This window comes from Streptomyces sp. NPDC048275, assembly GCF_040652275.1.
Taxonomy (GTDB): Bacteria; Actinomycetota; Actinomycetes; order Streptomycetales; family Streptomycetaceae; genus Streptomyces.
This window is the reverse complement of the sequence record NZ_JBEZLR010000059.1, coordinates 1-57,671: the sequence shown is the minus strand read 5'-3', so window position 1 is coordinate 57,671 and position 57,671 is coordinate 1. Positions and strand designations below refer to the sequence as shown.

Below are 57,671 nucleotides of genomic sequence, written 5' to 3'. Positions count from 1 at the left end.
TCACCCCGTCACCGCACCCCGAACAAGGACAGCCATGCGTACCCTCACCCTCCGCAGCAGACTCCTCCGTGGCGTCACCGCCTCCGCCGCCGTCGTCACCCTCGCTACCGGGCTCGCCGCGTGCGGGGGCGACAGCGACGCGGCCACCAGGACGGACAGCGCCTCCGCCGGTACGGTCACCGTGGGCGCGCTGTCCAACGGCGCCGCCCAGCAGACCGACCTCAAGGTCTCCGAGGTCAAGTCCATCAGCGCCGAACTGCCCGAGTCGGTGGCCAAGAGCGGCAAGCTGGTCGTGGGCGTCGGCGCCCTGCCCGCCGGGTTCCCCCCGCTGGCGTACGTGGGTGAAGACCAGAAGACCCTCACCGGCGCCGAACCCGACCTCGGCAGACTGGTCGCCGCGGTGCTCGGGCTGCGGCCCGAGGTCAAGAACTCGACCTGGGACAACCTGTTCGTCGGCATCGACAGCGGCAAGGTCGACGTCGCCTTCTCGAATGTCACCGACACCGAGGAGCGCAAGAAGAAGTACGAGTTCGCCTCCTACCGACAGGACAACCTCGCCTTCGAGGTGCTGAAGAAGAGCAGCTGGAACTTCGACGACGACTACCAGAACCTGGCCGGCAAGACCGTCTCCGTGGGCGCCGGCACCAACCAGGAGAGGATCCTGCTGGAGTGGAAGGCGAAGCTCGCGAAGGAGGGGAAGAAGCTCACAGTCAAGTACTTCCAGGACAACAACAGCGTCTACCTGGCGCTGTCCAGCGGGAAGATCGACGCCTACTTCGGGCCCAACCCCGGCATCTCGTACCACATCACGCAGGTGGCGAAGACGCCCAACCCGACGCGTAACGCGGGCAAGTTCTCCGGTGCGGGCGCGACGCTCCAAGGGCTGATCGCGGCCACCGCGAAGAAGGACAGCGGGCTGGCCGAGCCGGTCGCCGACGCGATCAACTACCTGATCGAGAACGGTCAGTACGCCAAGTGGCTCGCGGCCTGGAACCTCTCCAACGAGGCGGTCAGCACCTCTCAGGTCAACCCGCCCGGGCTGCCGCTCGACAACTCCTGACCGGTTCCCGAAAGCCCTGAAGTCCCTCGTCCCTCCTTGGAGATACGGCACCGCCATGTCCACCTTCGCCCGGCCGACCCCACAGACCCAGGCGGCGGCGCACATCCTGGCCAACGCAGCCTGGGCCGCGCTGACCGGCCCGCACGCCTCCTTCGCCGAGCGTGTCGGACGCGCCGCCCGCTACCCTCCGGACGTCTCCCCGTTCGCCGCCCTCGCCGACCCGGCCGACCCGCGTGCCTGGGAGAACCTGGCCGCGCTGGTCGGCCCGGGGACCGTCACACCGGTGTCGGGGGCACCGACCGCTCCCGACGGCTGGGAGACGGTGCAGCACGGCCAGGGCGTGCAACTGGTCGACGCGGGGCTGCGGGCCGAGCCCGACCCCGAGGCGGTGCGGCTCGGACCCGACGACGTACCCGAGATCCTGGACCTGATCGCCCTGACCCAGCCCGGTCCCTTCCTGCCCCGTACCGTCGAACTCGGCACCTACCTGGGCATCCGGCACCGCGGCCGCCTGATCGCCATGGCGGGCGAACGTCTGCGCCCGCCCGGCTGGACGGAGATCAGCGCGGTCTGCACCGATCCTGACCACCGCGGCAGGGGCCTGGCCACCCGGCTGGTCCGCGCGATCGCGGCCGGCATCAGGGAGCGCGGAGACACGCCCTTCCTCCATGCCTCCGCGGCGAACACCGGCGCGATCCGGCTCTACGAGTCGATCGGCTTCACCCTGCGCCGCCGCACGAGCTTCCTGCTGGTGCGAACTCCGGGCGCGGAGCCGGAACAGACGGCGCGGGCGGGCCGTTGTGATGGAGAGGACACCATGATGTCGGCGCGGCCCGAGCCCGCCGGGACGGAAGGGCGGAGGTGACGGACGTGCCAGCTGTGTCCGGTCTCCGCGTCATGGTGCTCGTTCCACGCCGCCGTGTGCACCTGTACTCCCGGCCGCACATAGATCTGCAGCGTGTCGCCGGCGCGCTCTGTCGTCCCTGACCTGTCACCCCGCCGCCGCGCCCTCTGTTGCGAGGGCGGGCGCTCTCGTACGGTCGATCAGGAAGGCACCCCTTTCGTGTCCTCGTCATCATCTTCGCTGCCCTCTTCCGCGCCCACTCCCTCCCCTTCCCCCACCACCCTGCACCTCGCCGTCGCGCTCGACGGCGCGGGCTGGCACCCGGCCGCCTGGCGCGAGCCGGTGGCCCGTCCCCGGGATCTGCTCACCGCCTCGTACTGGACGGACCTGATCACGGAGGCCGAGCGCGGCCTGCTCGACTTCGTGACCATCGAGGACGCCCTCGGACTCCAGTCCTCTCACTTCACCGAACCCGACGGCCGCACCGACCAGGTACGCGGGCGTCTGGACGCCGTCCTCATCGCCGCCCGCGTCGCGCCGCTGACCAGCCACATAGGACTGGTGCCGACCGTGGTGGCCACCCACACGGAGCCGTTCCACATCTCCAAGGCGATCGCCACCCTCGACTATGTGAGCACGGGACGCGCGGGCGTACGGGTGCAGGTGTCCGCCCGCGGATACGAGGCCGCGCACTTCGGCCGCCGCACCTTTCCTCGCTTCCGCATCGAGGACCTGGACAGCCCGGCCCTGCGGGAGCTGACCGACGACCTCTTCGACGAGGCCGCCGACCATGTCGAAGCGGTGCGCCGGCTGTGGGACAGCTGGGAGGACGACGCGGAGATCCGGGACGTCGCCACCGGCCGCTTCGTCGACCGCGACAAGCTGCACTACATCGACTTCGAGGGCAAGCACTTCAGCGTCAAGGGCCCCTCGATCACGCCCCGGCCGCCGCAGGGCCAGCCGCTCGTCAGCGCGCTCGGTCACGAGACCGCGACGGGCGCGCCGTTCCGACTGCTGGGCCGCTCCACCGACATCGGTTACGTCACTCCGCACGACGTCGAGCAAGCGCGCGCCATCGTCGCCACGGTCCGCTCCGAGCACCACGCCGCGGGACGCGCCGACGAACCCCTCCACCTCTTCGGCGACCTCGTGGTGTTCCTGGACGACGACCCCGCCACCGCCGCGGCCCGCCGCGAGCGACTCGACTCCCTCGCGGGCTACCCGTACACCAGCGACGCGCGGATCTTCACCGGCACACCCGCACAACTGGCCGACCTGCTCCAGGAGTTGCAGTCGTCCGGACTGTCCGGCTTCAGGCTGCGCCCCGCCGTGGTCGGCCACGACCTGCCGGCGATCACCCAGGGCCTGGTCCCGGAGCTCCAGCGCCGCGGCGCCTTCCGGCAGTCGTACGAGGCCGACACCCTGCGCGGACTGCTCGGACTCTCCCGCCCCGCCAACCGCTACTCCCCCAGGCTCTCGGCTTCGCTCGAGCCCGGGGGGACCCCCATCGCCACCGCCTGAGCCGGAGGGACCCACTCATGAGCACGTCACAGGACAAGCCCCTCAAGCAGATCCACCTCGCGGCGCACTTCCCCGGCGTCAACAACACCACCGTATGGAGCGACCCCGAGGCCGGCAGCCACATCGAGTTCAGCTCCTTCGCGCACTTCGCGCGGACCGCCGAGCGCGCCAAGTTCGACTTCCTGTTCCTCGCCGAGGGGCTGCGTCTGCGAGAACAGGGCGGCGAGATCTACGACTTGGATGTCGTCGGACGCCCGGACACCTTCACCGTCCTCACCGCGCTCGCCGCCGTCACCGAGCACCTCGGCCTCACCGGCACCATCAACTCCACCTTCAACGAGCCCTATGAAGTGGCCCGTCAGTTCGCCAGCCTCGACCACCTCTCCGGCGGACGCGCCGCCTGGAACGTCGTCACCTCCTGGGACGCCTTCACCGGCGAGAACTTCCGCCGCGGCGGCTTCCTCCCGCAGGATCAGCGCTACTCCCGGGCCAAGGAGTTCCTGACCACGGCGAACGAACTCTTCGATTCCTGGCATGGGGACGAGATCGTCGCCGACCGGGAGACCGGCACCTTCCTGCGCGACGCCAAGGCCGGGGCCTTCGTGCACCAGGGCCAACACTTCGACATCCAGGGGCAGTTCAACGTTCCCCGCAGCCCGCAGGGCCGCCCGGTGATCTTCCAGGCGGGCGACTCCGAGGAAGGCCGCGAGTTCGCCGCCGCGGGCGCCGACGCGATCTTCAGCAGGTACGCCACCCTCAAGGAAGGCCAGGCGTTCTACACCGACGTCAAGGGCCGACTCGCCCGGTACGGCCGTGCCCGCGACCAACTGCTGATCCTGCCCGCCGCGACCTTCGTCCTCGGCGACACGGACGCCGAGGCGGAGGAACTGTCCCGCGAGGTGCGCCGCCTGCAGGTCAGTGGTGCCACCGCGATCAAGCACCTGGAGTTCGTCTGGAACCGGGACCTGTCCGCGTACGACCCGGACGGCCCGCTTCCCGACATCGATCCGGACCTCGGCGAGCACACCATCGCGCGCGGCCGCGCCCAGGTGCGGATGTACCGCGACCCGCTGGCCACTGCCCGCGAGTGGCGGGAACTCGCGGCCGCGAACAAGTGGTCCATCCGCGACCTGGTCATCGAGACCGGCAATCGCCAGTCCTTCATAGGCTCCCCGGCCACCGTCGCCGCGACCATCAACGACTTCGTGCAGGCCGACGCCTCCGACGGCTTCATCCTTGTCCCGCACATCACCCCCGGCGGGCTCGACACCTTCGCGGACACGGTGGTTCCACTGCTCCAGGAGCGCGGGGTGTTCCGTACGGAGTACGAGGGCACCACCCTGCGTGACCATCTGGGCCTCGCGCACCCCGACGCCGAGGCGCCGGCCGAGCGGGCCGCCTCGTGAAGTTCCTGGCCATCACGCTGATCGTGCATGCCCCGGATCCGGTGACCGGCGTAAAGAAGCCGACCCAAGACCGATTCCGCGAGGTGATCGACAACGCGCTGCTGGCCGAGGAACTGGGCTTCGACGGCTTCGGCGTGGGGGAGCGGCACGAGCGGCCGCTCATCTCCTCCTCGCCGCCGGTCGTCCTCAGTCACCTCGCCGCACTCACCTCCCGGATCCGGTTGTTCACCGCGGTCACCACGCTCAGCCTGCTCGATCCGGTACGCGCGTACGAGGACTACGCGACTTTGGACCATCTCTCCGGCGGGCGCCTAGAGTTGATCATCGGAAAGGGCAACGGCGCCGCGCAGCGGGACCTGTTCCATGTCACGCCCGAGGACCAGTGGGATCGCAACGCCGAGAGCTATGAGGTGTTCCGGCAGCTCTGGCGGCGGGACAGGGTGAGCGCCGCGACGCGCTTCCGTCCGGAGCTCCACGACGCGGAGGTATGGCCGAGACCCCTCCAACAGCCCATCCGGGTGTGGCACGGCAGTGCGACGAGCGAGGAATCCGTGGATCTCGCCGCCCGCTACGGCGATCCGCTCTTCTCCGCCAACGTCACCAACCCCATCGAGCCGTATGCCGAGTTGATTCGCTACTACCGCGAGCGTTGGGAGTACTACGGTCACGACCCGGCCGACATCGCGGTGGGCGCGGGGACCGCGGGCGTCTACGCGGCTCGGACCTCGCAGGAGGCGCTCGCCGCGTACCGGCCGGTGTTCGAAGGGAACGTGGCGTTCCAGAAGCGACTGGGCCTGGAGCCGGTCTTCTCGACTCTGGAGGACTTCGTCGAGCGGAGCTCGGCGCTGATCGGCAGCCCACAGCAGATCATCGACAAGGTGCACCGCTACCACGAGCGGTTCGGGCACACGGTGCTGCATCTGCACGGGGACGCGGGCGGACTGACCGACATCCAGCACCGTGACTCGCTGGAGCGCTTCCAGGCCGAGGTGGCCCCGGTACTTCGGCGGGACATCCCGGATCCGCCGTTCCCCTGGGCACCGGTGTTCACCACGTCCGAGCCGTCGCCCGAGCCGTCGCCCGAGCCGTCTTCCGAGCCGTCGCCCGGGTCGGCACCCTCGCCGGCACCCGCGCCCGTCCCCATCGACCGCTGAGGAGTCTCACCCCATGTCCGACATCCCCCTCGGCGTTCTCGACCTCGTCCCGATCTCCTCCGGTTCCACGGCGGCCGAGGCCCTGCGCAACTCCATCGACCTGGCCCGGCGGGCCGAGCGATGGGGATACGCCCGCTACTGGTTCGCCGAGCACCATCTCAACCCAGGGGTGGCCGGCACCTCACCCGCGGTGGTGCTGGCCCTGACCGCCTCCGCCACCTCCACGATCCGGCTCGGTTCCGGGGCCGTGCAGCTCGGCCACCGCACGGCGCTCTCCACGGTGGAGGAGTTCGGCCTGATCGACGCTCTGCACCCCGGCCGCCTCGACCTGGGCCTCGGCCGCTCCGGCGGACGCCCGCCGGGACAGCCCGCGGCTCCGTTGCCGACCGCGACCCCCGTGGTCGACGGCCGCGCTCCGAACGGCCTGCGCATCCCGCACCGGTTCTCCTTCGAGCACCTGCTCGGCTCTCCCCGGGTCGCCCTCCAGCGCACGCTGCTCCAGCAGCCGCAAGCCCAGTCGCAGGACTACGGCGAGCAGATCGACGACATCCTCGCGCTGCTCGCGGGGACGTACCGGTCGGCGGACGGCGTCGAGGCGCATGTCGTCCCGGGCGAGGGCGCCGACGTAGAGGTGTGGATCCTGGGCAGCAGCGGCGGGCAGAGTGCCGAAGTCGCGGGTCGAAGCGGTCTGCGGTTCGCGGCGAACTACCACGTCAGCCCGGCGACGGTGCTGGAGGCGGCGGAGGGGTACCGCGCGGCTTTCCGGCCGTCCGACGTCCTGGAGAAGCCTTATGGTCAGCGTGTCGGCCAGTGGTCGTCGCGGAGGACGACGAGACCGCCCGTGAGCTCGCCACCGGCTACGGACTGTGGGTCCGCAGCATTCGCACGGCCGAGGGCGCCATCGAGTTCCCCACTCCCGCGCAGGCCCGCGCCCATGTCTGGAGCGACGGGGACCAGGCGCTGGTCGAGGACCGCGTCCAGACCCAGTTCGTGGGCTCCCCGGGACGCGTCGCCGACCAGCTGGAGCAGCTCCGGGAAGCGACCGGCGCCGACGAGTTGCTGATCACCACCATCACGCACGCCCATGCCGACCGGGTGCGGTCGTACGAACTGCTGGCAAAGGAATGGCGACGCCGATGAGAAAGCCGAAGAGAAAGTCGATGGGAAAGTCGATGGGAAAGCCGATCAAAACGGACGGGGATCAGCTGACGTCGAGGTAGTCCCGAAGCGCCTGGGAGCGTGAGGGGTGGCGCAGCTTGGACATCGTCTTGGACTCGATCTGACGGATGCGCTCGCGGGTCACTCCGTACACCTGGCCGATCTCCTCCAGTGTCCTTGCCTGTCCGTCCACGAGGCCGTAGCGCAGGGTGATGATCCCGGCCTCGCGGGCGGTCATGTTGGCGAGGACGTCCTGGATGGCGTCCTTCAGCAGCAGGAACGTGACCATGTCCGACGGGGAGACCGTCTCGCTGTCCTCCAGCACATCGCCGAGTTCGGTGCGGCCGTCCTCGCCCAGTGGCATGTGCAGCGAGACGGGTTCCTTGGTGTATCCGTCGATCTCGGTGATTCTCTCCACGGGCAGATCCAGCTTGTCCGCCAGCTGCTCCGGCGTGGGATCGGTCCCGGTGTCCTGGATCATTTCCCGGCGGACCTTGGCCATTCTGTTGATGACCTCCACCATGTGGACGGGAATGCGGATGGTCCGGCTCTGGTCGGCCAGCGCCCGCGAAATCGCCTGTCGGATCCACCAGGTCGCATAGGTCGAGAACTTGAAACCTTTGGCGTAGTCGAATTTCTCCACCGCGCGGATCAGGCCCGTATTGCCCTCCTGGATCAGATCCAGGAACAGCATCCCGTGCCTGCTGTAGCGCTTGGCGATGGAGACGACCAGCCGCAGGTTCGCCTCGACGAGATGGGATTTCGCCAGCTGTCCGTCCGCCGCGAGGAGCTCCAACTCCCGCCGGAATTCCGGGGTCGGGCCCGGATCCTCCTCGATCTTGTGCTCGGCGAACAGGCCCGCCTCGATCCGCTTCGCCAGCTCCACCTCCTGCTCGGCACTGAGGAGGGAGACCCGGGCGATCTGCTTGAGGTAGTCCCGTACTTGATCGACCGTCGCGCCGCCCGAGGTGAGCCGAGCGCTGGGCGCGTCCTCGTCCTCCTCCGGATACGGAGCGGGTGCAGGCGGCTCTTGTTCCCAGGTTTGGGTGTCCGTCTCCATGGCACTCAACTCCTCTCCGGAAGCGTTCGAAGGAACTGCCCGGTGCGGGAGCGCGGAGGCAGCCACCTGTCCGGGGGCGCCCTCGGCGAAGAAGTCCAGGCTCTCCTCGATGGTTGTGCTCAGGACGTCGGCTATGGACTTGTCTTTGAAGTGTACTTCGAGGGTCTCGCGGTTGTACTGCTTACCCGAACCCGATTCACCGGTGAGAACGAGGAGCGCGTCCCGGGGCAACGTCACCGAGATGTCACGGAGATTGTGCCGACGGGCGCCTTTGATGACGAGACGGTCTTTCACACATCCGGACCCTGACGCGCCGTAGAGTGCGGTGCTGCCGAATCGTTATCAACTGTCTGACCGTCAGCCCGCGGCTTCCGGCCGGTCAGTGGCGGCTGCGATGCGCATCCGACCTGGAAGAGCCGCCGGCAGCTCCGCTTCACCGCGCTTCCGCTTCACCGTGCTTCGACGAGCTCGCGGGAGTCGTGGCGCTGCTCGGCGGCCTCGGCGGCCTCGTGGGCCCCACGGGCGGCACGGGTTTCGTGGGCGTGGGTGCGCCACAGCCAGGTGATGTCGCGACCGAACGACCAGACGAGCGAGGCGAGCGCCAGGAACACCGTCGCGGCGTTCGCCAGGTGCGGCAGTACCCCGGCGCCCGCGACGAGCAGCGCGACTCCCTGCACGGCTGCCACCGTCTTGCGCGCCATGCTGTGCGGCAGCGAGGCGTTCAGCCAGGGCAGGAACCGGGCCGCCACCACGAAGGCGTAGCGCATGGTGCCGATGAGCAGTACCCAGGGGCCGAGTGACATGGAGACGTACACGCTGAGCACCAGGATCAGGAACGCGTCGACCTCCATGTCGAAGCGGGCGCCCAGCGCGGTGGACGTTCCGGTGCGCCGGGCCACCTTGCCGTCGACCCCGTCCAGGATCAGGGCGACCGCCGTCAGACCGACGAGCAGGGTCACCGGGGGCGAGCTCTGGAAGGAGTCCGCGACCAGCGCGGTGACGCCGCCGACCAGGATCGCCCGGCCGAGGGTCACACGGTTGGCCGGCCCGAAGGAGCGGGGCCGCGAGCGGCGCAGGGCGCGGGTCAGTACCGCCCAGGTGGCGAGCGCGAAGGCCAGGCCGGTCAGCCAGCCCGCAGGCCCCATCCCGATCGCCGTGCCCAGCAGAGCCAGCACCAGGAGCTGAAGACCCGCTCCTACTGTGGTCTCCTGCGCCAGGAGCCTCGCGTCGTAAGTGTTGTTCAGGGCCACCGCACATCCTCCGGCCAGATGACAGAGTCGATCACCGCCGCGTACAGTGCGCGGCTTGTCACCGGTCCGTACGTGAAGATCTGCTGATTCGTTCAGGGGGACGTTCATGGAACTCTCAGCTCGCGCCTTCTGGCTCCGGTCGCCGGGGCACGGTGAGATACGCGAGATCGCGCTGCCGGCGCCCACCGAGGGGGAGGTGCTGGTGCGCGCCCTCTACTCCGGGGTGAGTCGGGGAACCGAGACCCTCGTCTTCCGAGGCGGCGTACCGGAAAGTCAGCATGCCTCGATGCGTGCACCGTTCCAGGACGGCGAATTCCCCGCACCCGTGAAGTACGGCTATCTCAGTGTCGGCCGGGTGGAGGAAGGGCCGGCGGAACTGCTCGGGCGGACCGTCTTCTGTCTCTATCCGCACCAGACGCGGTACGTCGTCCCGGTGAGCGCCGTGACCGTCGTACCGGAGTCCGTCCCCGCCGCCCGCGCCGTCCTCGCCGGGACCGTGGAGACCGCGGTGAACGCCCTGTGGGACGCCGCGCCACTGGTCGGCGACCGGATCGCCGTCGTGGGCGGCGGAATGGTCGGCTGCTCCGTGGCCGCGCTCCTCGCTCGCTTCCCCGGCGTACGGGTCCAGCTCGTCGACGCCGATCCCGCGCGCGGTGAGATCGCCCGCGCCCTCGGCGTCGACTTCGCGCTCCCTGAGGACGCCGCGGACGAATGCGACCTCGTCGTGCACGCCAGCGCCACCGAAGCGGGGCTCACGCGGTCCCTGGAACTCCTCGCCCAGGAGGGGACCGTGCTCGAACTGAGCTGGTACGGCGACCGGCGCGTCAGCCTGCCGCTGGGGGAGGCCTTCCACTCACGGCGGCTGCAGATCCGCAGCAGCCAGGTGGGTTCCGTTTCCCCGGCGCGGCGGGCGAGCCGGACGTACGCCGACCGGCTCGCGCTCGCCCTCGAACTGCTCGCCGATCCCGCCTTCGACGCGCTGGTCACCGGCGAATGCGGCTTCGAGGAGTTGCCCGACGTGATGGCGAAGCTCGCCTCCGGATCGATACCCGGGATGTGCCATCGCGTCGTCTATGACGACGTGTGAGCACGCAACAACCTGCCTGACCTCTGAAGACTCCAAAGAAAGGGGAACGGGCAGCTGAACAAGGAGAACGGGGCAGCCGTACTAGACGGCGTGGTCCCGGCAGGGGATCAGACGTGCCGCACCTGGAGGGTCGTCCGTTGTTCAGCATCACCGTCCGCGATCACCTCATGATCGCTCACAGCTTCCGTGGCGAGGTCTTCGGACCCGCGCAGCGCCTGCACGGGGCGACGTTTCTGGTGGACGCCACGTTTCGCCGCGCCGAGCTGGACGACGACAACATCGTCGTCGACATCGGACTGGCCACGCAGGAACTCGGCGCCGTCGTGAGCGCGTTGAACTACCGCAATCTCGACAACGAGCCGGACTTCAAGAACACCAACACATCGACGGAGTACCTGGCCAAGGTCATCGCCGACCGCCTGGCCGACCGCGTGCACGCCGGGGCACTGGGCGAGGGCGCGCACGGCCTCGCGGGCATCACGGTCACCCTGCACGAGTCGCACATCGCCTGGGCGAGTTACGAGCGTGCGCTGTGACCGACACGACCATCGACCAGGCGTCCCCGAGCAGCGACCGGGCTTCCCTGAACTACGTGCCCGTTCAGCATGCGGCTCTCAAGAACGCCGCGATCATCCCCATGTCCCTGCGCCTGGTGCACTTCGTCATGCCCGGCGGCGTCGACGACCCGACCGCGCCGAGCGGCGGCAACGCCTACGACCGGCGGCTCTGCCTGGACCTGCCCGGCTTCGGCTGGCAGGTCCACCGGCACACCGTCGCGGGCGACTGGCCGCGACCGGCAGCCGACGCCCGTGCGGAACTCGCCCGTACGCTCCGTGAGTTGCCCGACGACACGACCGTCCTCCTCGACGGGCTCGTCGCCTGCGGAGTCCCCGAGATCATCGTCCCCGAGGCCGAACGGCTGCGCCTGGCCGTCCTGGTACACCTGCCGCTCGGTGACGAGACGGGGCTCGCGCCCGAGACGGCCGCCGAGCTGGACGCCCGGGAACGTACGACGCTGCGGGCCGTGTCGGCCGTCGTGGCCACCAGCGACTGGGCGGTGCGGCGGCTCGTGGCCCACCACGGGCTCGCGCCCGACCAGGTCCATCTCGCCACGCCAGGCGCCGACATCGCACCGCTCGCTTCCGGCACCGACGGCGTCTCACGGCTGCTGTGCGTCGCCGCGGTCACCCCGCGCAAGGGCCAGCACCGGCTGATCGAGGCCCTCGCCACCGTCACCGATCTGCCCTGGAGCTGCGTCTGCGTCGGCGGACTCGGCCAGGATCCGGCGTACGTCGACCAACTCCGCGCACTGATCGAGAAGCACGGCCTCGGAGACCGGCTGCACCTCGCCGGACCGCAGGCGGGCGCCGAGCTCGACGCGAGCTACGCCGCGGCGGACCTCATGGTCCTCACGTCCTATGCCGAGACGTACGGCATGGCCGTCACCGAGGCGCTCGCGCGCGGTATTCCCGTGCTGGCGACGGACGTCGGCGGGCTCCCGGAAGCGGTCGGGCGGGCGCCCGACGGCGGGGTGCCCGGCATCCTCGTACCACCGGAGAATCCGGCCGCCCTCGCCGTGGAACTGCGCGGCTGGTTCGGCGAGGCCGATGTGCGCCGCCGGCTGAAGGCGGCCGCGCGTGGACGCCGCGCCGCGCTGGACGGCTGGGCGACCACCGCCCGGAGCCTTGCCGGTGTGCTGGGACGGCTTCCGCAGGAACCCCGGAGGGCGGCATGAGTATGACGGCGACTCCGTCGGGGGTTCCGGAACAGGACGCGAACGTGGTTGCGTCCGGTGTGTTGCCGGGTGCGGGTGTGGGTGCGGGTGTGACGGCCGGGGCGCCGGGGGTTCCGGGGCAACGCGCGGGCGCGCCCGACGACGACGTGCCCCGTTACGCCCCCCAGTGGCTCCAGTTGCGCGAGGGCCCGGACGCCGCGGCGCGGGCGCCCGAGCTGCTCGACCCGCTGCGCATCCGTCTGGCGAACCGGCCCGGGCGGGGCGGTGACCTGGTCATTCACGACCTCGGCTGCGGAACCGGCTCCATGGGCCGCTGGCTCGCCCCGCGTCTCGACGGCGCCCAACACTGGATCCTGCACGACCGGGACCCCTATCTGCTGCACTTCGCGACCGTGGGAGCGCCCCGCGCGGCCGCCGACGGCAGCCGGGTCGATGTCACCACACAGCGCGGTGACATCGGCCGACTGACCGCGGACGCCCTGACCGGGGCCTCGCTGGTGACGGCGTCCGCCCTGCTGGACGTCCTCACCCTCGAGGAGATCGACCGGCTCGCGGCGGCCTGCGCGGGCGCCGGAGTCCCGGCCCTGCTCACGCTCTCCGTCGTGGGACGCGTCGAGTTCGCGCCGGCCGACCCGCGGGACGCCGAGTTCGCCGAGGCGTTCAACGCGCACCAGCGGCGCGGTGAACTACTCGGCCCCGACGCCATCACCGCGGCCTGTGAGGCCTTCGACCGGCACGGCGCGACGGTACGGGTACATCCGAGCCCCTGGCGGCTCGGCCCCGACGATGCCGCGCTCACGCAGGAGTGGCTGCGCGGCTGGGTCGGCGCGGCCGTCGAGCAGCGACCCGAGCTGGCGGCGCGTGCGGAGTCGTATCTGCAGTCCCGGCTGGCGGCCTGCGCCGCGGGCGAGTTGCGGGCGGTGGTGCACCACAGCGACCTGCTGGCGCTGCCCCGGCCGACGGATGGTGCGGCGTGAGCACGGGGGTGGAGACGGCGGAGGCGACCATCGGTGCGGTCCGCACCCGCACAGACGGTACGAGCGCGGGCGCCGTCCGCACCCTCGAGCCTATGGCCGCCGTCCCGGCCCACGGTGACGCGGCCTCGCCCCGCGCCCGCGGCAAGGCCGGCGCCCTTCGTGCCCGGCTCAACTCCCGCCGTGTCCGTACCCACTTCGGCACCGCCGCGGGCGTCGCCATCATGGCCGTACTGCTCTGGCGGCTCGGTACCGGAGTCTTTCTGGACGGGCTGCGGCGGGTCGACGGCCCGACCCTGCTGGCCGGGCTGGGCCTCGGCCTGCTCACCACGGTGTTCAGCGCCTGGCGCTGGTGTCTGGTGGCCCGTGAGCTGCGGATCCGGCTGCCGCTCGCAGGGGCCGTGGCGGACTACTACCGTGCACTGTTCCTGAACGCGGCGCTGCCCGGCGGTGTCCTCGGCGATGTACACCGTGCCGTACGACACGGCCAGAGCGCCGGGGACATCGGCCGCGGCGTCCGCGCGGTGGTCCTCGAACGGACCGCGGGCCAGGCGGTGCTGGCGGCCGTCGGAGCGGTGGTCCTGCTCACCCTGCCGTCACCGGTCCTCGTGGACGCCCGCCACCTCGCCCTGATCCTGGCCGTCGTCTCGGTGTGCGCGGTGGTGACGGTGGGCGCAGTGCGCCGGGTCAGGGCGTCCGGCCCGTCCCGGCGGTACGCAGCCGTCCGCGCCGCGTTCACCGAGGCGCGCGGCGCGCTGCTCGCCCGCGGCAACTGGCCGGGTGTGCTGATCTCGTCGGTCGTGGTCCTGGCGGGACACCTCGCGATGTTCCTGCTCGCTGCCCGGGTCGCCGGATGCACCGCGTCCGTCGCCCAGTTGCTGCCCCTGGCGCTGCTGGCCCTGCTCGCCATGGGGCTGCCGCTGAACGTCGGTGGCTGGGGCCCCAGAGAAGGCGTCATGGCGTGGGCCTTCGGTGCCGCCGGGCTGGGCGCCGGCATGGGCCTGAGCGTCGCCGTGATCTATGGAGTGCTCAGCTTCGCCGCCGCCCTGCCCGGCGTCGTGGTCCTGGTCGTCCGGTGGTTCGCGGCGCTGCGGCGCCCCAGGGAGCAGAGTGCGGGAGGGCACGATCAATGCCGAGAGTCAGGGTCCACCGACGGCGGCGTCTTCGCGGTCACCAAGGAGAAGTACGCCCCGAAGGCCTCGGTCAGCCCGGCCAGGATTTCCTTCCCCTTCTCGGCGGAGGCCATCGAGGGACGGCCGATGACGCCGGACTCGGTATAGGCCGACATGCCGAGGGTGAGCAAATGGCGCCGGTCGTCCGCCAGGAAGTCGGATGTCTCGTAGCCGGGCCGGACCAATTCAGGATGAGCGTGCAACAGAATGGAGGTCTCGATTTCCCCCGCGTGCATATCACTGAGCAGCGAGGTCTGTACGCCGGCCCGGTCCCGCGCCCCGTCCCAGTCCTCCATGCCGGGGAAAAGCGCCATACGCGTGCCACTGCCGACGGATTCCTGAACCACATTGCCCAGTACGTAATTTCCGCCGTGCCCGTTGACCAGCACCAGGGTGTCGACGCCCGAGCGGCGGAGCGAGTCGGCTATGTCCCGTATCACCGCGTGGAGTGTGACGGAGGAGATGCTGACGGTCCCCGGCCACGCCGCGTGCTCGTGCGAACAGGAGATCGTCACCGGAGGAAGGAGATGCACCGGATAAGCGGCGGCGACCTCCCGCGCGATCGCGCACGCGACCAGCGTGTCCGTCGCCAACGGAAGGAACGGACCGTGCTGTTCGAAGCTGCCCACGGGAAGCACGGCGACCTCACGGGCGACACCGGACCCCCGCTCCCGCACATCCTCCGTGGTGTCCACCGGCAACAGACCGGACACCGTCGAGTGCGTTCCCGAACTACTCATGTTTCACGGCCTTTCGACTCTGCTTTCGACTCTGCTTAGGAACCAGATCATGACAGATAAATTTGAAGTACTCGCCCAGGCCGCACACCTCTCAGGTGTCGAACGGATCGTGAACGCCCCACTGCCCACCGTGTACGGCGATTTCCAGGCGGTCGGATTCCTGGACCACGATCGCGGTGAGGAACAAGTGGCCCTGGTTTACGGCGAGGTCGGAGATCTGGGCGGTGCCGGGGGCGACGCGGCGAAGGAAGGAGTACTCGCCCGGCTTCATTCCGAGTGCCTCACCGGCGACGCCTTCGGGTCCACGCACTGCGAATGCGGCGACCAGCTCGCCGCGGCGCTGCGCGCCATCGTCGCCGAGGGGCGCGGCGTCCTCGTCTACCTCCGTGGCCACGAGGGCCGCGGCATCGGCCTGCTCGCCAAGCTGCAGGCGATGAAGCTCCAGTCGGAGGGCCTCGACACCGTGGAGGCGAATCTCGCCCTCGGCCTCCCGGTGGACGCCCGTGACTACGGCGTCGCGGCGGACATCCTGCACGACCTCGGCGTACGGTCCGTCCGGCTGTTGTCGAACAACCCGCGCAAGCGGGAGGCGCTGCAACGCCACGGCATCAAGGTCGCCGAACAGGTTCCGCTGCTGATTCCGCCGTGCGCGGAGAACATCACCTATCTGCGTACCAAACGGGAACGGCTCGACCACTTCCTGCCGCACCTGGACGCCGTGGCTTCCCACCGGTCCTGAGCGGTCCGCGGCGGACGGGAGCGTCACCCGGACGCGCCGGGCCGGGTGAGAGCGGCGTGCGCGGGGGGGGAAAGGTGCGAGGAATGACCGACGACGTGCCGCGACGTGCGACGCCGCCGATCGCGTACGCCTGTGGCACCGCACCGAGGAGCGGGCGTAGCGCAGCCTGGAGGCGGTGGGGCCGGCCGGACGGGCCGAGCCCCGCGCCGCGCCGCCGAGACGGCGGCGCGGTCCGAGGAGTGGCTGGCCGAACTCGCCTTGGACGGGATGGACTTCACCTTCCGAGCCACGTGACCTGGCTCAGTCGGACACCGCCTCGTGCACGAGCCGCTTGAGCTCGGGAAAGATCGAATGGGACGACGTCGGGCGAACCTGGGTGTAGAACTGCACGGTCAGGTCCTGGCGCGGGTCGACCCAGAACGTCGTACTGGCGACCCCACTCCAGCCGAACGCGCCTTGGCTGGACGGGACTTGGGTGATCTCCGGGTCCACCACGACGGAGACACCGAGGCCGAAGCCGAGGCCCGCGTTGTGGGGTTCCTGATGCAGTGGGCTGCCGAAGGTACGGCGGTCGGCGTTGCCCGGGAGGTGGTTGGAGACCATCGAGTCCACGGTCTCGGGGCGCAGCAGCCGGACTCCGTCGAGTTCGCCGCGGCGACGGAGCATCTCCATGAAGCGGTGATAGTCGTGGGCGGTGGCCACCATGCCGCCGCTCCCGGAGACGAAGCGCGGGCGGCCGTGCAGCGGGAGTCCGGCGATCGGGGTGATCCGGCCCTCGGTGTCCTCCCCGTAGAGCTCGGCGAGCCGGTCCGCCTGGTTCTCCGTGACACAGAATCCGGCGTCCGTCATCCCCAGCGGGCCGAAGATCCGCTCGGCGAGGAACTCGTCGAGGTCACGGCCGGACACCACCTCGATCAGGCGGCCCAGCACGTTGGTGGAGACCGAGTAGTTCCACTGGGCGCCCGGTTCGAACTGCAGCGGCAGCCCGGCATACACGTCGCAGGTCCCGGCCAGGTCCGCGCCCGGCGCCACCGACGACTCCAGACCGGCGTCGCGGTAGAGCGCGTCGACGGGGTGCGAGTGGTAGAAGCCGAAGGTCAGGCCCGAGGTATGGGTCAACAGGTGCCGGATCAGAAGGGGTTGCTCGGCGGGGCGGGTCTTCGTCTCGGGGCCGGACCCGCTGACGTACACCCGTGGGTGGGTGAACGCGGGGAGGAAACGGGCGACCGGGTCGTCGAGTCGGAAGTGCCCCTCTTCCAGGAGCATCAGCGCGGCGACCGAGGTGACCGGCTTCGTCATCGAGTAGATGCGCCACAAGGTGTCGGTCTCGACGGGGAGTCGGGCCTCCCGGTCGCGCCAGCCGTACGCGGTGAGGTGCGCGACCCGGCCGTGCCGGGACAGGGCCACCAGATAACCGGGCAGTCGCTGGTCGTCGACCAGATGGGCGAAGTGCTGGTCCAGCCGGGCCAGCGCCTTCGCATCCAGGCCCGCCTCGCTCGGCTCGACCTCTTGTCGCAGGTGTCCCATGGCTCTCCTCCGGGCTGCGGCTCTTGGACTACCTCACTGTCATCGTCTCGCACGGACTTCCACCGCGTCCTGCGGGGGACGTCGGTCGGCGGTCACCGTCCCGATACGCCCGGGCAGTCGCAGCGCGAGCGGCAGCCCGGTCGCGGACACGGCCGCCAGAACCGTCAGCGGCGGCCCCGTCGCGACACCGCCCGTGAGGGCCATCACCGTGGTCGCCACGGAGATCCCCAGAGTGGGCCCGACATTCATCGCGGTCTGCTGGAGTCCGCCCGCCACCCCCGCCGAGGACGCGGAAGCGTGCCGCACGACGACCGCCGTCGCGGTGACCATCACCGTCGCGAAACCGGCGCCCAGCAGCAGAAAGCCGGTGCCGATCGCCACCGCCGTCGATTCCTCGTCGAGCCGGGACAGCAGCACGACCCCCAGGGTGAGGTTGCCCAGCCCGGCGAGGCTTGTCCGACGGGCCCCCAGCCGACGCATGAGGACGGCGGACACGGGCGCGCCCACCACCATCATGACGGCCCCCGGCAGCGCGTGCAGGCTGGTCCGCAGCGGGTCCAGACGCAAAACTTCCTGCAGGAAGTAGCTGCCGACGAACAGCGCGCCGAGCATCGCCGCCGACGCCGCCACCAGAATGCCGAGCGCCGCGCCGATCGCCGCGGAGCCAAGCACATCGGGCGGGAGCAGCGGGTTCGCGGTCCGGCGTTCATGGCGTACGAACACGGCTCCTGTGGCCGCGACCACCACCAGCTCGAGTGCTGTCGCGGTCGTCCAGCCGGTTTCCGGTATTCCGACCAGTGCCCGGACCAGACACACCAGCGCCACCGCGAGCAGGCAGGCCCCGGACAGATCGAGCCCGCCCGCCGGGACCCTGCCCCGCGCCGGGGCCCGGACGGTGAGAACCAGCGCGCCCATGACGAGTGCGGGCACGACATGGAGGAAGAAGACGGCCCGCCAGCCGAGATGGGTGACCAGCGCCCCGCCGACGACCGGGCCGGCGGCGGCCGCGAGACCGATGGCGCTGGTGCGCAACGCGATGGGCATACCGAGCCGGTCCGGCGGATACGCGGCGCGCAGCATTCCGAGCGTGGCCGGCTGGAGCAGCGCGCCGAAGATCCCCTGGGCGACCCGCAGTCCGATCACCCAGCCGATGCCGGGCGCCAGGCCGATCCCTGCCGACGTCGCGCCGAAGCCCAGGATGCCCATGGCGAAGAGCCGCTGGTGGCCGTACCGGTCTCCGAGCCGCCCCGCGAACACCAACAGGCTCGCCACCGCGATGAGATAGCCGGTGCTGGTCCACTGGACCTGTGAGAACGACGCGTTCAGCTCGCGTTGCAGTGTGGGCTGGGCGACCGTGAGCACGGTGCCGTCCAGGGCGACGATCACGGCCCCGACGACACTGCTCGTGAGCGTGAGCCGACGCCGGGCCGATGACTTCACCGCTCCTCCGGCCCGAGGTGTGCGTCCAGTGCGGCATTCAACAGGGGTACGAAGTCATCGGCGCCGGTGGTGACCTGGAGGCTGCCCCAGCCCCACAGCTGGGCGATTCCGTGCAGGTTCGCCCACAGGGCGCCCGCGACGACCGGGGCGTCGGCCTCGGGGCGCACCTGGCCGACCAGGTCCACCAGTACGCCGAACAGCGGCAGGCTCGTCTCCCGCAGACCCAACCGATTGCTCTCCAGCAGGTCATGACGGAACATCAGCTCATACATTCCGCGGTGGGCCAGCGTGAAGTCGAGGTAGACCTTCGCGAGCGTGGCGAGCTGGGCACGGGGGCCGGCCTCACTGCCGCGGCCGACCGCCTCCGTCGCCCGGGCCCCCAGGTCGGTGAAGCCCCGGCGGGCGATGGCCGACAGCAGTTCCAGGTGGGTCGGGAAGTAGCGGCGCGGCGCCCCGTGGGAGACGCCGGCGCGGCGGGCGATCTCCCGAAGGGTCAGTGCCTGTGCGCCCTCCGCGGTCACCAGATCGACCCCGACCTCGATCAGGCGGGCCTTCAAGCCTGCCTCCTGCTCGCTCATAGACACTGTCTACCAGCCGCGAGTAGACAGTGTCTACTGTGTCTGCTCGGAATGTTCGTCTCCCCCCGAGGGTTGATGAAGACATGACTCAGGACGCGACGCAGGACGCACTGCTCACGCTGCTCTCCGAGTACAAGGGCGGGGTGCTGGTCACCCTCAAGAAGGACGGACGGCCCCAGCTGTCGAACGTCAGCCACGCCTACTACCCCGACGAGCGGATCATCCGGGTCTCGCTCACCGACGACCGGGCCAAGACCCGCAATCTGCGCCGGGACCCGCGGGCCTCCTACCACGTGACCAGCGAGGACCGGTGGGCGTACACGGTCGCCGAGGGCACGGCCGACCTCACATCCGTCGCCGCGGATCCCCAGGACGAGACCGTCGAGGAGCTCATCCGCCTCTACCGGGACGTCCTGGGGGAGCATCCCGACTGGGACGACTACCGGGCGGCGATGGTCCGCGACCACCGGCTGGTGCTACGGCTTCATGTGGAGCGCGCCTACGGCATCGCGCGCGAACGCTGATCCGGCTCCGAAAGTCGAGGACGGCCCCTCACCTCGCGTTGTCGCAACTACTGTTGATCTCGGACGGTGTCACCCGGAGGCACCGCCGCGGCGTCGGAAGCGGGGAGTGCGGGGGCATGCTGGATCCCATCTCGTTGGGGGCCATCACGGCGGTACTCGGCGCCGTGGGATCGGGAATGGCCAACGAAGCGGGCAAGTGGGCCTGGGAGTCCACCGGAGGACTGGTGCGCCGGATCGCGGGGCGGGAGGTCGCCGCGCCGACGACCGCGGAGCAGACGGCTTCCGTCGCGCGGCTGGTGCACGAGCGACTGCACGACGACCCGCAACTCGCCCACACCTGGACCCTGTTCGCCCGAGGGGTGTCGCTTCCCGGAGCCGGTTCACGACCGGAGCGGCCCCGCCTTCCCGCGTCCGTACGGTTTTTCACCGACCGTCAGGACGCTTTGAAGAGCCTCGACAAGGAGGTCTCGCGGACCTTCGACGGCAGCCCTCGGGTGGCCCTCCTGCACGGGCGGGAAGGCATGGGCACCAGCACCCTGGCCGTGCACTGGGGCTGGCGCCAGGCGGACCGCTTCCCGGACGGGCAGCTCTACGCAGACCTGCGCGGCCCCGGCGCGCGTGACCCCGGAGCTGTCCTCAGCTCGCTGCTGCGCCAACTCGGCATCCCTGACGAGGAGATACCGCCCGCCACCTCGGACCGCGCCGACCGCTTCCGGCGGCACGTGGCCGACCGGCGGCTGCTGCTCGTCCTCGACCACGCCCAGTCCGCCGCGCAGATCCTGCCCCTGCTGGCCTCCGCGCCCGGGGTGTTCACGGTCGTCGTCACCCGGCGCCCGTTCACCGGCGTGGACGCCCTGCCGGTCCAGGTCGGCCCGCTGGCCAAGCGGGACGCGGTCCACCTGCTCACCCACCTCGTAGGCAAGCCCGCGATCACCGCGGCCAAGGCCGCGCTGCCCGCCGTACTGGACCGTTGCGGCGGCTCGCCGTACGCCCTGCGGGCCGCCGCGCCCCGTCTCGCCGCACCCTCCGCGGAGAGTTCGCCCGTGCCCGACAGCGACCCGGTGCGCGCGGCGGCCGAGGACTCCTACCGGCTGCTGGCCCCCGACGCGGCCCGCGTCTACCGGTTGACCGGCCTCTACGACTGGCCCGCCTTCGACGCCGCGACCGCCGCACGCGCGGCGGACATCGAGCCGGGCGAGGCGGATCGGATCCTGGAGGAGCTCGCCGACGCGCTCCTGCTGGAACGCACGGGCGCGGGGCGCTACCACTACCGGCCCGTCGTCCGCGCACACGCAGAAGCCGCCGCGGCCGCCACCGACGGCATCGCCGGCTGCTCGGCCGCGGTGTCCCGGACCGTCGAGGGCTATCTGCACCTGGCTGTCGGCGCCGCGCAGGCGGCCCTCCCGGAGAGCTGGCGCGTCCCCTCCGGCGCTACACCGGTCTCCTTCACGGACCGGGGTGAGGCGGTGTCCGCGCTCGCCACCGAAGCACGCAACCTCGTCCAGGCCGTGCACGCCGCCGAGGAGTTCGGCGACCGGGACACCGTCCTGCGGCTCTGTCAGGCGCTGTGGCCGCTCCAGCTCAAAGCGGGCCACCACGACATCCTCCTGCCCGCCCTGCGGACCGGTGCGCGCACTGCCGACGCCCACGTCCCGGGAACCCGCTCGGCCGGCGCGCTGCACGCCCAACTGACCCACACGCTCACCGAGTTGCGCCGCTGGGAGGAGGCCGAACCGGAGGCGCTCGCAGCCGCCCGGGACGAGCGTGCGGCCGGACATGTACGCGGACACGCCTCCGCCGTCGAGTTCCTCGGCCTGCTGCGCCTGAGGCAGTGGCGCTGGCAGGAGGCGTACGACTGCTTCGAGGAGGCGTCCGGCATCCTCGACGGCATCGGCCCCGACGGCGAGGGAGCCCGCGATCTGCCGCGTGCCCGCGCCCTGTTGGAGCGCCACCGCGGTCGCGCCCTGCGCAATCTCGACCGCCGGGCCGAGGCGCTGGAACGACTGGAGCGGGCGTTGAGGTTCTTCCGGGAGAGCGGGGAGGCGTACAACACGGCACGCACGCTCACCGACCTTGCCGAAACCCACCTGTCCGGCGGCGAGTTCACGACCGCGCTGTCGCTCGTCGACGAGGCGATCGCGGCCCTCGCACCGGAACAGGCCGCGTATCAGCTCGCGGCTCTGCGGACGTTGCGCGAGCGCTGCCTCAACTCCGGTGGCCCCCAGGGGTGATCAGGACGCGGTGGAGCGTCGGACCGGTGCGCATCGCCAGGCCCGGACCGACCAGCTCATCGAGCGACTTGCCCGCAGCGAGCCAGGCGTACACCGCGGAGGCGTACGCGGCTGGATCGGCGTCCGCGGTCGACTCGGCGGTGAGGTGGAAAAGGCCTTCGGCGCGGGTGCGGACGATGCAGCTGCCGGGACCGGTGACATAGGCGGCGAGCGCGCACTCCGGGAAACGGGCCAGCACCTCCGACGTCCACAGCGCCGGTGAGCCGAAGCGCGGGTCGGTGGCCTCGGCGTACCTGAACACGACGTCCGCCAGGACGAGTGGGGACGGATCGCGGGTGTCCTCGTGCACCGCCGTGTGTGCCTGGCCCGGGCCCTCCGGCTCGGGGCACGGGTCGGTGTGCCGCACCACCGAGACCTCGCCCGAGCCGAGAAGTCGCGTCAGGACACGCAACGGTGCGGTGCGGGACGGGGGTTCGTACGGCGGCAGTGGGAGCGGTTCGAGAAGTGCGGGCACATCCGGCTCGGGGATGCCGATGATGTCGTAGAAGAGACGGCGCAGCCGGGCCGCCGACTCGCCGGGCACGGAGCTGGTGAACCCGGCGGGTCCCGGCAGCGGCCGGTGGGTGGCGAGCAGTGACTCCAACTGGGGGAGCAGAGGGGCCCCGGGCGCGAGCCGTGGCGCTTCCCGCACGAAGTCGGAGACGGGTGCGGCGGGGTCGAGACCCGACAGTGGTGCCGCTCCGAGAAGTACGGGGGTGCCGAGCGCGGCGGCGTAGTAAGTGACCGAGCCGTGGTCACCGATCACCGCGTCCGCCGCGATCAGGGCCTGGCGCCAGCCCTCCAGCGGGTCGATCAGCGTCAGCCCCGCCCGGCGCGCCCGGTCCAGCCAGGCGCGGATCTGGCCCGGGCCGTGGCCGTGCCAGATGTTGGGATGCAGCACGGCCGCGAGCCGGTACTCGTCCGCCGGGAACTCCGCGGTCAGTCGCGGGAGCAGGGACGGGAGTACGTCATCGCCGCCGCCGTCGCCGAAGAGCGACTCCGGGTTCCAGGTGGAGTTGAGGAGGATCAGCCGTTGTCCGGTTCGCACGCCGAGGGCACGGCGGTAGCGGTCGCGGTACGGACGGGCTGCCAGTATGCGGTCGAAGCACGGGTCTCCGGCGAGTACGGCCGTCGGCGCCGCCTCGGGACAGGCGATGCGCAGACGCTCGTACTGCTCCGGATGCGACAGCACCAGCGCGTCGGCGATGGGCTTCCCGTCCTCGTCCAGGAGCCACTCGGGAGACATCCCGAACACAGGAACTGGCCCCCGGCGTCCGGTATCCGGTATCCGGTATCCGGTATCCGGTATCGCCAGCGTTTTAGTGTAGCCGACACCATGGGACAATACGGTCAACTTGCCAGCGAATTCCTGGAGTTGGCCGCCGAAGCTCGCCGAGATCACGAGGGACACCGGGGTCGCGACCGCCTGCTCCCAAGGCAGCACAGGTACATCGACGTCGGCGAGCAGCTCGGCGACACCGGATCGGAACGCCGACGATCCGGTGCACGTCACCAGCACTTGTACCCGGAAGTCGTCGTCGAACAGCGGGAGCACATCGAGGAGTCGCGTCGCGGCGGTGACGTTGTGCACGACCAGCAGAACGCGACGGCAGTGTCCCCGGGTGGCCCAGCGGGCCGCGTCGTCCCCGACCGGCACCCGTATCCACTCGTCCCGCGCCACGCCCGTACCCCGCCCTCGCGCCCGTCGGCCCAGCTCACGGCCGGGATCCACTGCTGTGATCGGGCAACGATAGTCAACGGGGGCTCCGCGCACACCGGCCGCCCCTGAACCCGGCCGGGGTGCGCGGAGTGGCTCTGTGTAACTGCGCTGTTCTTTTCTGCTTGTTCCGGCCGATGTTCTTGCTGGAAACGTCAGCTGTCAACCGTGCCTCGGTACGCCTCCGGAGAACAGCCAGGTCCCCGACAGCCCTGTGCTGTCGGGGACCTGGGTTTCCCGGGGGGAGCGGGAGGATCAGGCGGTGACCGTCTCACGCTGTGCGGCGTTCTGCGTGCCCCGCTCGCCCAGCTGCTCGGTCGGCACCTTGTGCGTCTCACGGGCGGTGAGTACGGCGAGCACCGGCGGGATGCACAGCGCCGCGGTGAACAGCGCCACCATCGACCAGTTGTCGCCGTCCGGGCCCGCGATCTGTGCCGCGAAGGTGACCGCGAACCCGGCGACGGCGAAGCCGATCTGCGTGCCGATCGCCATGCCGGAGAGCCGGACGCGGGTGGAGAACATCTCGCCGTAGAAGGACGGCCAGACACCGTTCGCGGCGCTGTAGACCACACCGAAGGCGAGGATGCCGAAGAGGAGGACGAGAGGGTACGAGCCCGTGGAGACGGCCCACAGGTAGGCGAACATCAGGACGGCGCTGCCCGCGGCGCCGATCAGATAGACCGGGCGGCGGCCGATGCGGTCGGAGAGCGTGGCCCAGGCCGGGATCGCGCCGAGGGCGACGATGTTGGCGAGCGCGCCCACCCACAGCATCTGGGTACGGGACAGGCCGACCGAGTCACTCGTGCCGTACGACAGAGCCCATACCGTGAAGATCGTGCTGACCGAGGCGATCAGGGCGCCCGCGATGACCCGCAGGACGTCCGCCCAGTGATGGCGCATCAGCACGGCGAGCGGCAGCGCGGGGACGCCCTCGCTCGCGGCCTGCTGGGTGAAGGCCGGGGTCTCCTGCAGCGTGCGGCGGATCACATAGCCGACGACGGCGACCGCGACGCTCAGCCAGAACGGCACGCGCCAGCCCCAGGAGAGCAGCTGGTCCTCGGGCAGCGCGGCGATCGGGAGGAAGACCAGGGTCGCGAGGAGCTGGCCGCCCTGGGTGCCGCTGAGGGTGAAGCTGGTGAAGAAGCCGCGCCGGTTGGGTGGCGCGTGTTCCAGCGTCATGGAGTTGGCGCTGGCCTGCTCGCCGGCCGCGGAGATGCCTTGCAGGACGCGGCACAGGACCAGCAGGACGGGGGCGAGGCCGCCGACCTGGTCCCGGGTGGGCAGACAGCCGATGAGGAACGTCGAGAGGCCCATCAGCATCAGCGTGAAGACCATGATCTTCTTGCGGCCGAGCCGGTCGCCGTAGTGACCGAGGAACAGCGCGCCGATCGGGCGGGCCGCGTACGCGACACCGAACGTGGCCAGCGAGAGCAGGGTCGCGGTGGCCGGGTCCGAGTCGTCGAAGAAGACCTTCGGGAAGATCAGGGCGGCCGCGCTGCCGTAGATGAAGAAGTCGTAGTACTCCAGAGCGCTGCCGATCCAGGCGGCCATGGCGGCTTTCTTGGGCTGGCCGGGTGGCGCGTCGAGCGGGGCGGCGGGGACAGACACGGCGTGCTCCTTCTGGGGAACTCCGGGGAGGGGAGTGGCGGAGGGGGAGAGGTGCCGGGGCCCTGGGGTGGCGGGTCGGCCGTTGCCGGGTGACGCGTCCGCCTCGGCGGTTGCGCATCGTCCGGCTAATTAACCCACTGGGTAGTTAGTAGCGGATGGCTACGGATGTTGCGCTGACGTTTCCCGGGTGTCAAGAGGTCGTGCCAAAGGATCTTCCCGGGATCGGGTACGCGGGCCGGGGGCGGGCCCCCGTCCGGCCCGCGGTTTCCCGGTGCGCCCCGCGGGTTCTCAGTCCGTCGCGCGGTCCGCCGTGAGATAGGCGATGACCATGTCGCCGAGCATGGTCCGGTAGTGTTCCCGCCGGTCGGGGTCGACCAGGTCACGGCCGAAGAGGGCGCCGAAGGTGTGCCGGTTGGAGACCCGGAAGAAACAGAACGAGCTGATCATCGCGTGCAGGTCCACGGCGTCGACGTCGGCCGTGAACAGGCCCGATTTCCGCCCGGTCTCCAGGATGCGGCGGATCACGTCCAGTGCGGGTGAGCCGATCCTGCCCAGCTCCTCGGACCCGGCGATGTGCTCGGCCTCGTGGATGTTCTCGATGCTGACCAGCCGGATGAAGTCGGGGTGCGCCTCGTGGTGGTCGAAGGTCAGCTCGGCGAGCCGGCGGATGGCCGCGACCGGGTCGAGATGTTCGACGTCCAGCTCCTGTTCGGCCTGCCGGATCTCGGAGTACGCGCGCTCCAGAACGGTCGTGAACAGCTGTTCCTTGCCGCCGAAGTAGTAATAGATCATCCGCTTCGTGGTGCGGGTGCGGGCGGCGATCTCGTCGACCCGGGCGCCCATGTAACCGGCGCGCGCGAACTCCTGGGTGGCCACGTCGAGAATCTCGGCCTTGGTGCGCGCGGCGTCACGGACGCGTCCGCCCGGCCGTGTGGGTTCTTCGACGCTGGTCATCGGGTTCCTTCGGGCGAGGGGACAGTGCCGGTGATTGTAGAAGCAGGCTCCGGGGGCCGGATCACGAGTTCCAGGACGGCTCTTCCCGTGGGTCCACGATGCTGATATAGCTAACGTACTAGTTCGTACATTAGTGAGCCGAGGAGTCCCGCCGTGCCCCAGAACTCTTATCTCGTCGGCCTCATCGGTTCCGGCATCGGCCCCTCGCTCAGCCCCGCGCTGCACGAGCGGGAGGCGGACCGACAGGGTCTGCGCTATCTGTACCGGCTGCTGGACCTCGACACCCTCGGCGTCGGACCGGAGGCGGTGGGCGATCTCGTCCGTGCCGCACGCGACCTCGGCTTCGACGGGCTGAACATCACGCATCCCTGCAAGCAGCTGGTCATCGGCCACCTCGATGAGCTCGCCCCGCAGGCCGAGGCGCTCGGCGCGGTCAACACCGTCGTCTTCGAGGGCGGTCGCGCGGTCGGACACAACACGGACGTCACCGGGTTCGCGGCGTCCTTCGCGCGCGGTCTGCCCGACGTCCCCCTGGAGCGGGTCGTGCAGCTGGGCGCGGGTGGCGCGGGCGCGGCCGTCGCGCACGCGGTGCTGACGCTGGGCGCCGGCCATGTCACCGTTGTCGACGCGATGGCCGACCGGGCCGCGGATCTCGCCGCCGCGCTGAACCGCCACTTCGGCGCGGATCGCGCGACCGCCGCGACGCCGGACACACTCGGGGCACTCCTCGCGCACGCCGACGGCGTCGTGCACGCCACGCCGACCGGCATGGCCGCCCACCCCGGCCTGCCGTTCCCGGCCGAGCTGCTGCACCCCGGTCTGTGGGTCGCCGAGGTCGTCTACCGTCCGCTGGAGACCGAGCTGCTGCGCACCGCCCGTGCGATCGGCTGCGCCACTCTCGACGGTGGGGGCATGGCGGTCTTCCAGGCCGTGGATGCCTTCCGGCTGTTCACCGGGCGGGAACCCGACAGTGCGCGGATGCTTGCGGACATCGCCGAGTTGGCGGGTGTGGCGGGGGCCCGGAGCTGAGGGCGACTCATGGGTGGGGTGAGCGGGGTTGTGCGGCGGGCGCGGGTGCGTGGGAGCTGATCGCAGTTCCCCGCGCCCCTCACGGGGCCCGTACCGACCAGGGCATTCAAAAGCGACACCGAAGGAGCATCAACGTGCGTACGTCCATCGCCACCGTCTCGCTCAGTGGATCACTGACCGAGAAGCTCACGGCCGCGGCCCGGGCGGGCTTCGACGGCGTCGAGATCTTCGAGAACGACCTGCTCGCGTGCCCCCTCACGCCCGAGGAGATCCGGGCCCGCACCGCCGACCTCGGTCTGAGCATCGACCTGTACCAGCCGATGCGCGACATCGAGGCCGTGCCCGAGGACGAGTTCGCCCGCAATCTGCGCCGGGCGCGGCACAAGTTCGACCTCATGCGACGGCTGGGCGCCGACACCGTCCTGGTGTGCTCCAGTGTCTCGCCACTCGCCGTGAACGACGACGCGCTCGCCGCCGGACAACTGAGCCAACTGGCCGACCTGGCACAGGACTTCGGCATCCGCGTCGCCTACGAGGCACTCGCGTGGGGACGCCATGTGAGTACGTACGACCACGCCTGGAGCATCGTCGAGGCCGCGGACCATCCCTCCCTCGGCACCTGCCTGGACAGCTTCCACATCCTCGCCCGCGGCAGTGACCCCAAGGGCATCGAGGACATCCCCGGCGAGAAGATCTTCTTCCTGCAACTGGCCGACGCCCCGCTGATGGCGATGGACGTCCTGCAGTGGAGCCGCCACTACCGCTGCTTCCCCGGCCAGGGCGGGTTCGACATCGCCGGGCTGCTCGGACACGTCCTGCGCGCCGGATACCGGGGACCGCTCTCCCTGGAGGTCTTCAACGACGTCTTCCGGCAGGCCGAAGCGGGCCCGACCGCCGTGGACGCGCGGCGCTCTCTGCTCGTACTGCAAGAAGCAACCGGAATCGCCGCACTGCCCGCGCCCGTGGTGCCCACCGGCGTCGCCTTCGCCGAACTCGTCACCCCCGACGTCGAACCCGTCACCGCGCTCCTCGGCGCCCTCGGCTTCACCCGCAGGGCCAAGCACCGCAGCAAACCGGTGGACCTCTGGCAGCAGGGCGAGGCCCGCGTCCTGGTCAACACGGGACCGGCCGCCCGGCGCGACGGCACCTCGCTCGCGGCCGTCGGCCTGGAGTCCCCGGATCCGGCCGCCGCGGCCCGGCGCGCCGAATCACTGCTCGCGCCGGTCCTGCCGCGCCGCCGCGCCCCCGAGGACGCGTTGCTGGACGCGGTGGCCGCGCCCGACGGCGTCGAACTCTTCTTCTGCGCCACGGAACACCCCGAACTGCCCAGCTGGACAGAGGACTTCGAGGCCGTCGAGCACCGCGGCGGCGTATCGCGCGTGCACCGCGTCGACCACCTGGCCCTCACCCAGCCCTGGCACCAGTTCGACGAGGCGGCCCTCTTCCACAGCGGTGTGCTCGGGCTGAGCGGGCAGGACAGCGTCGATGTCGCCGACCCGTACGGCCTGCACCGCAGCCGCGCGGTCACCAACGCCGACGGCAGCGTCCGCATCGCCCTCGGGGTCGGACCCGCACCCACCGACGAGGACGCCCGCGCCCAGCACATCGCCTTCGCCACGGACGACGTGGTCACCGCGGCCCGCCACTTCCGTGACGCCGGCGGCCGTCTGCTGCCGATGCCCGCGAACTACTACGACGACCTGGCCGCACGGTACGAGTTCGCTGACGGCGAGCTGGAGACGTACCGCGAGCTCGGCATCCTCTACGACCGTGACGCGGACGGCGAGTTTCGCCACTGCTACACGGAGACCGTCGGCCGCGTCTTCTTCGAACTCGTCCAGCGCGACGGCGGCTACCGCGGCTACGGCGCCCAGAACGCCCCGGTCCGCCTCGCCGCGCAGCACGCGGTGGGCCGCCGCCCGGGGCGCTGACACGATCGGAGCGTATGACCCGCCGGCTGACGGTCCCGGATCCACGAGGCGTCGCGCGGCGGGTGAACCGGGGCCGACCGAGAAGGCCGGCCCCCTACGTTGGGGAAGGCCCGGCCCGCCCCGGAGGGCGGGCCGGAATCTCCTCGGTTTCTACAGCACCGCGGAAGTTCCGGCGGCGTTCCACTCGGCGATCACAGGACGGCCGTGCTCCGTGGAGAGCCGGCTGACCGTCCCCGTCGCGAGCTGGAACAGCCGTCCGTCCGCGGCGGGCAGCCCCAGCCGGCGGGCGGTGAGCACCCGCAGGAAGTGGGCGTGCGCCACGAGGATCACATCGCCGCCCTCGAGCGCCGCCGCCACGCGGGACAGCACGCGGTCGGCGCGCTGTCCCACCTCGGCCGGCGACTCGCCGGGGTGCTCCGCCGGACCGGGCGCCACCCCGTCGTTCCACAGGTACCAGTCGGGCCGGGTGCGATGTATCTCGACGGTCGTGACGCCTTCGTACGCGCCGTATCCCCACTCGTGCAGATCGGGATCGGGTACGGCCCCGTACAGACCGGCGAGTTCCGCCGTGCGCACCGCGCGGTCCAGCGGGCTGGTGAGCGCGAGGGCGAAGGTCCGGCCGGCGAGCAGCGGGGCGAGGGACTTCGCCTGTTCCTCGCCGTGCTGGGTGAGCGGCAGGTCGGTCCAGCTGGTGTGCCGGCCCGACGCACTCCACTCGGTCTCGCCGTGGCGGACCAGCAGGAGGTCGCCCATGGTCGTTACTCCGCGGACTCGACGGCGTGGCCGCCGAACTGGTTGCGCAGCGCGGCGATCATCTTCATCTGCGGCGAGTCGTCCTGGCGGGAGGCGAATCGGGCGAAGAGGGAGGCCGTGATGGCGGGCAGTGGGACGGAGTTGTCGATGGCCGCCTCGACGGTCCAGCGGCCCTCGCCCGAGTCGTCCGCGTAGCCGCGCAGCTTGTTCAGGTGCTCGTCGTCGTCCAGGGCGTTGACGGCGAGGTCGAGCAGCCAGGAGCGGATGACCGTGCCCTCCTGCCAGGAGCGGAAGACCTCGCGCACGTCCGTGACGGAGTCGACCTTCTCCAGGAGCTCCCAGCCCTCGGCGTAGGCCTGCATCATGGCGTACTCGATGCCGTTGTGGACCATCTTGGAGAAGTGGCCGGCGCCGACCCTGCCGGCGTGCACGAAGCCGGATTCACCCTCGGGCTTGAGCGCGTCGAAGATCGGCTGGACCTTCGCGACGTGCTCGGCGTCGCCGCCGACCATCAGCGCGTAGCCGTTCTGCAGACCCCAGACGCCGCCGGAGACGCCCGCGTCGACGAAGCCGATGCCCTTGGCGGCGAGCTCCTCCGCGTGCTGCTCGTCGTCGGTCCAGCGGGAGTTGCCGCCGTCGACGACGGTGTCGCCGGGGGAGAGGAGGCCGCCGAGTTCGTCGATGACGGACTGGGTGGGGGCACCGGCCGGGACCATCACCCAGACCACGCGGGGGCCTTCGAGGCTTCCCACGAGGTCGGTGAGGCTCGACACGTCGGCGAGGTCCGGGTTGCGGTCGTAGCCGATGACGGTGTGGCCCGCGCGGCGGATCCGCTCGCGCATGTTGCCGCCCATCTTGCCGAGGCCGATGAGGCCAAGCTGCATGGCAGTCATGTCAGTTCACTTCTTCCGGTGCGTTCTTGAGCGTGCGGTAGGCGGCCACGAGGGCGGCGGTGGAGGGGTCGAGGCCGGGGACGTCGGTGCCTTCGGTGAGCGCGGGCTCCACCCGCTTGGCGAGGACCTTGCCCAGCTCGACGCCCCACTGGTCGAAGGAGTCGATGTTCCAGATCGCGCCCTGGACGAACACCTTGTGTTCGTAGAGGGCGATGAGCTGGCCGAGGACCGAGGGGGTCAGTTCGCGCGCGAGGATCGTGGTCGTCGGGTGGTTGCCCTTGAACGTCTTGTGCGGCACCAGTTCCTCGGGCACCCCCTCAGCCCGTACCTCGTCCGGCGTCTTGCCGAAGGCCAGCGCCTGCGTCTGCGCGAAGAAATTCGCCATCAGCAGGTCGTGCTGGGCGGCGAGTTCGGGCTCCAGCTCGTCGACCGGGTTGGCGAAGCCGATGAAGTCCGCCGGGATCAACTTGGTGCCCTGGTGGATGAGTTGGTAGTAGGCGTGCTGCCCGTTGGTGCCGGGCGTGCCCCACACCACCGGACCGGTCTGCCACTCCACCGGACGGCCCTCGCGGTCCACGGACTTGCCGTTGGACTCCATGTCCAGCTGCTGCAAGTACGCGGTGAACTTGGACAGGTAGTGCGAGTACGGCAGCACCGCGTGCGACTGGGCGCCGAAGAAATTGCCGTACCAGACACCCAACAGGCCCAGCAGCAAAGGTGCGTTGGCCTCGGCGGGGGCGGTGCGGAAGTGCTCGTCGACGGTCCTGAACCCGTCGAGCAGCTCCCGGAACCGGTCCGGACCGATGGCGATCATCAGGGACAGCCCGATCGCCGAGTCGAAGGAGTAGCGTCCGCCGACCCAGTCCCAGAACCCGAACATGTTGGCCGTGTCGATGCCGAAGTCGGAGACCTTCCCGGCGTTGGTCGACAGCGCCACGAAGTGCTTGGCCACGGCCTTCTGGTCGTCGTCCAGCCCGGCCAGCAGCCAGGCGCGCGCCGAGGTGGCGTTGGTGATCGTCTCGATGGTGGTGAACGTCTTGGAGGCGATGATGAACAGCGTCTCCGCCGGGTCCAGGTCCCGCACGGCCTCGTGCAGGTCGGCGCCGTCCACGTTCGACACGAACCGCACGGTCAGCGAACGGTCGGTGAAGGCGCGCAGCGCCTCGTAGGCCATCGCCGGACCGAGGTCGGAGCCGCCGATGCCGATGTTGACGACATTGCGGATCCGCCGACCCGTGTGGCCGGTCCACTCGCCCGAGCGGACCCGCTCGGCGAAGTCGGCCATCTTGTCGAGCACGGCGTGCACACCGGGGACGACGTTCTCGCCGTCGACCTCGATCACCGCGTCACGGCGGGCGCGCAGCGCGGTGTGCAGCACCGCGCGGTCCTCGGTGACGTTGATCCGCTCACCGCGGAACATGGCGTCCCGCAGGCCGAACACGTCGGTGGCGGTGGCCAGTTCCTGGAGCAGGGCGAGGGTCTCGTCCGTGATCAGGTGCTTGGAGTAGTCGATGCGCAGGTCACCGACCCGCACGACGTAACGCTCCGCGCGTGCGGGGTCGGTGGCGAACAGCTCACGCAGCTGCGGGTGGAGCAGCCCGTCGGCGCGGTGGTCCTCCAGGGCCACCCACTCCGGGCGCCGCGTGAGCTTGGGGGTGTCAGACATGACGGGGGGTCTCCTTGGTGCCCTCGCCTCGCAGGGCGATGGCGTACATGTCGTCCGCGTCGAGGCGGCGCAGTTCCTCGGCGATCAGCTCGGAGGTGGTGCGCACCTTCAGCGCGAGGGTGCGCGAGGGCTGTCCGGGCAGGGACAGCGTGGCCAGCGGGCCCTCGGGGCGGTCGATCACGATCTCGCCGTTCTCCGTGCCGAGCCGTACCGCCGTGACCACCGGACCGGCGGTGACGACGCGCTCGACCGGCACCTCGAGCCGGGTGCCGAGCCAGCGGGCCAGCAGTTCGGCGCTCGGGTTGTCGGCCTCGCTCTCGACAGCGGCCGAGATCACCTTCGTACGGGCCTGGTCGAGCGCGGCGGCCAGCATCGAGCGCCACGGCGTCAGCCGGGTCCAGGCCAGGTCGGTGTCGCCCGGCGCGTACGAGGCGGCACGGGCCTCCAGCGCGGCGAGCGGGGCCTCGACGGCGTACATGTCGGTGATGCGGCGCTGCGCGAGGGCGCCCAGCGGGTCCTTGGCGGGCACGTCGGGGGCGTCCACCGGCCACCAGACGACGACGGGCGCGTCGGGCAGCAGCAGCGGCAGGACCACCGAGTCGGCGTGGTCGGACACCGCGCCGTAGGTCCGCAGGATGACCGTCTCACCGGCGCCGGCGTCGGCGCCCACGCGGACATCCGCGTCGAGGCGCGAGTTGGTGCGGTCGCGCGGGGTCCGGGCGTGCCGCTTGATGACGACCAGGGTGCGCGAGGGGTGCTCGCGCGAGGCCTCCTCCGCCGCCCTGATCGAGTCGTAGGCGTTCTCCTCGTCGGTGACGATGACCATCGTCAGGACCATGCCCACGGCGGGAGTGCCGATGGCACGGCGCCCCTGCACGAGCGCCTTGTTGATCTTGCTTGCCGTGGTGTCGGTCAGGTCGATCTTCATGGCCTGCGCCAGCTCCGTCCGTCTCGTGCGAGCATCTCGTCGGCTTCCTTCGGACCCCAGCTGCCCGAGGAATACTGCGCGGGCTTGCCGTGGGTCTCCCAGTAGCCCTCGATCGGGTCGAGGATCTTCCAGGACTCTTCCACCTCTTGGTGACGGGGGAAGAGATTGGCGTCGCCGAGCAGGACATCCAGGATCAGCCGTTCGTACGCCTCAGGGCTGGACTCGGTGAACGACTCGCCGTAGGCGAAATCCATCGTGACGTCCCGGATCTCCATCGACGTACCCGGCACCTTCGATCCGAAGCGCACCGTCATGCCCTCGTCGGGCTGGACGCGGATGACGATCGCGTTCTGGCCGAGCTCCTCCGTGGCGGTCGAGTCGAACGGGGAGTGCGGGGCGCGCTGGAAGACCACCGCGATCTCCGTCACCCTCCGGCCGAGGCGCTTGCCGGTCCGGAGATAGAAGGGCACGCCTGCCCAGCGGCGGTTGTCGACCTCCAGCTTGACGGCCGCGTAGGTGTCGGTCGTCGACCTGGGGTCGATGCCGTCCTCCTGGAGATAGCCGCGCACCTGCTCGCCGCCCTGCCAGCTCGCCGCGTACTGGCCGCGCACGGTGTGCTCGCCCAGCTTCTCCGGCAACTTCACGGACTTGAGGACCTTGAGCTTCTCGGTGAGCAGCGAGTCGGCGTCGAAGGCGATGGGCTCCTCCATGGCGGTGAGCGCCATGAGCTGCAGGAGGTGGTTTTGGATCACATCCCGCGCCGAGCCGATGCCGTCGTAGTAGCCCGCCCGGCCGCCGATGCCGATGTCCTCGGCCATCGTGATCTGGACGTGGTCGACATATGACCGGTTCCAGATGGGCTCGTACATCTGGTTGGCGAAGCGCAGCGCCAGGATGTTCTGGACGGTCTCCTTGCCGAGGTAGTGGTCGATGCGGAACACCTGGTCCGGGTCGAACACCTCGTGCACGATCTTGTTGAGCTCGCGGGCGCTGGCCAGGTCGTGGCCGAACGGCTTCTCGATCACCGCGCGCCGCCAGGAACCCTCCGGAGCGTCCGCCAGCCCGTGCTTCTTGAGCTGCTGGACGACCTTCGGGAAGAACTTCGGCGGTACGGAGAGATAGAAGGCGTAGTTGCCGCTGGTGCCCCGCGAGGAGTCCAGCTCGTCGACGGCCGTGCGCAGTTGCTTGAACGCCGCGTCGTCGTCGAAGTCGCCCGGGATGAACCGCATGCCCTCGGCGAGCTGCTGCCAGACCTCCTCGCGGAACTCCGTACGGGCGTGCTCGCGCACCGAGTCGTGGACGACCTGTGCGAAGTCCTGGTCCTCCCACTCGCGGCGGGCGAAGCCGAGGAGCGAGAAGCCCGGCGGCAGCAGACCCCGGTTGGCGAGGTCGTACACGGCCGGCATCAGCTTCTTGCGGGACAGGTCGCCGGTGACGCCGAAGATGACGAGACCCGAGGGGCCCGCGATCAGGGGGAGACGGCGGTCGCGGGGGTCGCGCAGCGGGTTCGACCAGTCGAGGGACGCAGCGGCGGCGTCCGCGTCGGCCTTCGCCTTGCCCTTCGCCCCGGCCTTCACCTCAGCCGGTTCCACGGCCGGGTCACCGGATCCCTCCGGCGCGGCGGCCGCATCCTGCGGGGCGCTGTCGGAAAGTGACTCACGCTTGCTCATTCCCCTTCAGCTCCCTTGACTCCCTTGCCGCTCAGCGAGGTCGCCACCGCGTCGAGCAGGTCTTCCCAGGCCGCCTCGAACTTCGAGACGCCCTCGTCCTCCAGCTGCTTGACGACCTCGTCGTACGAGATCCCGAGCCCCTCGACGGCCGCCAGGTCGGCGCGGGCCTGGGCGTAGCCGCCGGTCACCGCGTCGCCGTGGATGTCCCCGTGGTCGGCGGTGGCGTTGAGGGTCGCCTCCGGCATGGTGTTGACCGTGCCCGGCGCGACCAGCTCGTCGACGTACAGGGTGTCCTTGTACGCGGGGTCCTTGACGCCGGTCGAGGCCCACAGCGGGCGCTGCTTGTGGGCGCCGGCCGGGGCGAGCGCGGTCCAGCGGGCGGAGGCGAACACCTCTTCGTACGCCTCATAGGCGAGCCGCGCGTTGGCGAGCGCGGCCTTGCCCTTGAGGGCGAGCGCCTCGTCGGTGCCGACCTTCGTCAGCCGCTTGTCGATCTCGCTGTCGACGCGGGAGACGAAGAAGGAGGCGACGGAGTGGATGCCGGCCAGGTCGATGCCCGCGGCCTGCGCCTTCTCCAGGCCCGCCAGGTAGGCGTCCATGACGTCGCGGTAGCGCTCCAGCGAGAAGATCAGCGTGACGTTGACGCTGATGCCGAGGCCGATGACCTCGGTGATCGCCGGGAGACCGGCCTTCGTCGCCGGGATCTTGATCATCACGTTCGGGCGGTCGACCAGCCAGGCGAGCTGCTTGGCCTCGGCGACGGTCGCCGCGGTCTCGTGGGCCAGCCGGGGGTCGACCTCGATGGAGACCCGGCCGTCACGGCCGCCGGTCGCGTCGTACACCGAGCGCAGGATGTCGGCGGCGGCGCGGACATCGGCCGTGGTCATCATGCGGACGGCCTCGTCGACCGTCACGCCGCGCACGGCGAGGTCGGCCAGCTGCTCCTCGTACCCCTCACCGGAGCCGATGGCGGCCTGGAAGATGGAGGGGTTGGTGGTGACGCCCACCACGTGCTTGGTCTCGATGAGTTCGGCCAGGTTGCCCGAGGCGATGCGCTTGCGCGACAGGTCGTCCAGCCAGATGGAGACGCCTTCGTCGGAGAGGCGCTTGAGGTTTCCCGCGGTCGCGGTTGCTTCGGTCACAGTGATCATCTTCCTTAAGTGCGATCGGATCAACCGCGGGCGGCGGCGAGGGATTCCCGCGCGGCGGCGGCGACGTTCTCGGCGGTGAAGCCGAACTCGGCGAACAGGGTCTTGGCGTCGGCGGAAGCACCGAAGTGCTCCAGCGAGACAATGCGTCCGTGGTCACCGACGTAGCGGTACCAGGTCAGGCCGATGCCCGCCTCGACCGCCACGCGGGCCTTCACGGACGGCGGAAGCACGCTCGCCCGGTACTCCGGGGACTGCTCCTCGAACCACTCGACGGACGGCATCGACACCACCCGGGTGCCGACCCCCTCGGCCTCCAGCAGCTCGCGCGCCTCGACGGCGAGGTGCACCTCGGAGCCGGTGGCGACGAGGACGACGTCGGGCGTGCCGGTGGACGCGTCGCGCAGGACGTAACCACCCTTGGCCGCCTCGGAGTTGGCCTCGTACGTCGGCACACCCTGACGCGTCAGCGCCAGGCCGTGCGGGGCCGGGTTCGTGGCGTGCCGCTTGAGGATCTCGGCCCAGGCGATGGAGGTCTCGTTGGCGTCGGCCGGACGGACGATGTTCAGTCCGGGGATGGCGCGCAGCGAGGCGAGGTGTTCGACCGGCTGGTGGGTGGGGCCGTCCTCGCCGAGACCGATGGAGTCGTGGGTCCAGACGTACGTCACCGGGAGCTGCATCAGCGCGGACAGCCGGACCGCGTTGCGCATGTAGTCGGAGAAGACCAGGAACGTGCCGCCGTAGATGCGGGTGTTGCCGTGCAGCGCGATGCCATTCATCTCGGCGGCCATCGAGTGCTCACGGATACCGAAGTGGACGGTACGGCCGTACGGGTCGGCCTCCGGCAGCGGGTTGCCCTTCGGGAGGAAGGAGGAGGTCTTGTCGATGGTCGTGTTGTTCGAGCCGGCGAGGTCGGCGGAGCCGCCCCACAGCTCGGGGATCACACCGCCGAGCGCCTGGAGGACCTTGCCGGACGCGGCGCGGGTCGCGACGGAGGTGCCCGCCTCGAAGACGGGGAGCTGGTCCTCCCAGCCCTCGGGGAGCTGACCGGCCACGATCCGGTCGAAGAGCTTGGCGCGCTCGGGGGCGGCCGTCCGCCACTCGGCGATCTTCTTGTCCCAGGCGGCGTGCGCCTCGGCGCCACGGTCCAGCGCCTGGCGGGCGTGTGCGAGGACCTCGTCCGCGACCTCGAAGGTCTGCTCCGGGTCGAAGCCCAGGAGCCGCTTGGTGGCCGCGATCTCCTCGGCGCCGAGCGCCGAGCCGTGCGAGGCCTCGGTGTTCTGCGCGTTCGGCGCGGGCCAGGCGATGATCGTGCGCATCGCGATGATGGAGGGGCGCTCGGTCTCGGCCTGCGCCGCCTTGAGCGCCGTGTGCAGCGCGTGGACGTCGATGTCACCGTCGGCGGAGGGCTCGATCCGCTGAACGTGCCAGCCGTACGCCTCGTAGCGCTTCAGCACGTCCTCGGAGAAGGCCGTCGCGGTGTCGCCCTCGATGGAGATGTGGTTGTCGTCGTAGACGAAGACCAGGTTGCCGAGCCTCTGGTGGCCGGCGAGGGACGAGGCCTCGGCGGAGATGCCCTCCTCCAGGTCGCCGTCCGAGACGATCGCCCAGATGGTGTGGTCGAAGGGGGACTCGCCCTCGGGGGCCTCGGGGTCGAAGAGGCCGCGCTCGTAGCGGGCGGCCATCGCCATGCCGACGGCGTTGGCGACACCCTGGCCGAGCGGACCGGTGGTGGTCTCGACACCCGCGGTGTGCCCGTACTCGGGGTGACCCGGCGTCTTCGAGCCGTGCGTGCGGAAGGCCTTGAGGTCGTCCAGCTCGAGCTCGTAACCGGAGAGGAAGAGCTGGGTGTAAAGGGTCAGCGAGGTGTGGCCGGGAGAGAGGACGAAGCGGTCGCGGCCGGTCCACTCCGGGTCGGCGGGGTCATGTCGCATCACCTTCTGAAAGATCGTGTACGCGGCCGGGGCCAGGCTCATCGCGGTGCCCGGGTGGCCGTTTCCGACCTTCTGTACGGCATCGGCGGCCAGGATGCGGGCCGTGTCGACGGCTCGCCGGTCGAGATCGGTCCATGCGAAGCCGTCGGAGCTCTGCGTACTCATCTTCAAGAAGTCCTCACGAGATGGGGAATCGCTGGTGGAGCGCGTTCAAACTTAAAAGTCAGACTTTTGGAGGGGAAGGTGCGGCTGTGTCAGGCTTCGGTGAAAGTGGGACAGCGGCAGACGGACCGAGGCGGCACGAGACAGACATGGCGGACAGAGCCACCCAAGACGGCGACGGGATCAGAACTTTTCCCTTCCCGGTCGACCTGAGTGTCGGCGGTGTCGGAATGCAGGTCGGCGCGCTGGGCGCCGGCCGCTACTCGCCGCAGGAGGTGCAGCTCGACCGGGTGCACCGCATCGACTTCCACGTCGTGATGCTCTTCAGCGGCGGTCCCGTGACGCACATGGTGGACTTCGCCGAGTACGAGGTGAAGGCCGGGGACCTGCTGTGGATCCGCCCGGGGCAGGTGCACCGCTTCTCCCGGGCGAGCGAGTACCGCGGAACCGTCCTGGTCATGCAGCCCGGCTTCCTGCCCCGCGCCACCGTCGAGGCCACCGGCCTCTACCGTTACGACCTGCCGCCCCTGCTGCACCCCGACGCCGCCCAGCTGGCCGCCCTGGAGCACTCGCTCGCCCAGCTGAACCGTGAGTACGTCGACACCACCACGCTGCCGCTGAGCCTGCACACCTCGGTACTGCGGCACTCCCTGACGGCGTTCCTGCTGCGCCTGGCCCACCTCGCGGTGAGCTCCGCAGAGGTGGCCCGTGAACAGACCGACACCACCTTCACCCGCTTCCGGGACGCGGTCGAGAAGAGCTTCGCCACCAACCACAGCGTCAGCGCGTACGCCGACGCCCTCGGTTACTCGCGCCGCACCCTGGTGCGCGCCGTGCGCGCCGCCACCGGCGAGACCCCGAAGGGCTTCATCGACAAACGGGTGACCCTGGAGGCCAAGCGGCTGCTGGCCCACACGGAGATGCCCATAGGCCGCATCGGCGCGGCCGTGGGCTTCCCGGATTCCGCCAACTTCTCCAAGTTCTTCCATCAGCACACCGGGACGACTCCGGTGGCGTTCCGGGCGGAACTGCGCTGACGACAAGGACCTGTCCGGTCGATCACGGTGGAGGAAAGCAGCGGTGCCTGTCCGATGCCGGTGAGCGGGGTGTGGTGCGTGCAGCTGCAAGGCGGAGGAGGGCGTCGACGCGATGGGGGTCCCCCCGCTCGAGCGAAGCCGAGAGTGGGGGAGTCGGCAACCGACGACAACGCCGCAGATGTGCGCCCGCCGCGGAGCGGCTGGTGTCACTGCCACCCCGCGTCTCCGCCGTGATCGACCGGACAGGTCTTAGGGGCGGGCCGATGGGCCCGCCCCTTCACTTCTTGCAGACGAGCTCTCGGGTCAGTGGCCGAAGTTGAACCAGTTGACGTTCACGAAGTCGGCCGACTGGCCGCTGGTGAAGGTCAGATAGACGTCGTGGGTGCCGGTGACGCCGGTGATGTTCGCCGGGATCGTCCGCCAGCTCTGCCAGCCACCGGTGTTGGCGAGCGAGAAGCTGCCGACGGGCGTGCTCGTACGGCTGTCCAGGCGCACCTCGACGAGTCCGCTGACCCCGCTCGCGGCGCCGCTCGCGACCCGGCCGACGAACTGCGTGGCCGCAGAGGAGCCGAAGTTGACCCCCCGGTACAGCGCCCAGTCGCCGCCTGCGAGCGAACCGATGTTCTGGCCGCCGCCGGTGTCCGTGGTGGTCTCCGTGATGGTGCCGGACTGGCTGTCGTGCGACTCGGCCTGGATGGCGCTGTAGGCGTCACGGTTGCCGGTCGGAGGTGGCGTGGTACCGCTCCCACCGGCCTGCAGCACCTGGACGTAGTCGACCACCAGCGGGTGGCCGGGAACCGTGCCGCCGTCCGGGCCGCCGCCGTACGCGGCCGGGAAGCCGCCGCCCATCGCGACGTTCAGGATGATGAAGAAGCCGTGGTTGGTGGCGTTGGCCCAGGTCGTCGCGTCGACCTGATTCGCCCTGACCGTGTGGAAGTTGACGCCGTCGAGGTAGAAGCGGATCTCCTCGGGGCTGGTCGACTTGTCCCACTCCATCGCGTACGTGTGGAAGCCGGCCTGGCATGTCGTGCCGGTGCAGGACGTCGAACCGCCGATGCCGGTCGTCTCGTTGCAGGGGCCGCCCGGGCTGGTGCCGCAGTGCATCGTGGCCCACTCGGTGTTGAGGCCCTGGACGTTCTCCAGGATGTCCAGTTCGCCGACGCTCGGCCAGTTCTGGTAGTTGCCGCGGTAGGGCGCGCCCAGCATCCAGAAGGCGGGCCAGTAGCCCTTAGCGGCGGCACCGGTCACGTTCGGCATCTGGATCCGCGACTCGACGCGCAGCTTGCCGCCCGCGGGCGGCTGGAAGTCGGTGCGGTTGGTCTCGATGCGGCCGGAGGTCCAGTTGCCGGAGGCGTCGCGCCGCGGGGTGATCAGCAGGTTGCCGTTGCCGTCCAGCGCGACGTTGTTGGTGCTGGAGGTCATCGTCTCGACCTCGCCCGTGCCCCAGTTGGCGGGGCCGCCCGGGTAGCCGGTGCCGGTGGCGTACTGCCAGTTGGCGGTGGAGACGCCGGATCCGGCTGCCCCGTTGAAGTCGTCGACGAAGACCTGGGACCAGCCGGCCGGGGGGGTGGGCGCGGACGCGTTCGCGGGAAGAGTGGCAGCCGTGGCCGTGACGGCCGCCAGGCTCAGCGTGCCGAGCAGGGCGACGAGCATGCGGCGCAGGGGGCCGCGTCTGACAGGTGTGCCGGATCTCACGGATATGCCGGAAGTGTCACTCATGAGTGCCTCTTCGGGGACGGAGTGGGGGTGCGCGGGTGTGTGAGAGCGCTCTCAACGCAGCTGCGCGGCCAATGTGCTCTCTGTCACTCCGACCGTCAAGAGATAAAGCCGAGAAACTCCGTTCCCTGTACGGGAGTTCAGGCCATGAAGTGGGGGAGTCGGGACAGCCCTTAGAGAGCGCTCCCCGCCTTCCAGTTCGCCCACGACAGGTTCCACCCGTTGAGGCCGTTGGATGCCTCGACGGTCTTCTCGCCCGAGTTCTTCACGATCACCACGTCGCCGAGCATCGAGCTGTTGTAGAACCTGTAGCCCGCCACGGAGCTGTCGTTCGCGCCCTTGGTGTCGTGCAGGCCGATGCAGCCGTGACTGGTGTTGCTGCTGCCGAATATCGAGGTCGAGGCCCAGTAGTTGCCGTGGATGAAGGTGCCGGAGGTGGTCAGGCGCTGGGCGTGCGGGACGTCCTCGATGTCGTACTCATCGCCGAGCCCGACGGTCGAGGACTCCATCCGGGTCTCCTTCAACCGCTCGCTGATCACCATGATCCCGGACCAGGTGGTGTGGTCGGAGTCGCCGCCGGTCACCGGGTAGGTGGCGAGGGTCGAGCCGTCCCGCTCGATCGTCATGGTCTCCTTCGCCAGGTCGACCGTGCTGATCTGGCGGCGGCCGATCTTGAAGGTGACGTCCTTGGACTGCGTCCCGTAGACGCCGTCCGCGCCCTCGACGTCCTTCAGCCGCAGGCTCAACGTGATCTTCGTACCCGCGGCCCAGTACTCCTCGGGCCGGAAGTCGAGGCGGGTGTCGCTGAACCAGTGGCCGACCACCTCGACCGCGGGCTCGGCGGACACCGTGATCGCCTTTTCGACGGCGGCGCGGTCCGTGACGGCATCGGTGAAGTTGATCGACACGGGCATTCCGACGCCGGAAGTCGAATTCGCCTCGGGTGTGAAATAGCCCACGAAGGTCTCTCCGGGCAGCTTCGTGGTGAAGCTCGCGGTCTGCGCGGTTGCCCCCTGTGGTTTCGCCGTGACCGTGTATTTGGTGCCCGAGTACGGATTCTCGGTGGAGGTCCATTTCGTACGGGCGTCATTGAAGGATCCGGCCAGGGTGGAGCCGTCGTTGCCGGTGACCTCGACGGTCGAGAACGTGCCGTCGCTCACGGTGACCTCGACCGGGCTCGTGAAGGCGGCCTTCTTCGTGCCGTCGGCGGGGGTGACGCTGACGGTCGGCTTCTTGACCTTGGCTTTTGTGGCCGCGGCTGCCGTCGTCGCCTGCGCGCTCGTCCCCTCCGAGGCGTCCGCCGTTCCGCTGCAGCCCGTCAGGATGCCGACGGCCGGCACGGCGCTGAGCGCGGCGAGCACCCCTCGACGTGACCACGTCGGGCGCTCGGACCGGTGTGCTGTCTGCTGCTCGGACCGGTTCGAACTTATCGGGACGCTCACGGCACGCCTTTCTTGGATGACCACCACTGGTGGTGCATCTTGCGTCGCCTTCCTGGGTTGGATCTTTGAATTTGAGAGCCTTTTCTGAGATTCCTGTGAGGACACCCTGAGTGAAGGGTTGAATGCGTGATTGTCCCGAATACCGGGAGGGTGACCGGAGCATGACCACGCCGCCCGGCTGAGCAGCCTGTCTCGTACGGGCCCCCGTTCGATCACATGTCGGACACGGGGACCGTCGCGAGCGGAGCCGGTCGGGCAACCTGCGGACATGGGGAGACGCGGGGGATGCGTACTGAACGGCTGTCTGACCGTACTGGTGACGATCCTGGTCCTCGTCTGCGGTGCGGTGGCGTGGGTCATGACGGCACCCGGCCGCTACGAGGACCAGGCGCGCGACCGTATGAAGGACTCCGTGGACGAGTCGAAGGAGCGGCTGTCCCTGGCGGCGGCGGACGGCACGCTGCTCGGTTCCGAGATCGCCCGGTCCGTCCGGAGCACGGGCCAGGCGATGCCGCCCGACGTCCGCAGAAACGGGCGGCACATCACGGTCACCACGGAGTTCATGGGGCTCGGGCCCGGTCTGTTCGGCGCCACTTCCGTCACGGGCTGCTACCGCTTCGAGATCGTCGCGCGATCCGTCTCCGTCGAGCGGATCCCCGGGGAGAGGTGCTTCGATCTGCCCCGGTACCGGTACCGGAAGCCGTCGGTGGTTGCCGTGGACGTGGTCGCGGAACTGCGACCGCTGCTGGCCCGGGGCGGGCTGGCGGCCGTCCAGGGGGCCGAGGTCTGGCACACCACCGAACTCAAGGTCGAGGACTGGGAAATGACACAGAGTCAACTGACCTACCTCGTCTGGATACGCGGCGCCATGGCAACCAGTACCTGCTACGAGTTCCATGCGACGGAGAAGCCCCGCACCCTCACCGCCAGGGAACTGAAGACGGAGGGCTGTTACGGCCTGCAGCGCGCCCGGGAGGCGGCGGTGACAGCGGCCGAACGCACCGAACTCGAAGCGAGCGCTACGAAGATCGAGCACCGGCTGGCGGGCGCGCTCACCGATGGCAGGCTCACGGACGGCGAGACGCGACGGGCGTTCGCGCTGCCGACCAGGGACGCGATGGGGCAGCCCGCACCGGGCCGACCGGTCGCCGTGGCCGTCGGCACGGAGCGGTCACCGTCCGAGGTGATCATCGTCGCCAAGGTCAATCCCCTGTCGAACACGTCGTCGGCCCTGGGCTGCTATCAGTTCCGTGCCCACCTCACGACCCAGTCCGTCACCCGCCGTGCGGCGGGGACGGACTGCCTTCTCCAGCGGACTCAGTGACTGGTACTGGTCAACTGCGGCTGCGGCGGCGCCTCCTCGTGCAGCCCGAACCGGTCGTGGGCCCGCCGCAGCGGCCCCGGTGCCCACCACGCCCGCCGCCCGAGCAGTGCCATCGTCGCCGGTACGAGCAGCATCCGGACGACGGTCGCGTCGATCAGGACGGCCAGGGTCAGTCCGAGGCCGATCTGCAGGATCGGTGAGAAGCCGCCCGTCATGAAGGCGCCGAAGACGACGGCGAGGAGCAGGGCGGCACAGGTGACCACGCGACCGGAGCGGCGCAGACCGGTCACCACGGCCTCCCGGTCGTCACCGGACCGGCGTCGGGCCTCGCGCATCCGGGCCAGGATGAACAGCTCGTAGTCCATGGCCAGTCCGAACGCGATCGCGATGATCAGCGGCGGCGCGGTCAGGCTCAGCGCGCCCAGTTCCTGGGAGCCCAGGAGTCCGGCCAGATGGCCGTCCTGGAAGACCCACACCACCACACCGAGGGCGGCGCCCAGGCTGAGCAGGGTGGTCGCGATGGTGCGCAGCGGGATCAGCACCGAGCCGGTGAAGGCGAACAGCAGGGCGAAGATGCCGGCCAGGACGGTCACGGCCGCCCAGGGCGCCCGGTCGGAGAGCATGTCCCGGAAGTCGACCAGCCGGGCCGCGTTGCCGGTGACCTCGACCGGCTCGTCGCCGCGCAGGTCCCGCACCTGCTTGACCAGGTCGGTGGCCGCCCTGCCGTCGACGCTGCCGGACGGCTGGATCTCGACCACCGTGGTGCCGCCCGGCAGGTCGCGGGACTCGGCGGTCGGGGACAGAGCGCGGATGCGGTCGGCGGTCGCGGCGTCGGCGCCCGGCTTCAGGACCACGGTCACCGGTGAAACGCCGGTGCCCGGCGGGAAGTGCGCGTCGACACTGTCGTACAACTGCCGTGCCTCCGTGCTCGACGGCAGCTGTTCGGCGCCCCCGATGTTGATCTTCATGCCGGTGATGGGCAGAGCGAGCACGAGGAGCACGGGGACGACCACGGCCACGACCGCGATGCGTCGGCGCGCCGCGCAGCGGGCCAGGCGGGCGAAGAGGCGGCCCTCCTCGCCCTCCGACCCGGTCTTCGACGGGGCGATCCTCCCGCCGAAGCGGGTCAGCAGCGCGGGGAGCAGCGTGAGCGCGGCGAGCATGTCGATGAGCACGACGGCGGCCACGGCCAGGCCCATGCTGCGCAGGAAGACGCTCGGGAAGACCAGCAGCCCGGTCAGGCTGACGGCCACGGTGAGCCCGGAGAACAATATGGTCCGGCCGGCCTGCGCGACCGTGCGCTGCACGGCCTCCACGACGTCCTCGGTGTACCGCCGCTCCTCACGGAAGCGGACCAGCAGCAACAGGGCGTAGTCCACGGCGAGTCCGAGCCCCAGCATCGTGGTGACCTGGATCGCGTACACGGAGATGTCGGTGACCGAGCTGAAGACGAACAGCGCCAGGAACGCGCCGGCGATCCCGCTGACGGCGACCAGCAGGGGCAGCGCCGCCGCGCGCAGTCCGCCGAAGATGACGAGCAGCAGCGCCAGCACAACCGGCAGCGAGATCAACTCGGCGTTCTTGACGTCCTCCTGAGCCCGCTCGCCCAGCTGCGTGCCGAGCAACGGGCCGCCGCTGACATGGACTTCGGGTGCGTCGATCTGCTTGATGCGGGCGGCCGCGTCGTCTACCGCCCGTTCCTCGACGTCGTCGTCCAGGCCGCCCTGGAGGGTGACGGAGACCAGCAGGGCCCGCCCGTCCGCGGCGACGAGGCCGCGGGTCGCGTACGGGTCCGGGACCGCGGCGACACCGGCGATGTTCCGCACGTCCGCCACGGCCCGCTCGACCTGGGTGCGCAGTGCGGGGTCGGAGACGGTGACGCCCTCGACGACGGCGGTGATGGAGTCGCCGGTCGGGTCGGCGTCGTCGAGGTACTGCGCGGCCCGTTCGGACTCGGTGCCCGGGACTTCGGGCACGTTGTCGGAGAGCCGCGCGAAGACGCCCGTCCCGAGCCCGAAGCCGAGCAGCAGGAAGAGCACCCACAAGAGGATGACGGTCAGCGGGCGGCGGGTGGACGCCCGGGCGAGTGTGGACAGCACGGTCACTCCTGGCGAGTCGTCGGTTGACATCACCACTCAGGCTCGTACCGGCGGGGGTGCCACCGGATCGCCGGGAGGAGTGGTTTCCGGGCGTCCGTCGTACGGGGGACACCCGGCCGCGTCTCACTCGCTAGAGGGAGCCGGGCGTCACCAGCCCCGTCTCGTACGCGCAGATCACCGCCTGCACCCGGTCCCTGAGGCCCAGCTTGCTGAGCACATTGCTGACATGGGTCTTGACGGTGTGCTCGCTCACGAAGAGGGTCGTGGCGATCTCGGCGTTGGACAGCCCGCGGGCGAGCAGTCCGAGGGTCTCCTCCTCGCGCGCGGTGAGCATCCAGCCGTCGGGGCGTGACCTGGGTCGCCGCCTCCTCGCGGCGGCGGCGCACGATGTCGGCGACCAGCCGCCGTGTCACCGTCGGCGCGAGCAGCGAGTCGCCGGCCGCGACCACCCGCACGGCGTGCACGAGGTCGTCACGGCGTACGTCCTTGAGGAGGAAGCCGCTGGCGCCCGCGTACAGCGCGTCGTACACGTACTCGTCGAGGTCGAACGTGGTCAGCATGACGACCTTGCAGCTGGACTGCGCGCACACCTGCCGGGCCGCCTCCAGACCGTCCATGACCGGCATCCGGATGTCGAGCAGCAGTATGTCGGGCGCGTGCCGGTGCACCGCGGCCACCGCCTCGGCGCCGTCCCCGGCCTCGGCGACGACCTCGATGTCCTGCTGCGCCTCCAGGATCATGCTGAAGCCGCTGCGGACCAGTTCCTGGTCGTCGGCGACGACCACGCGGATACTCACCCCAGGGCCGCCTGCCGGTCGGCGGCGACGGGCAGGCGTACGACGACTTGGAAGCCACCTCCGGGACCGGGCCCGGTCCGCGCGCTGCCTCCGCAGGCGGTGGCCCGCTCCCGGATGCCGATGAGTCCGTGCCCCTCGCGCGTGTTTGCCGGGCCGCCGCCGTCGTCCGTCACCGTGAGCGTCAATTCGGCCTCCGTCCAGTCGAGTTCGACGGTCGCGGAGGTAGCGTACGCGTGCTTGACCGTGTTGGTGAGGGCCTCCTGGACCACGCGGTAGGCGGCGACCTCGGTGTCCGGGTGCAGTGGGCGCGGCTCTCCCGCCGTCGCCAACTCGACGCGCAGTCCGGTGGATTCATGGACCTGCCGGACCAGCGAGGGCAGCGCGGCGACGCCCGGCTGCGGCAGCCGCCGCGAAGTGCCGTCCCTCTGCTCCTCCTTGAGCACTCCGAGCAGACGCCGCAGCTGCGTCATCGCATCCCGTCCGGCCCCCGCGATCGCGTCGAACGCGGCCTCCGCGCGCGCCGGGTCGCTGCGTACCACCACCGGTCCGGCCTCGGCCTGTACCACCATCAGGCTCACCGCGTGACCAAGGATGTCGTGCATGTCCCGGGCGATCCGGGCCCGTTCGCGGTCCGCCGCCCGCGCGGTCTCCGCGGCGTGCTCCCGCTCCAGCCGCCTGGCCCGGTCCTCCAGCTCCGCGGTGTAGGCGCGCTGGATGCGGGCGAGCATCCCGAACCCGTACGCGCAGACGACGCTCAGCAGTTGGAAGGCGTACTCGAAGGGCAGCGGTTCGTCCTTGAGCTGCATGGTGAAGGAGACGCCGATCAGCCAGCCGACCAGCATGAAGCGCCGCTGCAAGGGCGGAGACGCGGCGGCCAGGGTGTAGAGGACGACCAGACCGCCGTACATCACCTCCGGCGGCGGCGCGTGGTGGAGGGCCATCGCGGGCGTGGCCACCGACACGAGGCACGCGGTCAGGAACGGCGCCCGGCGCCGCCACACCAGCGGGATTGCCGTGCCGGCCCCCAGCAGGAAGCCCTGCCAGGTCAGCGGGTCGTCGCCCTCGTCGGGGAAGATCCACTGCAGCGAGGTGGCGAACAGCACCAGCGCGGCGAGCGCCGTGTCGACGACGTACGGATTCGTCGTGCGCAGCCGCGCGAGGACGGACGCGATCCGGGACTGGACGGCCATGGGCGGCGGCGGGGTCGGTACGGGCGGCGGCGGGGGCGGGACGGGGGGCATGGGCGGCTCCTCGGGGCAAGGGCCGTTCCAGTATCGCGACGGCCGTACCGCCCGGGCCTCACCGGTGAGAGGGATATCGCGACCCCGTTCGTGATCATTCCGATGTCACCTGTGCATGGTCTTGGGCGGGCCGGGCGGCGGCGAGGTCGTGGCTCGCCCCCTACGCGCCGAACGGCTGGCGCGTGCGCGCGCTGAACGCGGTCACCGCCGACCGCCTCGGTGCGGGCGAGGGCCACACGGCCCGCTGGACGGTCACCCGAGGACAGGACAGGACAGGGACGCCGCCACGCTCGTCTGCCGGGGCACCGCACGCCACGCGGACGACACCGTGACGTACACGGCCCGGACGACGCTGCGCTGACGCCCCACCGCGGTCAACGCGGCTCCGGCTGCCACCCCAGCGCTCGTGAGATGCCGCGCGCCGCGAGCCGCACCGCGGGTATCAACGCCGGTACTTGAGCGTCGGCCTGCGGCACGACGACCGACACGGCGGCGGCCACCGAACCGCCCGCCCCGCGCACCGCAGCGGCCACCGACAGAGCGTCGTCCGTGACCTGACGGCTGCTCACCGCCACGCCGGTGCGTCGCACTTCGGCCAGTGCCCGGCGCAACCGCGCGGGATCGGTGATCGTGTACGGAGTGAAGGAAGTCAACGGGCTCTCGCAGTACTGCTCCTGGGACTCGAGGTCCCCGTGCGCCAGCAGCGCGAGGCCGACCCCGGTGGCGTGCAGCGGCCAGCGCGCGCCGATGCGGATGTGCACGCCGACCGCCGAACGCCCCGAGATCCACTCGATGTAGACGACCTCGGAGCCGTCGCGGACCGCCAACTGCACGTTCTCGTGCGTGGCTTCGTACAGGTCCTCCAGATACGGCAGCGCGATCTGCCGCAGGGCCAGTCCGCGGGGCGCGAGCGCGGCGACCTCCCAGAGGCGCAGGCCCACGTGGTAGACGCCGTCCCCGTCCCGCTCCAGCGCGCCCCACTCGGTGAGGGCGCCGACGAGCCGGTGCGCGGTGGTCAGGGTGAGTCCGGCGCGGCGGCTGATGTCCGTCAGGCACAGCGCCGGGTGCTGGTGGTCGAAGGCGGCGAGCACGGCGAGGAGACGGCCGGGTGCGGACACCGCGGTCATGACTCGAGTTCGGCTTCCGCGACCCGTTTCAGCAGGGCGTGCAGGGTGGCCCGCTCGGCGGGGTCGAGGGGCCGGAGCAGGTCGTTCGTGACGCGCAGGCCCGCCTCGTCGGTGTCCCGCAGGAAGGCCCGGCCGTGCTCGGTGAGTACGACGATCCGGCTGCGGCGGTCGTCGGGGGAGGGGCGGCGCTCGGCGAAACGGAGCTTCTCCAGGTCGTCGACGAGCCCGACGATCGCGCTCGGGTCGTAGCCGAGCCGCGCGCTCAGCTCCCGCTGGAGTACGCCCTCGGAGGTGGCCAGGAAGCGCAGCACCGCGTAGTGGCGCAGCCGGAGCCCCGACTCCTGCAGGAACGTGTTGAACAACTGCCCTGAACGCAGCCCCAGTCGGTACAGCAGATAGCCGCTGTCCGCGTGCAGTCCGCGCATCCACGGCTCCTCGGCGTCGATCGGGGCGGGCGTGGTGGCCGGACGGGTGGCGTGTTGCTGGCCTGCGATGACGGGCTCCCTGGGCCGGGCCCCGGGCGGGGCGGTTCGTGCGTACTCCGCACAGCATGACGCCGTACTCAGCACAGCATGACGCACGGATCCGACGGCAACAACTATTGACGTCAACAATTATTGCTCTTAGCTTCGATCTCGTGGCCGCACCTCCAGCCATAGCACCTTCAGCAGCCGCACCCCCATGTGAAGGGACCCCTCGTGCCCAGCATCGATCTCACCGGCAAGGTTGCCGTCGTCACCGGCAGTGGCCGTGGCCTCGGCCTGGCCTACGCACACGCCCTCGCGGCCGTCGGCGCCTGCGTGGTCGTCAACGACGTCGACGAGGCCGTGGCCGGGCAGGCCGTGAAGTCCATCACCGAGGCGGGCGGCAAGGCCGTGGCCGAGGTGGTCGCGGTCGGTACGTCCGAGGCGGCCGAGCGCTTGGTCGCCCGCGCGGTCGAGGAGTTCGGACGGCTCGACATCCTGGTCACCAACGCGGGCATCCTGCGCGACAAGGTCCTGTGGAAGATGACCGACGACGACTTCGACGCGGTGATCACCACCCACCTCAAGGGCACCTTCACCTGCGCCCGCGCCGCCGCTGTCCGTATGCGCGAGCAGGGCGAAGGCGGCAGCCTGATCCTGGTCGGCTCGCCGGCCGGACAGCGCGGAAACTTCGGCCAGACGAACTACTCCGCCGCGAAGGCGGGCATCGCCGCCATGGCCCGTACCTGGTCGATGGAACTGGGCCGCGCGGGCATCACCGTCAACGCGATCGTGCCGGTCGCGGCCACCGCGATGACCGAGACCATCCCCGCCTTCGCGCCCTACGTCCAGGCCATGAAGCGGGGTGAGCCGCTGCCCGACTTCCTCCGCAAGGGCGAGGGCTTCGGCACCCCCGAGGACTGCGCCGCCCTCGTCCCCTTCCTCGCCTCCGACGCCGCCCGCGGGATCACCGGCCAGGCCATCGGCATCGGCGGCGACAAGGTGGCACTCTGGTCCCATCCGCAGGAGATCAGGGCGGCGTACGCGGACGGAGGCTGGACCCCCGACACCCTCGCCGACGCCTGGGCCACCTCGGTCGGCGCCGAACCGCAGACCGTCGGCATCCCCGCGCCGAAGCTTCCGGAGGCGTGATGGACCCCAGCGAACTCGTCATGGACGTGAACGAACTCGTCGCGATCGACGTCCACACCCACGCGGAAGTGTCGTCGAAGGGCCACTCCTCGCTCGACGAGGACCTGCACGACGCCTCCAGCGCCTACTTCAAGGTGGAGGGCAAGCGGAAGCCCACCCTGGAGGAGACGGCCGCCTACTACCGCGCGCGGAAGATGGCCGCGGTGATCTTCACGGTGGACGCCGAGTCCGCCACCGGCACCGAGCCCGTCCCGAACGAGGAGGTCGCCGAGGCCGCCGCGGCCAACCCGGACGTGCTGATCCCCTTCGCCTCCATCGACCCCTTCCGCGGCAAGGCGGGCGTCAAGCAGGCCCGGCGGCTCGTCGAGGAGTACGGGGTGAAGGGATTCAAGTTCCATCCCAGCATCCAGGGCTTCTTCCCCAACGACAGGTCGGTGGCGTACGACCTGTACGAGGTGATCGAGGAGAGCGGCACGATCGCGCTGTTCCACACCGGCCAGACCGGCATCGGGGCCGGGGTTCCGGGCGGCGGGGGCATCCGCCTGAAGTACTCGAACCCCCTGCACGTCGACGACGTCGCCGCCGACTTTCCGCATCTGAAGATCATCCTGGCGCATCCGTCGTTCCCCTGGCAGGACGAGGCACTGGCCGTCGCCACGCACAAGCCGGGCGTGCACATCGATCTGTCCGGCTGGTCGCCCAAGTACTTCCCGCCGCAGCTCGTGCACTACGCCAACACGCTGCTCAAGGACAAGGTGCTGTTCGGCTCCGACTATCCCGTCCTCACTCCGGACCGCTGGCTCGCCGACTTCGAGAAGCTGTCCATCAAGGAGGAGGTCAAGCCGAAGATCCTCAAGGACAACGCCGCCCGTCTGCTCGGGCTGACACCGTAAGGGGCCGGACATGCGCAATGAGGGACTGGGGTCATGGCCCGCACGCCGGGCCCGCAAGACCCCGCACCGCACCGCCCTGATCCACGGCGGCACCGGCGTCACCTACGCCGAGCTGTATCTGCGCACCACCCGCCTCGCACACGCCCTGCGCGCTCTGGGGCTGCGCCGCGGCGACCGCATCGCCTATCTCGGCCCCAACCACCCCTCTTACCTCGAAACCCTCTTCGCGGCGGGCACGCTGGGCGCGGTGTTCGTGCCGCTCAACCCCCGTCTCGCCGGACCGGAGATCGCCCACCAGCTCAGCGACTCCGGCGCCAAGGCCCTCGTGTACGCCCCGTCGCCGGCCGGGCTCGTCGCGGGGCTGCCGGGCACCGTCGACGTCCGGACGTACGTCGAAGTCGGCGCCCAGTACGAGGAGTTGATCGACCAAGCCGTCGACGAACCGATCGACCAGCCCGTCAGTGCCGACGACACCTGCATCATCATGTACACCTCGGGCACGACGGGCCGCCCCAAGGGTGCGATGCTCACGCACGGCAATCTGACCTGGAACGCGATCAACGTCCTCGTCGACACCGACCTGATCGCCGACGAACGCGCCCTGGTCTGCGCCCCGTTGTTCCACACGGCCGGGCTGAACATGCTCACCCTGCCGGTCCTGCTCAAGGGCGGCACCTGTGTCCTGGTCGAGTCCTTCGACCCGGCGGCCACCCTCGACCTGATCGAACGGCACCGGATCACCTTCATGTTCGGTGTGCCGACCATGTTCGACCAGGTGGCCCGCCATCCTCGCTGGGCCGACGCCGACCTCTCCTCGCTGCGCATCCTCACCTGCGGCGGTTCCCCCGTGCCGTCCCCGCTGATAGCCGCCTACCAGGAGCGCGGCCTCACCTTTCTCCAGGGCTACGGCATGACCGAGGCCGCGCCCGGCACTCTCTTCCTGGACGCGGAACACGCGGTCGCCAAGGCGGGGTCGGCGGGCGTGCCGCACTTCTTCAGCGACGTACGGGTCGTGCGGCCCGACTTCACGCCGGCCGAGGTCGGGGAGACGGGCGAGGTGGTCGTGCGCGGGCCGCACGTCATGCCCGGGTACTGGGGGCTGCCCGAGGAGACGGCCGCCGTGTTCGCCGACGGCTGGTTCCGCAGCGGGGACGCGGCCAAGGTCGACGAGGACGGCTATGTCTTCATCGTCGACCGCATCAAGGACATGATTATCTCGGGCGGCGAGAACATCTATCCCGCCGAGATCGAGGACCTGCTCCTCGCCCACCCCGACATCGTCGAGTGTGCGGTCATCGGCGTCGCCGACGACAAGTGGGGCGAGGTGCCGCGCGCGGTCGTGGTCGCCCGCGAGGGCGCCGACCTCGATCCCGAAGAGGTCCTGGCGTCCCTGGCCGGACGCCTTGCCAAGTACAAGATCCCGAAGTCGGTGGTCGTCGCGGACGAACTCCCGCGCACCGCCTCCGGGAAGCTCCTCAAGGCCCGTGTCCGCACCCGCTTCGGCACCAACTCATCGACAGGGAACACCATATGAGCATCACCGTGAACGGCCTCGACGAGCTGAAGAAGCTCGCTGGCGGCGACCTCGGCAGCAGCGAGTGGATCGAGGTCACCCAGGAGCGGATCGACACCTTCGCCGACGCGACCGGCGACCACCAGTGGATCCACGTCGACCCGGAGAAGGCCGCGGCGGGCCCCTTTGGCGCGCCCATCGCGCACGGCTATCTCACCCTCTCCCTCTTCATCCCGCTCTTCACCGAGCTGCTGGAGGTCGAGGGCGTGTCCACGAAGGTCAACTACGGTCTGAACAAGGTGCGTTTCCCCTCCCCGGTGAAGGTCGGCTCACGCATCCGGCTGGTCGCGAAGCTCGCCTCGGTCGAGGACGTGCCGGGCGGGGTGCAGATCGCCGTCGACGGGACGATAGAGATCGACGGCGGCAACAAGCCCGCCGCCGTCCTCCAGAGCCTGTCCCGCTTCTACGTCTGACGGCACGAGTGGACGCTCGTGGGGCGGTCGGCCGGCGCAGGAAACTGACGTCCCATCAAGCGCCTTCCACATCGACGAATACCGGGTTGGCATAGAACCACGTGTCGACCCACGGGTCACCGTCTCCGGGGACGTGCGGGATCGGGCCGTGGGGGTCGATCGAGGCGCCGAGGTAGCCCGCGCCATGGCGGTTGCCGTCGCTGCCGCGCAGCCGGACGTAGAAGGACTCGTCGCCGGCGATCAGCGGGATGCGCAGGGTGTACGTGCCCTTCCGGCCGGTCACGTCCAGCGCGCGAACGACCTTGGTGTCGGGCGCCCGCCAGTCGTCGCGGTCGGCCACCGGGCCGCGCACCGCGCCGCGGATCACGTCGACATGGGCCAACTCGGGCAGGATCCCCTGGGGGTTGGGGCGCGAGGCGGTCGTCACGGTGACCGACAGGGTGAGCCGGTCGCCCTTGCGGGCGCGCAGCCGGCCGCCCAGGGTGACGCCCGCGCCGTGGTCGCGATCCCGCTTCAGCCGGACGTCGAGGCCGTCGAGCAGATGCCCGTGGTCCAGCCAGACACGCCCCGCACGCAGACCGGCCATCACGGCGCGGTAGCCGTAGCGGGTCACGCCGACGTGGGTGCGGCTGAACTGGCCGGGCCAGAAGTCGCTGCCGGGCTGCGGGGTGTCGGTGTCGACCGGGTCCGGCAGCCTGCCGGTGCTGTCGAAGTTCTGCCCGGGTGCCCAGTCGCCGTTCTTCCACGTGTCGAACACGATCCGGTGGGCGTCCGAGTTGGTCGTGACCGAGAACATCCTGCCCTCGGCGAGCATCGCGTCCCACAGGCCCCCGACGGTCGCGGTCGCCCAGTCGAAGCCGCCGTACGTGAGGTAGGCGTCCGCCGGGTAACCGGACCAGGACTGGGCCGACGGCTTGTTCTCGTACTCGCCGCGCATGGACGTCGAGCCGCGCCAGCCGGGGATGGCCGCGCCCTGTGCGCCCGGCGCGCCCTCCATGCCGATCATGATCTCGGGGGCCGCGTCACGCCAGCCCCGCATCTCGTGCGGGGAGTCGATGCCCAGGCGCATGGGGTGGTTGGCGAGGACCAGCACGTCGTCGACGTAGCCGGTGCGGCGTTGTTCGGCCAGCCACTGGATGGCCTTGACCGCGTGTGCCTCGTTGCGGGCCGTGTCGGCGTTGCCGGCGGCGCCTTCGGTGTAGGCGAGCAGCTTGCCGTCGTAGGCGCTCTCGAACCGGGTGAGCAGGTCCACCTCGTGCGGTCCGGGCGCGGCGAAGACGGTGGCGTGCTCGGCGGCGGGGATGTACCACTCCAGGCCCTGGAAGATCAGCTGGCGCGGGTTGTCGGCACGCGCCTTGAGTATCTCGGCGTGCTCCAGCGGGGCGCCGTACGCGGCGTGCCCGAAGTTGGAGTGCTCGGTGAACACCATCCAGTCGAGGCCGTACTCGGCGCCGGCGGCGGCCAGTTGGGAGAACGTGTACTTCGCGTCGTGGCTGTACACGGTGTGGATGTGGTGGTCGCCGACGAGATAGGCGAGACGCGGGTCGTTGCCGCCGAGACCCCGGCCCTTGGCGGCCGCGGGGGTGGTCAGCGAACCGGCCGCGAAGGCGGCGCCGAACAGGCCGGCGCTGCGCAGGAGATGACGTCTGGAGACGCCCTGTGGATCGAGGCGGGCGGGGGAGACGGACGGGTCGGCCCAGGCGGGCAGGTGCTGCTCGGACATGCGGGACTTCTCCCTCGGGGAGTCAGAAGGCAAGAAGGCGGGGAGTGGGGAAGGGACCGCGGCTCAGTGGTTCATGAACCGGGAGACGGGCAGAGCCCGTTCGGCGATCCGAACGTCTCCGAGCCGGCCGTGCAGAATCTGGTCGATCTTCCCCGCGTACTCGTAGCCGCCGAGCAGCCAGGGCAGCCCCAGTGAGGTGAGGCCGACGGCGGAGGCGTGCGGATTGCGGGCGACCGGGCAGCCTTGGACGTACATCGTGGTGTGCGAGCCGTCGTTGACGACGGCGACGTGCCACCACGCCTCCCGTGCCGTCTCGTCGCCCCAGTTGGTGACGATGCCCTGCTGGTCGAGCGGCCGGGCGGCCCACTGCGGGCCGGGCCCCTCGGAGAGGGAGAGCGTGGCGAGCGGCTCGTCCGGGTCGCCTTCGGTCTTGCCCGCGCCGCCGCCCGTACCGGTGCGGCTGATGAGCGAGGCCCAGGCGTCGCGCGAAGGGTTCCAGTCGGCGGGAAGCTGGTAGAAGGCCTCGATGGTGTAACCGCGCTTGAACGTCGCCGAGTTGAGGGGAGCGCCGTCGATCGTCCGCAGATACGCGCCCTTCAGCGGAGGCTTGCCGCCCTGGAAGACGAGGCTGCCGTGGCCCGGCTGGTCCGGGTGGTGGGCCGACGACCAGGTGAGGGCGCCGTCGGAGACCTTGACCACGGTCAGGTCGTTGCCCCGCCCCGACAGGTCACGGATCGTGCCGTCGACCGCCGTGCCGTCCTCGTGTCCGTCGAAACGCCAGTAGGCGACCGTGCCGCGCACCAGCATGTCCGACGCGGGTCGCGACGGGCGCGGGGGCACGGGGGCGAAGCCCGAGAAGCGCTCTTCGAAGTCGACGGCGACCGAGAACCGGTCGGCGTCGCCGCTGAGTTCGATCTCCTGCCGCTCCAGCTCGTTGAGCCCCTCGGCCGCCCGGCCCAGGATCCACGGCGAGACGGTCTCGACGTCGATGGTGTTGCGGTCGAGGTCGAAGCGGTAGAGGCGGATCATCGCCGCGCCGCCGTAGTAACGGTTCTGATAGTTCGTCAAGTGGAGGTGGACGTCGTTCCCGGCCACGTTCTCGCGGGTGGCGCGGGCGGCGGGCCAGTAATGACCGTTCAGGGTCAGGAAGATCTGGTCGTGTTCGCGGATCAGACCGTCCCAGAGCTGCTGCCCGTACGAGGAGAGGGTGTCGTCGTCGACGACCAGCTCGTGCGTCGTGAGGATGACGGGAGTCTTCGGGTGCTGGGCGATGACGTCCTTCGCCCACGCGTACCCCTGTGCCGAAAGCCGCCAGTCCAGCGCGAGGACGAGCCATTCCCGACCCGCCGCCGTGAACACGTGGAAGGTGTTGTAGCCGTCCGGGGAGGCGCCGCCGAAGGTGCGCCTGCCCTGGAAGCGCTGCGGCCCGAAGGCGTCCAGGTACGGGGTCGAACCTCGCTGGTCGGTCGTGGACGACCTGATGTCGTGGTTGCCCGCCAGCACGCTGTAGCCCACGCCGCGCCGGTCGAGGAGCTCGAACGCCTCGCCCGCCGCCGCGAATTCGGCCTGCGTGCCGTTCTCGGTGATGTCGCCCAGGTGCGAGAGGAAGACGATGTTCTCGTCCTTCCCGTGCTCCAGGAGGTAGCGCAGGGAGGCCTCGATCGGCGCCGGGTTGATGCTCGGCCCGTCGAAGAGGTACTGCGTGTCGGGCATCACGGCGAGCGTGAACCGGCGGCTGTCGGGGTCGGGCCGCCACCGCGCACCCGTCACCGCAGCCGAGGCGGGCGCGGCCTGCGCGGTGGCCGTCGGCAGGGTGGCCGCCGTGGCCGCCGCGCCTATCAGCGCCGTGGCCCGAAGGAAGCTGCGTCTGCCGGCGTCGGCCTGCTCGGCCTCCGCCGCCTGGTCATGCGAAGTACACACGTCTGCTCCATGAAGGTGCGTAAGACCGACCGGCAATGGGAGGGCGGCGTCGCGGGGTCCGGCACGCACATCTGCCGCGTTGTCGTCGGTCGCGATGGCTCCGCCATCACTCCCTCCT

Annotated in this window: 44 protein-coding genes and 4 pseudogenes; 23 read left to right on the top strand and 25 right to left on the bottom strand. The window is 70.4% G+C overall.

Annotated elements, in window-relative coordinates:
• Positions 1 to 34: 34 nt before the first annotated feature.
• The 7 genes and pseudogenes from AB0D57_RS29600 (at position 35) to AB0D57_RS29570 (ending at position 7,125) form a co-directional block, all read left to right on the top strand.
• Positions 35 to 1,060, top strand: a complete 1,026-nt coding sequence (locus tag AB0D57_RS29600) for an ABC transporter substrate-binding protein (RefSeq protein ID WP_362079536.1) — start codon at positions 35 to 37, stop codon at positions 1,058 to 1,060.
• Between the two features lie 55 nt (positions 1,061 to 1,115).
• Positions 1,116 to 1,925: a GNAT family N-acetyltransferase gene (locus AB0D57_RS29595; protein ID WP_362079533.1), complete on the top strand. Its 810-nt coding sequence runs from the start codon at positions 1,116 to 1,118 to the stop codon at positions 1,923 to 1,925.
• A gap of 32 nt (positions 1,926 to 1,957) precedes the next feature.
• Positions 1,958 to 2,047, top strand: a complete 90-nt coding sequence (locus AB0D57_RS29590) for a putative leader peptide (protein WP_362079575.1) — start codon at positions 1,958 to 1,960, stop codon at positions 2,045 to 2,047.
• A gap of 139 nt (positions 2,048 to 2,186) precedes the next feature.
• Positions 2,187 to 3,425 carry an LLM class flavin-dependent oxidoreductase gene (locus AB0D57_RS29585; protein WP_362079572.1) on the top strand — a complete coding sequence of 413 codons (1,239 nt, stop codon included), beginning with the start codon at positions 2,187 to 2,189 and terminating at the stop codon, positions 3,423 to 3,425.
• A 17-nt stretch (positions 3,426 to 3,442) separates the two neighbouring features.
• Positions 3,443 to 4,831, top strand: a complete 1,389-nt coding sequence (locus AB0D57_RS29580) for an NtaA/DmoA family FMN-dependent monooxygenase (RefSeq protein WP_362079529.1) — start codon at positions 3,443 to 3,445, stop codon at positions 4,829 to 4,831.
• The gene (locus AB0D57_RS29575; protein WP_362079526.1) at positions 4,828 to 5,985 is read left to right on the top strand and encodes an LLM class flavin-dependent oxidoreductase; all 1,158 of its coding nucleotides are present in this window, start codon (positions 4,828 to 4,830) and stop codon (positions 5,983 to 5,985) included. Before AB0D57_RS29580 ends, AB0D57_RS29575 begins: the two co-directional genes overlap by 4 nt.
• A gap of 13 nt (positions 5,986 to 5,998) precedes the next feature.
• A pseudogene (locus tag AB0D57_RS29570) lies at positions 5,999 to 7,125 on the top strand (LLM class flavin-dependent oxidoreductase).
• Positions 7,126 to 7,186: 61 nt separating this feature from the next.
• On the opposite strand, the pseudogene AB0D57_RS29565 reads toward AB0D57_RS29570, so the two are convergent.
• Together AB0D57_RS29565 and AB0D57_RS29560 are read right to left on the bottom strand one after the other, a co-directional pair.
• Positions 7,187 to 8,164, bottom strand: a pseudogene (locus tag AB0D57_RS29565) (RNA polymerase sigma factor); the annotation flags it as partial.
• Positions 8,165 to 8,652: 488 nt separating this feature from the next.
• On the bottom strand, positions 8,653 to 9,453 hold the full coding sequence (locus AB0D57_RS29560) for a CDP-alcohol phosphatidyltransferase family protein (RefSeq protein WP_362079523.1): 801 nt from the start codon (positions 9,451 to 9,453) through the stop codon (positions 8,653 to 8,655).
• A 106-nt stretch (positions 9,454 to 9,559) separates the two neighbouring features.
• On the opposite strand from AB0D57_RS29560, the gene AB0D57_RS29555 reads away from it, so the two are divergent.
• The 5 genes and pseudogenes from AB0D57_RS29555 to AB0D57_RS29535 all read left to right on the top strand — a co-directional run.
• A complete protein-coding gene (locus AB0D57_RS29555; RefSeq protein WP_362079520.1) occupies positions 9,560 to 10,540 on the top strand; it encodes a zinc-binding alcohol dehydrogenase in 981 nt (326 codons plus the stop codon).
• A gap of 137 nt (positions 10,541 to 10,677) precedes the next feature.
• On the top strand, positions 10,678 to 11,076 hold the full coding sequence (locus tag AB0D57_RS29550; RefSeq protein WP_362079569.1) for a 6-carboxytetrahydropterin synthase: 399 nt from the start codon (positions 10,678 to 10,680) through the stop codon (positions 11,074 to 11,076).
• Positions 11,073 to 12,275 carry a glycosyltransferase family 4 protein gene (locus tag AB0D57_RS29545; RefSeq protein ID WP_362079517.1) on the top strand — a complete coding sequence of 401 codons (1,203 nt, stop codon included), beginning with the start codon at positions 11,073 to 11,075 and terminating at the stop codon, positions 12,273 to 12,275. The genes AB0D57_RS29550 and AB0D57_RS29545 overlap by 4 nt, the downstream gene beginning before the upstream one ends.
• A complete protein-coding gene (locus AB0D57_RS29540) occupies positions 12,272 to 13,252 on the top strand; it encodes a class I SAM-dependent methyltransferase (RefSeq protein WP_362079514.1) in 981 nt (326 codons plus the stop codon). Before AB0D57_RS29545 ends, AB0D57_RS29540 begins: the two co-directional genes overlap by 4 nt.
• A gap of 92 nt (positions 13,253 to 13,344) precedes the next feature.
• Positions 13,345 to 14,238 (top strand): annotated as a pseudogene (locus AB0D57_RS29535) (lysylphosphatidylglycerol synthase domain-containing protein); the annotation flags it as partial.
• 137 nt (positions 14,239 to 14,375) lie between these two features.
• On the opposite strand, the gene AB0D57_RS29530 reads toward AB0D57_RS29535, so the two are convergent.
• Positions 14,376 to 15,161 (bottom strand): creatininase family protein, encoded by a 786-nt coding sequence (locus AB0D57_RS29530; RefSeq protein ID WP_362079511.1) that lies wholly within the window; start codon positions 15,159 to 15,161, stop codon positions 14,376 to 14,378.
• 49 nt (positions 15,162 to 15,210) lie between these two features.
• On the opposite strand from AB0D57_RS29530, the gene ribA reads away from it, so the two are divergent.
• Positions 15,211 to 15,900, top strand: coding sequence for a GTP cyclohydrolase II (gene ribA, locus AB0D57_RS29525; protein ID WP_362079508.1), 690 nt, complete (start codon positions 15,211 to 15,213; stop codon positions 15,898 to 15,900).
• Positions 15,901 to 16,200: 300 nt separating this feature from the next.
• Here the strand turns inward: ribA and AB0D57_RS29520 are convergent, their stop codons facing one another.
• The 3 genes from AB0D57_RS29520 to AB0D57_RS29510 are packed head-to-tail and all read right to left on the bottom strand — an operon-like array spanning position 16,201 to position 19,445.
• Positions 16,201 to 17,427: a serine hydrolase domain-containing protein gene (locus tag AB0D57_RS29520; RefSeq protein ID WP_362079505.1), complete on the bottom strand. Its 1,227-nt coding sequence runs from the start codon at positions 17,425 to 17,427 to the stop codon at positions 16,201 to 16,203.
• A 39-nt stretch (positions 17,428 to 17,466) separates the two neighbouring features.
• Entirely contained in the window at positions 17,467 to 18,867 is a 1,401-nt protein-coding gene (locus AB0D57_RS29515) for an MFS transporter (protein WP_362079502.1), read from the bottom strand.
• The gene (locus AB0D57_RS29510) at positions 18,864 to 19,445 is read right to left on the bottom strand and encodes a TetR/AcrR family transcriptional regulator (protein ID WP_362079499.1); all 582 of its coding nucleotides are present in this window, start codon (positions 19,443 to 19,445) and stop codon (positions 18,864 to 18,866) included. The genes AB0D57_RS29515 and AB0D57_RS29510 overlap by 4 nt, the downstream gene beginning before the upstream one ends.
• A gap of 83 nt (positions 19,446 to 19,528) precedes the next feature.
• On the opposite strand from AB0D57_RS29510, the gene AB0D57_RS29505 reads away from it, so the two are divergent.
• Positions 19,529 to 19,969 (top strand): PPOX class F420-dependent oxidoreductase, encoded by a 441-nt coding sequence (locus AB0D57_RS29505; RefSeq protein ID WP_362079496.1) that lies wholly within the window; start codon positions 19,529 to 19,531, stop codon positions 19,967 to 19,969.
• Positions 19,970 to 20,085: 116 nt separating this feature from the next.
• Entirely contained in the window at positions 20,086 to 22,200 is a 2,115-nt protein-coding gene (locus AB0D57_RS29500) for a tetratricopeptide repeat protein (RefSeq protein WP_362079493.1), read from the top strand.
• Here the strand turns inward: AB0D57_RS29500 and AB0D57_RS29495 are convergent.
• The 3 genes from AB0D57_RS29495 to AB0D57_RS29485 form a co-directional block, all read right to left on the bottom strand.
• Entirely contained in the window at positions 22,175 to 23,920 is a 1,746-nt protein-coding gene (locus AB0D57_RS29495) for a hypothetical protein (protein WP_362079566.1), read from the bottom strand. The genes AB0D57_RS29500 and AB0D57_RS29495 overlap by 26 nt on opposite strands.
• A 291-nt stretch (positions 23,921 to 24,211) precedes the next feature.
• A complete protein-coding gene (locus AB0D57_RS29490) occupies positions 24,212 to 25,564 on the bottom strand; it encodes an MFS transporter (protein ID WP_362079490.1) in 1,353 nt (450 codons plus the stop codon).
• A gap of 288 nt (positions 25,565 to 25,852) precedes the next feature.
• Complete coding sequence (locus AB0D57_RS29485) at positions 25,853 to 26,518, bottom strand: TetR/AcrR family transcriptional regulator (protein WP_362079487.1); 666 nt, start codon at positions 26,516 to 26,518, stop codon at positions 25,853 to 25,855.
• Between the two features lie 153 nt (positions 26,519 to 26,671).
• On the opposite strand from AB0D57_RS29485, the gene AB0D57_RS29480 reads away from it, so the two are divergent.
• The gene (locus AB0D57_RS29480; RefSeq protein WP_362079484.1) at positions 26,672 to 27,547 is read left to right on the top strand and encodes a shikimate dehydrogenase; all 876 of its coding nucleotides are present in this window, start codon (positions 26,672 to 26,674) and stop codon (positions 27,545 to 27,547) included.
• Positions 27,548 to 27,681: 134 nt separating this feature from the next.
• The gene (locus AB0D57_RS29475; RefSeq protein WP_362079482.1) at positions 27,682 to 29,478 is read left to right on the top strand and encodes a TIM barrel protein; all 1,797 of its coding nucleotides are present in this window, start codon (positions 27,682 to 27,684) and stop codon (positions 29,476 to 29,478) included.
• Between the two features lie 150 nt (positions 29,479 to 29,628).
• On the opposite strand, the gene AB0D57_RS29470 is transcribed toward AB0D57_RS29475, so the two are convergent.
• From AB0D57_RS29470 to tkt, 7 genes are read right to left on the bottom strand one after another with little or no spacing between them, the layout of a single operon-like run.
• Positions 29,629 to 30,231, bottom strand: coding sequence for a histidine phosphatase family protein (locus tag AB0D57_RS29470; RefSeq protein WP_362079479.1), 603 nt, complete (start codon positions 30,229 to 30,231; stop codon positions 29,629 to 29,631).
• Positions 30,232 to 30,236: 5 nt separating this feature from the next.
• A complete protein-coding gene (gene gnd / locus AB0D57_RS29465; RefSeq protein ID WP_362079563.1) occupies positions 30,237 to 31,115 on the bottom strand; it encodes a phosphogluconate dehydrogenase (NAD(+)-dependent, decarboxylating) in 879 nt (292 codons plus the stop codon).
• A gap of 10 nt (positions 31,116 to 31,125) precedes the next feature.
• Positions 31,126 to 32,790 (bottom strand): glucose-6-phosphate isomerase, encoded by a 1,665-nt coding sequence (gene pgi, locus AB0D57_RS29460; RefSeq protein WP_362079476.1) that lies wholly within the window; start codon positions 32,788 to 32,790, stop codon positions 31,126 to 31,128.
• Positions 32,783 to 33,718: a glucose-6-phosphate dehydrogenase assembly protein OpcA gene (gene opcA, locus AB0D57_RS29455; protein WP_362079473.1), complete on the bottom strand. Its 936-nt coding sequence runs from the start codon at positions 33,716 to 33,718 to the stop codon at positions 32,783 to 32,785. Before opcA ends, pgi begins: the two co-directional genes overlap by 8 nt.
• Complete coding sequence (gene zwf, locus AB0D57_RS29450) at positions 33,715 to 35,388, bottom strand: glucose-6-phosphate dehydrogenase (RefSeq protein ID WP_362079470.1); 1,674 nt, start codon at positions 35,386 to 35,388, stop codon at positions 33,715 to 33,717. Before zwf ends, opcA begins: the two co-directional genes overlap by 4 nt.
• Positions 35,385 to 36,539: a transaldolase gene (gene tal, locus AB0D57_RS29445; protein ID WP_362079465.1), complete on the bottom strand. Its 1,155-nt coding sequence runs from the start codon at positions 36,537 to 36,539 to the stop codon at positions 35,385 to 35,387. Before tal ends, zwf begins: the two co-directional genes overlap by 4 nt.
• 20 nt (positions 36,540 to 36,559) lie before the next feature.
• Positions 36,560 to 38,635, bottom strand: coding sequence for a transketolase (gene tkt / locus AB0D57_RS29440; RefSeq protein ID WP_362079462.1), 2,076 nt, complete (start codon positions 38,633 to 38,635; stop codon positions 36,560 to 36,562).
• Between the two features lie 146 nt (positions 38,636 to 38,781).
• On the opposite strand from tkt, the gene AB0D57_RS29435 reads away from it, so the two are divergent.
• Positions 38,782 to 39,669, top strand: a complete 888-nt coding sequence (locus tag AB0D57_RS29435) for an AraC family transcriptional regulator (RefSeq protein WP_362079459.1) — start codon at positions 38,782 to 38,784, stop codon at positions 39,667 to 39,669.
• Between the two features lie 303 nt (positions 39,670 to 39,972).
• Here the strand turns inward: AB0D57_RS29435 and AB0D57_RS29430 are convergent, their stop codons facing one another.
• Both AB0D57_RS29430 and AB0D57_RS29425 read right to left on the bottom strand, forming a co-directional pair.
• Positions 39,973 to 41,388 carry a glycoside hydrolase family 16 protein gene (locus AB0D57_RS29430; RefSeq protein ID WP_362079456.1) on the bottom strand — a complete coding sequence of 472 codons (1,416 nt, stop codon included), beginning with the start codon at positions 41,386 to 41,388 and terminating at the stop codon, positions 39,973 to 39,975.
• A 170-nt stretch (positions 41,389 to 41,558) separates the two neighbouring features.
• Positions 41,559 to 42,746: an Ig-like domain-containing protein gene (locus AB0D57_RS29425; RefSeq protein ID WP_362079560.1), complete on the bottom strand. Its 1,188-nt coding sequence runs from the start codon at positions 42,744 to 42,746 to the stop codon at positions 41,559 to 41,561.
• 349 nt (positions 42,747 to 43,095) lie between these two features.
• On the opposite strand from AB0D57_RS29425, the gene AB0D57_RS29420 reads away from it, so the two are divergent.
• Complete coding sequence (locus tag AB0D57_RS29420; RefSeq protein ID WP_362079453.1) at positions 43,096 to 44,151, top strand: hypothetical protein; 1,056 nt, start codon at positions 43,096 to 43,098, stop codon at positions 44,149 to 44,151.
• Here the strand turns inward: AB0D57_RS29420 and AB0D57_RS29415 are convergent.
• The 5 genes and pseudogenes from AB0D57_RS29415 to AB0D57_RS29395 all read right to left on the bottom strand — a co-directional run bounded on the left by AB0D57_RS29415 (position 44,145) and on the right by AB0D57_RS29395 (position 49,840).
• Positions 44,145 to 46,250, bottom strand: coding sequence for an MMPL family transporter (locus AB0D57_RS29415; protein ID WP_362079450.1), 2,106 nt, complete (start codon positions 46,248 to 46,250; stop codon positions 44,145 to 44,147). The genes AB0D57_RS29420 and AB0D57_RS29415 overlap by 7 nt on opposite strands.
• A 130-nt stretch (positions 46,251 to 46,380) precedes the next feature.
• Positions 46,381 to 47,047, bottom strand: a pseudogene (locus AB0D57_RS29410) (response regulator transcription factor).
• Positions 47,044 to 48,237 carry a sensor histidine kinase gene (locus AB0D57_RS29405; protein ID WP_362079557.1) on the bottom strand — a complete coding sequence of 398 codons (1,194 nt, stop codon included), beginning with the start codon at positions 48,235 to 48,237 and terminating at the stop codon, positions 47,044 to 47,046. Before AB0D57_RS29405 ends, AB0D57_RS29410 begins: the two are co-directional and overlap by 4 nt.
• A gap of 425 nt (positions 48,238 to 48,662) precedes the next feature.
• Complete coding sequence (locus tag AB0D57_RS29400; RefSeq protein ID WP_362079447.1) at positions 48,663 to 49,415, bottom strand: IclR family transcriptional regulator; 753 nt, start codon at positions 49,413 to 49,415, stop codon at positions 48,663 to 48,665.
• Positions 49,412 to 49,840, bottom strand: a complete 429-nt coding sequence (locus AB0D57_RS29395) for a MarR family transcriptional regulator (RefSeq protein ID WP_362079444.1) — start codon at positions 49,838 to 49,840, stop codon at positions 49,412 to 49,414. The genes AB0D57_RS29400 and AB0D57_RS29395 overlap by 4 nt, the downstream gene beginning before the upstream one ends.
• A 273-nt stretch (positions 49,841 to 50,113) precedes the next feature.
• Between AB0D57_RS29395 and AB0D57_RS29390 the strand changes: the two genes are divergently transcribed.
• Genes AB0D57_RS29390 through AB0D57_RS29375 form a run of 4 tightly spaced genes read left to right on the top strand, consistent with a single transcriptional unit; the run spans position 50,114 to position 53,910 of the window.
• On the top strand, positions 50,114 to 51,031 hold the full coding sequence (locus tag AB0D57_RS29390) for an SDR family oxidoreductase (RefSeq protein WP_362079441.1): 918 nt from the start codon (positions 50,114 to 50,116) through the stop codon (positions 51,029 to 51,031).
• Between the two features lie 20 nt (positions 51,032 to 51,051).
• Positions 51,052 to 51,924 (top strand): amidohydrolase family protein, encoded by an 873-nt coding sequence (locus tag AB0D57_RS29385; protein ID WP_362079554.1) that lies wholly within the window; start codon positions 51,052 to 51,054, stop codon positions 51,922 to 51,924.
• 10 nt (positions 51,925 to 51,934) lie between these two features.
• Positions 51,935 to 53,458, top strand: a complete 1,524-nt coding sequence (menE, locus tag AB0D57_RS29380) for an o-succinylbenzoate--CoA ligase (RefSeq protein ID WP_362079438.1) — start codon at positions 51,935 to 51,937, stop codon at positions 53,456 to 53,458.
• On the top strand, positions 53,455 to 53,910 hold the full coding sequence (locus AB0D57_RS29375) for a MaoC family dehydratase (RefSeq protein WP_362079435.1): 456 nt from the start codon (positions 53,455 to 53,457) through the stop codon (positions 53,908 to 53,910). Before menE ends, AB0D57_RS29375 begins: the two co-directional genes overlap by 4 nt.
• 55 nt (positions 53,911 to 53,965) lie before the next feature.
• Here the strand turns inward: AB0D57_RS29375 and AB0D57_RS29370 are convergent, their stop codons facing one another.
• Together AB0D57_RS29370 and AB0D57_RS29365 are read right to left on the bottom strand one after the other, a co-directional pair.
• Positions 53,966 to 55,633, bottom strand: coding sequence for a PHP domain-containing protein (locus AB0D57_RS29370; RefSeq protein WP_362079432.1), 1,668 nt, complete (start codon positions 55,631 to 55,633; stop codon positions 53,966 to 53,968).
• A 63-nt stretch (positions 55,634 to 55,696) separates the two neighbouring features.
• Positions 55,697 to 57,553 carry a LamG-like jellyroll fold domain-containing protein gene (locus AB0D57_RS29365; RefSeq protein ID WP_362079429.1) on the bottom strand — a complete coding sequence of 619 codons (1,857 nt, stop codon included), beginning with the start codon at positions 57,551 to 57,553 and terminating at the stop codon, positions 55,697 to 55,699.
• Between the last annotated feature and the right edge of the window lie 118 nt (positions 57,554 to 57,671).

Coding starts and splice junctions, on each gene's coding strand:
- AB0D57_RS29600 (WP_362079536.1), top strand. CDS start 35: ATGCGTACCCTCACCCTCCGCAGCAGACTCCTCCGTGGCGTCACCGCC.
- AB0D57_RS29595 (WP_362079533.1), top strand. CDS start 1,116: ATGTCCACCTTCGCCCGGCCGACCCCACAGACCCAGGCGGCGGCGCAC.
- AB0D57_RS29590 (WP_362079575.1), top strand. CDS start 1,958: ATGGTGCTCGTTCCACGCCGCCGTGTGCACCTGTACTCCCGGCCGCAC.
- AB0D57_RS29580 (WP_362079529.1), top strand. CDS start 3,443: ATGAGCACGTCACAGGACAAGCCCCTCAAGCAGATCCACCTCGCGGCG.
- AB0D57_RS29555 (WP_362079520.1), top strand. CDS start 9,560: ATGGAACTCTCAGCTCGCGCCTTCTGGCTCCGGTCGCCGGGGCACGGT.
- AB0D57_RS29540 (WP_362079514.1), top strand. CDS start 12,272: ATGAGTATGACGGCGACTCCGTCGGGGGTTCCGGAACAGGACGCGAAC.
- AB0D57_RS29530 (WP_362079511.1), bottom strand. CDS start 15,161: ATGAGTAGTTCGGGAACGCACTCGACGGTGTCCGGTCTGTTGCCGGTG.
- ribA (WP_362079508.1), top strand. CDS start 15,211: ATGACAGATAAATTTGAAGTACTCGCCCAGGCCGCACACCTCTCAGGT.
- AB0D57_RS29520 (WP_362079505.1), bottom strand. CDS start 17,427: ATGGGACACCTGCGACAAGAGGTCGAGCCGAGCGAGGCGGGCCTGGAT.
- AB0D57_RS29510 (WP_362079499.1), bottom strand. CDS start 19,445: ATGAGCGAGCAGGAGGCAGGCTTGAAGGCCCGCCTGATCGAGGTCGGG.
- AB0D57_RS29505 (WP_362079496.1), top strand. CDS start 19,529: ATGACTCAGGACGCGACGCAGGACGCACTGCTCACGCTGCTCTCCGAG.
- AB0D57_RS29500 (WP_362079493.1), top strand. CDS start 20,086: ATGCTGGATCCCATCTCGTTGGGGGCCATCACGGCGGTACTCGGCGCC.
- AB0D57_RS29485 (WP_362079487.1), bottom strand. CDS start 26,518: ATGACCAGCGTCGAAGAACCCACACGGCCGGGCGGACGCGTCCGTGAC.
- AB0D57_RS29470 (WP_362079479.1), bottom strand. CDS start 30,231: ATGGGCGACCTCCTGCTGGTCCGCCACGGCGAGACCGAGTGGAGTGCG.
- gnd (WP_362079563.1), bottom strand. CDS start 31,115: ATGCAGCTTGGCCTCATCGGCCTCGGCAAGATGGGCGGCAACATGCGC.
- pgi (WP_362079476.1), bottom strand. CDS start 32,790: ATGTCTGACACCCCCAAGCTCACGCGGCGCCCGGAGTGGGTGGCCCTG.
- opcA (WP_362079473.1), bottom strand. CDS start 33,718: ATGAAGATCGACCTGACCGACACCACGGCAAGCAAGATCAACAAGGCG.
- zwf (WP_362079470.1), bottom strand. CDS start 35,388: ATGAGCAAGCGTGAGTCACTTTCCGACAGCGCCCCGCAGGATGCGGCC.
- tal (WP_362079465.1), bottom strand. CDS start 36,539: ATGATCACTGTGACCGAAGCAACCGCGACCGCGGGAAACCTCAAGCGC.
- tkt (WP_362079462.1), bottom strand. CDS start 38,635: ATGAGTACGCAGAGCTCCGACGGCTTCGCATGGACCGATCTCGACCGG.
- AB0D57_RS29435 (WP_362079459.1), top strand. CDS start 38,782: ATGGCGGACAGAGCCACCCAAGACGGCGACGGGATCAGAACTTTTCCC.
- AB0D57_RS29430 (WP_362079456.1), bottom strand. CDS start 41,388: ATGAGTGACACTTCCGGCATATCCGTGAGATCCGGCACACCTGTCAGA.
- AB0D57_RS29420 (WP_362079453.1), top strand. CDS start 43,096: ATGGGGAGACGCGGGGGATGCGTACTGAACGGCTGTCTGACCGTACTG.
- AB0D57_RS29405 (WP_362079557.1), bottom strand. CDS start 48,237: ATGGCCGTCCAGTCCCGGATCGCGTCCGTCCTCGCGCGGCTGCGCACG.
- AB0D57_RS29400 (WP_362079447.1), bottom strand. CDS start 49,415: ATGACCGCGGTGTCCGCACCCGGCCGTCTCCTCGCCGTGCTCGCCGCC.
- AB0D57_RS29395 (WP_362079444.1), bottom strand. CDS start 49,840: ATGCGCGGACTGCACGCGGACAGCGGCTATCTGCTGTACCGACTGGGG.
- AB0D57_RS29385 (WP_362079554.1), top strand. CDS start 51,052: ATGGACGTGAACGAACTCGTCGCGATCGACGTCCACACCCACGCGGAA.
- menE (WP_362079438.1), top strand. CDS start 51,935: ATGCGCAATGAGGGACTGGGGTCATGGCCCGCACGCCGGGCCCGCAAG.
- AB0D57_RS29375 (WP_362079435.1), top strand. CDS start 53,455: ATGAGCATCACCGTGAACGGCCTCGACGAGCTGAAGAAGCTCGCTGGC.
- AB0D57_RS29370 (WP_362079432.1), bottom strand. CDS start 55,633: ATGTCCGAGCAGCACCTGCCCGCCTGGGCCGACCCGTCCGTCTCCCCC.